This window comes from Wolbachia endosymbiont of Onchocerca volvulus str. Cameroon, assembly GCF_000530755.1.
GTDB lineage: Bacteria > Pseudomonadota > Alphaproteobacteria > Rickettsiales > Anaplasmataceae > Wolbachia.
Genome location: NZ_HG810405.1, coordinates 288358 through 346028, shown reverse-complemented (window position 1 = coordinate 346028; position 57671 = coordinate 288358). Strand labels below are relative to the sequence as shown.

Annotated in this window: 45 protein-coding genes, 2 tRNA genes, 2 other RNA genes and 2 pseudogenes (1 of these 51 running past the window's edge); 34 read left to right on the top strand and 17 right to left on the bottom strand. The window is 32.1% G+C overall.

All coding sequences use genetic code 11. From position 1 onward, the window contains the following. Nucleotides 1-1170 carry the 5' portion of a deoxyguanosinetriphosphate triphosphohydrolase gene (locus WOVOC_RS01405; protein WP_014869135.1) on the bottom strand. The gene continues 30 nt to the left of window position 1, outside the view, so only the first 1170 of its 1200 coding nucleotides appear in the window; it begins with the start codon at nucleotides 1168-1170; the stop codon falls past the left edge of the window. Between the two features lie 47 nt (nucleotides 1171-1217). On the opposite strand from WOVOC_RS01405, the gene WOVOC_RS01400 reads away from it, so the two are divergent. Together WOVOC_RS01400 and WOVOC_RS01395 are read left to right on the top strand one after the other, a co-directional pair. Next, a complete protein-coding gene (locus WOVOC_RS01400) occupies nucleotides 1218-1682 on the top strand; it encodes a HesB/IscA family protein (protein ID WP_025264090.1) in 465 nt (154 codons plus the stop codon). Between the two features lie 40 nt (nucleotides 1683-1722). Continuing rightward, entirely contained in the window at nucleotides 1723-2397 is a 675-nt protein-coding gene (locus tag WOVOC_RS01395; RefSeq protein WP_025264089.1) for an ABC transporter ATP-binding protein, read from the top strand. A 243-nt stretch (nucleotides 2398-2640) separates the two neighbouring features. Here WOVOC_RS01395 and WOVOC_RS01390 read toward each other — a convergent pair whose 3' ends face one another. Continuing rightward, entirely contained in the window at nucleotides 2641-3339 is a 699-nt protein-coding gene (locus WOVOC_RS01390) for an alpha/beta hydrolase (protein ID WP_025264088.1), read from the bottom strand. A 93-nt stretch (nucleotides 3340-3432) separates the two neighbouring features. Here WOVOC_RS01390 and WOVOC_RS01385 point away from each other — a divergent pair, with 93 nt between their 5' ends. After that, entirely contained in the window at nucleotides 3433-4632 is a 1200-nt protein-coding gene (locus WOVOC_RS01385; RefSeq protein ID WP_198642980.1) for a cysteine desulfurase family protein, read from the top strand. A 654-nt stretch (nucleotides 4633-5286) separates the two neighbouring features. On the opposite strand, the gene WOVOC_RS01380 is transcribed toward WOVOC_RS01385, so the two are convergent. Beyond that, nucleotides 5287-6000 carry a hypothetical protein gene (locus WOVOC_RS01380; RefSeq protein WP_025264086.1) on the bottom strand — a complete coding sequence of 238 codons (714 nt, stop codon included), beginning with the start codon at nucleotides 5998-6000 and terminating at the stop codon, nucleotides 5287-5289. Between the two features lie 158 nt (nucleotides 6001-6158). Between WOVOC_RS01380 and truB the strand changes: the two genes are divergently transcribed. Genes truB through pnp form a run of 3 tightly spaced genes read left to right on the top strand, consistent with a single transcriptional unit; the run spans nucleotide 6159 to nucleotide 9589 of the window. Beyond that, nucleotides 6159-7022 carry a tRNA pseudouridine(55) synthase TruB gene (truB, locus tag WOVOC_RS01375; protein ID WP_044104115.1) on the top strand — a complete coding sequence of 288 codons (864 nt, stop codon included), beginning with the start codon at nucleotides 6159-6161 and terminating at the stop codon, nucleotides 7020-7022. 12 nt (nucleotides 7023-7034) lie between these two features. Continuing rightward, a complete protein-coding gene (rpsO, locus tag WOVOC_RS01370) occupies nucleotides 7035-7307 on the top strand; it encodes a 30S ribosomal protein S15 (protein WP_014869127.1) in 273 nt (90 codons plus the stop codon). Nucleotides 7308-7321: 14 nt separating this feature from the next. After that, on the top strand, nucleotides 7322-9589 hold the full coding sequence (gene pnp, locus WOVOC_RS01365; protein WP_025264084.1) for a polyribonucleotide nucleotidyltransferase: 2268 nt from the start codon (nucleotides 7322-7324) through the stop codon (nucleotides 9587-9589). Nucleotides 9590-9657: 68 nt separating this feature from the next. Here the strand turns inward: pnp and rpe are convergent, their stop codons facing one another. Then, on the bottom strand, nucleotides 9658-10338 hold the full coding sequence (gene rpe, locus WOVOC_RS01360; RefSeq protein WP_025264083.1) for a ribulose-phosphate 3-epimerase: 681 nt from the start codon (nucleotides 10336-10338) through the stop codon (nucleotides 9658-9660). Nucleotides 10339-10530: 192 nt separating this feature from the next. Between rpe and WOVOC_RS01355 the strand changes: the two genes are divergently transcribed. After that, nucleotides 10531-10604: transfer RNA gene (locus WOVOC_RS01355), tRNA-Arg, on the top strand. A gap of 911 nt (nucleotides 10605-11515) precedes the next feature. Here WOVOC_RS01355 and WOVOC_RS01350 read toward each other — a convergent pair. After that, nucleotides 11516-13009 (bottom strand): UDP-N-acetylmuramoyl-tripeptide--D-alanyl-D-alanine ligase, encoded by a 1494-nt coding sequence (locus tag WOVOC_RS01350; RefSeq protein WP_025264082.1) that lies wholly within the window; start codon nucleotides 13007-13009, stop codon nucleotides 11516-11518. A 188-nt stretch (nucleotides 13010-13197) separates the two neighbouring features. Here WOVOC_RS01350 and WOVOC_RS01345 point away from each other — a divergent pair, with 188 nt between their 5' ends. From WOVOC_RS01345 to mdh, 6 genes are read left to right on the top strand one after another with little or no spacing between them, the layout of a single operon-like run. Beyond that, entirely contained in the window at nucleotides 13198-14115 is a 918-nt protein-coding gene (locus WOVOC_RS01345) for a hypothetical protein (RefSeq protein ID WP_025264081.1), read from the top strand. Nucleotides 14116-14118: 3 nt separating this feature from the next. After that, nucleotides 14119-14487, top strand: coding sequence for an HIT domain-containing protein (locus tag WOVOC_RS01340; protein ID WP_025264080.1), 369 nt, complete (start codon nucleotides 14119-14121; stop codon nucleotides 14485-14487). A gap of 27 nt (nucleotides 14488-14514) precedes the next feature. Further along, on the top strand, nucleotides 14515-14868 hold the full coding sequence (gene ndhC / locus WOVOC_RS01335; protein WP_014869121.1) for an NADH-quinone oxidoreductase subunit A: 354 nt from the start codon (nucleotides 14515-14517) through the stop codon (nucleotides 14866-14868). Between the two features lie 4 nt (nucleotides 14869-14872). Then, nucleotides 14873-15379, top strand: a complete 507-nt coding sequence (locus tag WOVOC_RS01330) for a NuoB/complex I 20 kDa subunit family protein (protein ID WP_014869120.1) — start codon at nucleotides 14873-14875, stop codon at nucleotides 15377-15379. 1 nt (nucleotide 15380) lies between these two features. Then, nucleotides 15381-15953, top strand: coding sequence for an NADH-quinone oxidoreductase subunit C (locus WOVOC_RS01325; RefSeq protein ID WP_014869119.1), 573 nt, complete (start codon nucleotides 15381-15383; stop codon nucleotides 15951-15953). Between the two features lie 3 nt (nucleotides 15954-15956). Then, the gene (mdh, locus tag WOVOC_RS01320) at nucleotides 15957-16907 is read left to right on the top strand and encodes a malate dehydrogenase (RefSeq protein ID WP_014869118.1); all 951 of its coding nucleotides are present in this window, start codon (nucleotides 15957-15959) and stop codon (nucleotides 16905-16907) included. A gap of 13 nt (nucleotides 16908-16920) precedes the next feature. Here the strand turns inward: mdh and WOVOC_RS01315 are convergent, their stop codons facing one another. From WOVOC_RS01315 to WOVOC_RS04900, 3 genes are all read right to left on the bottom strand, one after another. Continuing rightward, nucleotides 16921-17712, bottom strand: coding sequence for a TatD family hydrolase (locus WOVOC_RS01315; protein WP_025264079.1), 792 nt, complete (start codon nucleotides 17710-17712; stop codon nucleotides 16921-16923). 15 nt (nucleotides 17713-17727) lie between these two features. After that, complete coding sequence (locus tag WOVOC_RS01310) at nucleotides 17728-18213, bottom strand: RNA pyrophosphohydrolase (RefSeq protein WP_025264078.1); 486 nt, start codon at nucleotides 18211-18213, stop codon at nucleotides 17728-17730. A 149-nt stretch (nucleotides 18214-18362) separates the two neighbouring features. Continuing rightward, on the bottom strand, nucleotides 18363-18491 hold the full coding sequence (locus tag WOVOC_RS04900) for a hypothetical protein (RefSeq protein WP_255325496.1): 129 nt from the start codon (nucleotides 18489-18491) through the stop codon (nucleotides 18363-18365). 472 nt (nucleotides 18492-18963) lie between these two features. On the opposite strand from WOVOC_RS04900, the gene rsfS reads away from it, so the two are divergent. Together rsfS and tyrS are read left to right on the top strand one after the other, a co-directional pair. Further along, a complete protein-coding gene (rsfS, locus tag WOVOC_RS01300; RefSeq protein WP_025264077.1) occupies nucleotides 18964-19281 on the top strand; it encodes a ribosome silencing factor in 318 nt (105 codons plus the stop codon). A 251-nt stretch (nucleotides 19282-19532) separates the two neighbouring features. Further along, nucleotides 19533-20795 carry a tyrosine--tRNA ligase gene (tyrS, locus tag WOVOC_RS01295; protein ID WP_014869114.1) on the top strand — a complete coding sequence of 421 codons (1263 nt, stop codon included), beginning with the start codon at nucleotides 19533-19535 and terminating at the stop codon, nucleotides 20793-20795. A 1720-nt stretch (nucleotides 20796-22515) separates the two neighbouring features. Here tyrS and WOVOC_RS01290 read toward each other — a convergent pair. Together WOVOC_RS01290 and WOVOC_RS01280 are read right to left on the bottom strand one after the other, a co-directional pair. After that, nucleotides 22516-23679 (bottom strand): aspartate kinase, encoded by a 1164-nt coding sequence (locus WOVOC_RS01290; RefSeq protein WP_025264076.1) that lies wholly within the window; start codon nucleotides 23677-23679, stop codon nucleotides 22516-22518. A 1183-nt stretch (nucleotides 23680-24862) separates the two neighbouring features. Further along, nucleotides 24863-26164, bottom strand: a complete 1302-nt coding sequence (locus WOVOC_RS01280) for a bifunctional folylpolyglutamate synthase/dihydrofolate synthase (protein ID WP_025264075.1) — start codon at nucleotides 26162-26164, stop codon at nucleotides 24863-24865. Between the two features lie 699 nt (nucleotides 26165-26863). Between WOVOC_RS01280 and ssrS the strand changes: the two genes are divergently transcribed. The 3 genes and pseudogenes from ssrS to WOVOC_RS01270 form a co-directional block, all read left to right on the top strand. Beyond that, nucleotides 26864-27025: non-coding RNA, 6S RNA (gene ssrS / locus WOVOC_RS04430), on the top strand. A gap of 16 nt (nucleotides 27026-27041) precedes the next feature. After that, a pseudogene (locus tag WOVOC_RS04145) lies at nucleotides 27042-27489 on the top strand (type II toxin-antitoxin system RatA family toxin). Nucleotides 27490-27552: 63 nt separating this feature from the next. Next, nucleotides 27553-28253: pseudogene (locus WOVOC_RS01270) on the top strand (thioredoxin domain-containing protein); the annotation flags it as partial. 33 nt (nucleotides 28254-28286) lie between these two features. Here the strand turns inward: WOVOC_RS01270 and WOVOC_RS01265 are convergent. Beyond that, nucleotides 28287-28565 carry a DUF2671 domain-containing protein gene (locus WOVOC_RS01265; protein ID WP_014869110.1) on the bottom strand — a complete coding sequence of 93 codons (279 nt, stop codon included), beginning with the start codon at nucleotides 28563-28565 and terminating at the stop codon, nucleotides 28287-28289. Between the two features lie 236 nt (nucleotides 28566-28801). Here WOVOC_RS01265 and WOVOC_RS01260 point away from each other — a divergent pair, with 236 nt between their 5' ends. Continuing rightward, nucleotides 28802-29452, top strand: a complete 651-nt coding sequence (locus WOVOC_RS01260) for an O-methyltransferase (protein WP_025264073.1) — start codon at nucleotides 28802-28804, stop codon at nucleotides 29450-29452. A gap of 1 nt (nucleotide 29453) precedes the next feature. Here WOVOC_RS01260 and WOVOC_RS01255 read toward each other — a convergent pair whose 3' ends face one another. Further along, nucleotides 29454-30107 (bottom strand): glutathione S-transferase family protein, encoded by a 654-nt coding sequence (locus tag WOVOC_RS01255; protein ID WP_014869108.1) that lies wholly within the window; start codon nucleotides 30105-30107, stop codon nucleotides 29454-29456. Nucleotides 30108-30355: 248 nt separating this feature from the next. On the opposite strand from WOVOC_RS01255, the gene ffs reads away from it, so the two are divergent. The 6 genes from ffs to WOVOC_RS01230 all read left to right on the top strand — a co-directional run bounded on the left by ffs (nucleotide 30356) and on the right by WOVOC_RS01230 (nucleotide 34980). Beyond that, nucleotides 30356-30448, top strand: an RNA gene (gene ffs / locus WOVOC_RS04425) — signal recognition particle sRNA small type. 23 nt (nucleotides 30449-30471) lie between these two features. Continuing rightward, nucleotides 30472-31956, top strand: coding sequence for a DNA polymerase III subunit gamma/tau (dnaX, locus tag WOVOC_RS01250; protein ID WP_025264072.1), 1485 nt, complete (start codon nucleotides 30472-30474; stop codon nucleotides 31954-31956). A gap of 3 nt (nucleotides 31957-31959) precedes the next feature. Next, nucleotides 31960-32292 (top strand): YbaB/EbfC family nucleoid-associated protein, encoded by a 333-nt coding sequence (locus WOVOC_RS01245; RefSeq protein ID WP_014869106.1) that lies wholly within the window; start codon nucleotides 31960-31962, stop codon nucleotides 32290-32292. A 311-nt stretch (nucleotides 32293-32603) separates the two neighbouring features. Continuing rightward, nucleotides 32604-33314: a P44/Msp2 family outer membrane protein gene (locus WOVOC_RS01240; protein WP_014869105.1), complete on the top strand. Its 711-nt coding sequence runs from the start codon at nucleotides 32604-32606 to the stop codon at nucleotides 33312-33314. 282 nt (nucleotides 33315-33596) lie between these two features. Then, nucleotides 33597-34490, top strand: coding sequence for an RNA polymerase factor sigma-32 (locus tag WOVOC_RS01235; RefSeq protein WP_025264070.1), 894 nt, complete (start codon nucleotides 33597-33599; stop codon nucleotides 34488-34490). Then, complete coding sequence (locus WOVOC_RS01230; protein ID WP_025264069.1) at nucleotides 34483-34980, top strand: invasion associated locus B family protein; 498 nt, start codon at nucleotides 34483-34485, stop codon at nucleotides 34978-34980. Before WOVOC_RS01235 ends, WOVOC_RS01230 begins: the two co-directional genes overlap by 8 nt. Nucleotides 34981-34996: 16 nt before the next feature. Here the strand turns inward: WOVOC_RS01230 and hisS are convergent, their stop codons facing one another. The 4 genes from hisS to WOVOC_RS01210 all read right to left on the bottom strand — a co-directional run bounded on the left by hisS (nucleotide 34997) and on the right by WOVOC_RS01210 (nucleotide 43415). Beyond that, the gene (gene hisS, locus WOVOC_RS01225; protein ID WP_025264068.1) at nucleotides 34997-36238 is read right to left on the bottom strand and encodes a histidine--tRNA ligase; all 1242 of its coding nucleotides are present in this window, start codon (nucleotides 36236-36238) and stop codon (nucleotides 34997-34999) included. Then, nucleotides 36235-36807 (bottom strand): NifU family protein, encoded by a 573-nt coding sequence (locus tag WOVOC_RS01220; protein ID WP_025264067.1) that lies wholly within the window; start codon nucleotides 36805-36807, stop codon nucleotides 36235-36237. Before WOVOC_RS01220 ends, hisS begins: the two co-directional genes overlap by 4 nt. 446 nt (nucleotides 36808-37253) lie before the next feature. Continuing rightward, on the bottom strand, nucleotides 37254-38639 hold the full coding sequence (purF, locus tag WOVOC_RS01215) for an amidophosphoribosyltransferase (RefSeq protein WP_025264066.1): 1386 nt from the start codon (nucleotides 38637-38639) through the stop codon (nucleotides 37254-37256). A 2088-nt stretch (nucleotides 38640-40727) separates the two neighbouring features. Further along, nucleotides 40728-43415 (bottom strand): PD-(D/E)XK nuclease family protein, encoded by a 2688-nt coding sequence (locus WOVOC_RS01210; protein WP_025264065.1) that lies wholly within the window; start codon nucleotides 43413-43415, stop codon nucleotides 40728-40730. A gap of 99 nt (nucleotides 43416-43514) precedes the next feature. On the opposite strand from WOVOC_RS01210, the gene WOVOC_RS01205 reads away from it, so the two are divergent. After that, nucleotides 43515-46556 (top strand): phosphoribosylformylglycinamidine synthase subunit PurL, encoded by a 3042-nt coding sequence (locus WOVOC_RS01205; RefSeq protein WP_025264064.1) that lies wholly within the window; start codon nucleotides 43515-43517, stop codon nucleotides 46554-46556. A gap of 1187 nt (nucleotides 46557-47743) precedes the next feature. Here WOVOC_RS01205 and WOVOC_RS01195 read toward each other — a convergent pair. Then, on the bottom strand, nucleotides 47744-48997 hold the full coding sequence (locus tag WOVOC_RS01195; RefSeq protein WP_014869097.1) for a metallophosphoesterase: 1254 nt from the start codon (nucleotides 48995-48997) through the stop codon (nucleotides 47744-47746). Between the two features lie 190 nt (nucleotides 48998-49187). Here WOVOC_RS01195 and WOVOC_RS01190 point away from each other — a divergent pair. From WOVOC_RS01190 to WOVOC_RS01155, 8 genes are all read left to right on the top strand, one after another. Further along, a tRNA-Leu gene (locus WOVOC_RS01190) sits at nucleotides 49188-49275 on the top strand. Between the two features lie 29 nt (nucleotides 49276-49304). Continuing rightward, complete coding sequence (locus WOVOC_RS01185; RefSeq protein WP_025264063.1) at nucleotides 49305-50387, top strand: GTP cyclohydrolase II; 1083 nt, start codon at nucleotides 49305-49307, stop codon at nucleotides 50385-50387. Between the two features lie 62 nt (nucleotides 50388-50449). Beyond that, on the top strand, nucleotides 50450-51133 hold the full coding sequence (locus WOVOC_RS01180) for a VirB8 family type IV secretion system protein (protein ID WP_025264062.1): 684 nt from the start codon (nucleotides 50450-50452) through the stop codon (nucleotides 51131-51133). Further along, nucleotides 51120-51926, top strand: a complete 807-nt coding sequence (virB9, locus tag WOVOC_RS01175; protein ID WP_014869094.1) for a P-type conjugative transfer protein VirB9 — start codon at nucleotides 51120-51122, stop codon at nucleotides 51924-51926. Before WOVOC_RS01180 ends, virB9 begins: the two co-directional genes overlap by 14 nt. A gap of 16 nt (nucleotides 51927-51942) precedes the next feature. Beyond that, nucleotides 51943-53436 (top strand): TraB/TrbI/VirB10 family type IV secretion system protein, encoded by a 1494-nt coding sequence (locus WOVOC_RS01170; RefSeq protein WP_025264061.1) that lies wholly within the window; start codon nucleotides 51943-51945, stop codon nucleotides 53434-53436. Beyond that, nucleotides 53433-54425, top strand: a complete 993-nt coding sequence (virB11, locus tag WOVOC_RS01165) for a P-type DNA transfer ATPase VirB11 (protein ID WP_025264060.1) — start codon at nucleotides 53433-53435, stop codon at nucleotides 54423-54425. The genes WOVOC_RS01170 and virB11 overlap by 4 nt, the downstream gene beginning before the upstream one ends. 27 nt (nucleotides 54426-54452) lie before the next feature. Next, nucleotides 54453-56492 carry a type IV secretory system conjugative DNA transfer family protein gene (locus WOVOC_RS01160; protein WP_025264059.1) on the top strand — a complete coding sequence of 680 codons (2040 nt, stop codon included), beginning with the start codon at nucleotides 54453-54455 and terminating at the stop codon, nucleotides 56490-56492. Nucleotides 56493-56604: 112 nt separating this feature from the next. Then, a complete protein-coding gene (locus WOVOC_RS01155; protein WP_014869090.1) occupies nucleotides 56605-57474 on the top strand; it encodes a P44/Msp2 family outer membrane protein in 870 nt (289 codons plus the stop codon). The last annotated feature ends 197 nt before the right edge of the window (nucleotides 57475-57671 follow it).

Below are 57671 nucleotides of genomic sequence, written 5' to 3'. Positions count from 1 at the left end.
AAAAATTCTTCTGTGTTCATGTATGGCAAATCTATCTGTCATACCAGAGATATAGTCACATATTACTACTGAACGCTCAAATTCATAAGCGAGCCTACCCCACTCTATAGGCAATAGTTCCGGATTATCATAAAAACATTGAAAAAGCTCTTGTACTATACGTTTTGCTTTATTCATCGTTCTATTAAGTTTATAGCTTTTATATATTTTTTCTATATTAAATTTTTTTATTTCTTCTATAGCGTTTGCAACTTCTGGTGAGAATATAACTAACATCTTATTTAAACTTCTCGCGTCTTCTACACTTTCTATTTTACAATCCTTAATGTTTTTTTTAGTCCAAAAAACAACGTCACTTATCATAATTCCTATAGCTTTACTGAGTGACTCATGTATCAACTTATTTTGAGATAACTCTGAATATTTACTTTTTATATCTTTAAATATTTTCCCAATTAAAGGAATATCAAGCAGATCTCCTACGGTTACCAAATTTCCTCTCAATGCATCATCAAGGTCATGAACACTGTATGCGATGTCATCGGCAATTGAGGCAACTTGTGCTTCGATACTTGAAAATTTTTCGAGTTTTAAATCATATTTTTCATTATATTCTAACAATAGTTGATTATTTGTACGAAATACTGCATTCTGACCAAGCAGAGGACCATTATGTTTTGCAACTCCTTCAATTACCTCCCAGCTTAGGTTCATACCATCAAAGTCAGCATGTTTTTTTTCAAGATGAGTCAAAATCCTTATAGCTTGAACATTATGGTCAAATTCATATTTTTCATTATCAAGATTCAAATTTTGAACTGATTTTTTTAGAGCATTTTCACCTGTGTGAGCAAATGGGGGATGACCAAGATCATGTGCAAGTGCTATGCACTCAGTAATATCTTCGTCTAAACCGAGCCTACGTGCAATAGATCTCGCAACTTGTGCAACTTCAAGGCTATGAGTAAGTCGTGTGCGATAATAGTCGTTTCCATAATTAATAAAAACTTGTGTTTTGTAACCTAATTTCCTAAGTGCATTAGAGTGTATAATGCGATCCCTGTCACGCTGAAAGCAACTGCGATTTTCATCTTCCAATTCTTTGAAATACCTCCCCCTTGTCTTGTGTGGAAGACATGCATAACTTAACAGAAAATTATTGTTTGACATGTAAAATTTCTACTATAATAAGCTATTAATAATAAGTGGTAATGATTATGTCAATAAATTACAATATTAACTTAACTGATAGTGCATTAAGGAAAATTTACTCTCTTATAGAACAAGAAAAAGATAAAAACTCTGTTTTACGAGTTGCAATTTCAGGTGGTGGGTGTTCTGGCTTCAAGTACAATTTTCTTATGGATCAAATAAACAAAAATCTACCTTTAGGTAATGACGATGATGATTATAACGATGAGTTTGATGATGATGACGATGATAATGATAATTATGAGGATAGCGAAGACCATAAAGAACGCTTTAAGTTTAGTGGAAAAAGCAAAGACATAGTAGTTAATGATAAAAATGGAAAACCTATATTAATGATTGATAATTGCTCAGCAAAGTTTTTAAATAACTCAGTTATAGATTATACTGAGAATCTAAGTGGTTCCGGTTTTCAAGTAAACAATGTTCTTGCTAAGTCTAAATGTGGTTGTGGCAGTAGTTTCTCAATTTAATTACTCTACCAGAATTTAAATAACTGCTGGGTCCTTAAACATGAGTAGTGATATAGTACTAGAGCTAATTTCTATATGTAAAAGCTTCAAAAAGAGTTTTGTTATCATAGAAAATATCAACCTAAGGGTTACAAAAGGGCAAGTAGTTGCATTAATTGGCAGTTCAGGATCAGGAAAAACAACTATATTGCAAATTGCAGGTTTACTAGATAAGCCAACTTCAGGTATAGTGGCAATAGATGGAGTAAATTGCACACAAGCCAGCGATAAATATAGAACTCATATAAGAAGAAATTTTCTTAGCTTTGTTTATCAATTTCATTATTTGCTGCAAGAACTATCGGTATTAGAAAATATTATGCTTCCTCAGCTTATTGCAGGAAAAAGTAAAGCTAAAGCAATGAAAAGTGCACAAACAATATTGGAAAAATTTAGCCTAGAGAATAAAGCGAATAGTATGATATCTGAAATTTCTGGTGGAGAAAGGCAAAGAATTGCAATTGCAAGAAGCATTGTAAATTCTCCAAAGCTTTTACTTGCAGATGAACCAACAGGGAATTTAGATCTAACAAATTCTTTGAACGTGTTTTTGTTGCTACGTTCACATATAAAGGAAAATAATAGTTCTATGCTTATAGTAACACACAACCATCTCCTTGCAGAAAGGGCAGACCATATTTTACAACTAAAAAATGGCTCTTTAGTAAAATTGTAAGGAAATATAATATAGAACTACGATCTATTTGCTTTGTATTTGCTTAGCCAATGATCGTTAACAGAATATAGCTCACATGAAGTATTCTCATTACTCCTGATACACGGACTTTTTAACTTACGTGGCTTATTTAAGAGACAACCTGATACCATCAATGTAATTAAAACAAGAAATAACAATTTTCTAAACACAACAGAATCTCCTTACTTATATTACTACACTTATTTTCCTCATTTGTAAAGATTAGATACACTCTTTTATTTTTACCTCTTTTCTTACTTTTTGGAGAGAAATAGCCGCACTATTTAAGCGTAGTTTTATATAATCATCTATGATTTGAACCACCTCCTCTTCTTTATCTCTTAAAAAATGATTAGTATTATCTATTACATGATACTCCATATGGTCACTTTTTACTGAGCTCATCAATCTTTTTGTTAGTTCCGTTACATCACTTTCTTCTGAAATTGTATCATTGCTGCTTTGTACTATGAGTCCAGGAACTGGACAGGGGGAAAGAAAAGAGAAATCATATTTAGTCGCTGGAAGAGAAAGAGCAATGAAACCTACTATTTCAGGTCGGCGCATCGTTAGCTGCATAGCTACCCATGCTCCAAAAGAAAACCCAGCAACCCAGATTGGAACATTGCTAGGATTATGTTCTTGAAGCCAATCAATCGCTACTGCAGCGTCAGTTAATTCTCCTATTCCCTTATCAAAAGTTCCAGTGGATTTTCCGACACCACGAAAGTTAATTTTCAATGCAGAAAAATTGTTATCAATAAAAGATGTATATATGCCATGTATCATTTTATTATCCATATTTCCCCCATATTGGGGATGATGATGTAAAATTAATACAACTGGTGCATTAGCGTTTTTGCTCTGGTAATACTCACCTTCTATCTTTTTTGTTGCATTATTCAAAAAAACCTCTACCACTTTTACTCCTAATAAAAACCTATTTAATAAATATATTAATTATGTATTAATCTTACTATTTTTGCAACAAGCTTTTGTTATGTTAAAGCAAATATGTATAGTTTTAATGATAAAAGAAGTCTTTACAATTCAGTGACAAATAAACCTTTAAGTTCATTTTTTTTAGAAAATAGTAATTATATATATGCTGACTATAATGCGACTTCTCCGATTAGTGACGGTGTGAGAAAAAGCATACTTGAAGTCTTGTCAAAACAGATTCTGAATCCTTCTTCATTACATAGAAAAGGACAAGAAACAAGAAAAATTCTTCAGGATGCAAGAGATGCCGTGTGTGGTATTATTGATGTTTCAAGCGACAAGGAAATAGTTTTTACATCTGGCGCAACTGAAGCAAACAACCTCGTCATGCGAGGAGTAACAGGCTTTCAGTATGTAGTTTCAGCTATAGAGCATCCTTCAATTCTTAATTCTGCACATAACCCACACATAATACCAGTTAATCAAGAAGGTATCATTGATCTTTTGGAGCTAGAAAAAATCCTAAGCAAACTTAAGGGAAATAAAGTAATAGTTTCAGTTATGATGGCTAATAATGAAACTGGAGTTGTTCAACCTATTAGGGAAATAGCTGAAATAGCTCATAAATTTGGAGCAATTTGTCACACTGATGCTGCTCAAAGTGTTGGAAAAATTAAAGTTAACATGGAAAATTTAGGAGTAGATTTACTCACTTTATCTGCTCATAAATTTGGTGGTATAGCAGGTAGTGGGGTTCTAGTATTTAATAAAAACCTTACGATAGAACCTATAATAGTAGGTGGTGGGCAAGAAAAAGGATTGCGTGGTGGTACAGAAAACGTTGTTGCAATTGCAGGTCTTTCTGCTGCATTACAAAGTGTTCCAGATCTTCTATCAAAAATGAATGAAATTAAGAAACTACGTGATCAATTAGAAAGTAAGTTATTGAATCTCGTTAGCAGCATCAAAATCTTTGGTAAAAACTCTAAAAGACTGCCAAATACAAGTTTCGTTTATATGCCAGGAGTGAAGAGTGATGTACAGCTCATGCATTTTGATTTAAATAACATTGCGGTTAGTAATGGCTCTGCATGCTCTTCTGGAAAAATTGAGCCTTCTTATGTGTTACTTGCAATGGGAGCAACAAAAGAGCAAGCAAACTGTTCAGTTAGGATCAGCATAGGTCCGCAAAATAAACCACAAGACATAAAAAAAATAGTAGATTGTTGGTACGATATCTACAAGAAGAACACCTTAAATATGTACAAGTAACTGATAGAAATAAAAAAACTACTTGATAAATTTTGCCAGCTTTCATCTCTAATAATAAAGCATCCAGTTATCTTAAATCTATGAAGATTAAAATGATAAAATATCACGCAATTTGCGTTTTATGTTTAGTTTTTATACTATATACATCTTATGTCTTAATAAAAATTTTACTTATGTAAACTGTAAAACAGTTAAAACATCATAAAACACTAAATTGCAGAATTAGATAGTAAACAACTATTCACCTCACAGAGGTTCTTGCCTTTTTTATTTAGTAAACTTCTCAAATATTTATAGCTAAAGCAATTTATGCATAAACATCTGCTTTTACACTAAACGTTGTCATTCCAGCGTGTAACAATGAAATCTAGCTTTTCATAATTATCAAAAATGTTTTGTATCTTAATATAAGATCAGCTACCTTTTATACTTACCAAAATCAGCTTGCTTGTAAGCCAGTAAACTTTCCTGAATCCAAGTATCTGGGCATTGAGATTACATCGTAGAGGAGCACCAGAGTAATATCATAGAAGGATGTTAGATATAGATTTTAATAAGGACATAGTTGAAATTTGAGGTAAATTATTGTGAGTTTTTATTTTAAAACAAGAAGTGAAGAGACAGCACCTTTGCCTCTTCACTTCCTGACCTTAATTAAGCTACTTTCCCAGCTTTTTCTATAGCTGCCTCTACCGCAATATCTGCTAGCTTAGCTGATACATTAGCTTTTAAAGCTTTCAGATCTTGATTACTTACTGCAACTCTTAGTAAATTAGAATTACTCATACCTAACTCTGTTTTCATATCAGCAAGTTGATCTTTACCACCTACCTTAGCTACTTTCACTTTATACTCACTAGCATCATCTTTAGGATCTACATGTGCAAGTTCAACTTCAACCTTTTTACCCGCTAACAATACATGAACTGCTTTTTTATCATCTCCTGCTAATGCTTTATAGTCATTAATTGGAAGTACCAGAAATAACTGCTGAGTGTGTCTACCATCTGTTTCTTGAACCTTTTTTTCAACAATTTCACCACTCTTTACTGAATCGCCAATAAGAACAGCAAAGTTTGCATCCTTACCATCTTTACCAGCTTTACCTTGAACTCCCTCCATTGCATACATTTGCTGATACGAAGAAATAGTTTTCACAGTAAAATATGCAGTAATGATAAATAAAGCTGCAATTCCAACAGGGTTGGAAACAGATGCTAAAAATGCAGGTCCAGCAATTACATTAGTAGCAACTAATACTGTTGTTATTGCCGCTGCTAAAGATGTAACTACAATTACACCTTCGATGCTTGTTTTTGTTACAGACACAGTGTTTTTCCATTTCCATACATTTGGTTTTGTAGTCATAATAACTCCCTCTAATTAAAGTTAATAAAAGTTAATTTTATACTAACGACACATGTTAGTCAAGCTTTATTTATAATAGTTTAATGATAACCAAATCTGCTTCCTAAACTATTATTATTATTACTGACCGAGATTCAATCATGTACAATTAGTGTATGATACATGGCTGGCTGAATCTTGATAAACCAATAGGAATTAGCTCTGCGCAAGCAGTAGCACAAGTTAAAAGGATATTTGGAATTAAAAAAGCTGGTCATTTAGGAACGCTTGACCCTTTAGCTTCAGGTGTATTACCAATTGCCCTTGGCGAGGCAACAAAAACTATACCGTATTTATTTTATGATTCAAAAGTATATGACTTCACAGTAAAGTGGGGTGAACAAAGAACTACAGACGATGCGGATGGTGATATTACTAAGACCAGCAATATGGAACCTAAATATGATCAAATAAATTGCGCTATCAAGAACTTTGTTGGTAAGATAGCACAGACTCCTCCTCAATTTTCAGCAGTAAAAATCAATGGAACAAGGGCGTATAAATTAGCGAGAAACGGACAAAAAGCAAATATAAGGCCTCGCTTAGTGCAAATATATGAACTGAAATTAATTTCTGTTAACACTACAAATAATAGTGCTAATTTTTCTATGATGTGTGGTAGTGGTGTATATGTAAGATCAATTGCAAGAGATCTTGGGATTGCATTAAATTGCTTTGGACATATTACAAAATTAAGAAGGACTATGGTAGGTAATTTTAAAGAAGCTGAGTCAGTGATAATTGAACAATTGACCAAAAAAGATAAAGTTATCCCTATCGGATCTATCCTAGAGTCAATGTTCAAGGTTGAAATTTCTACAGAAGAAGCAAGCAAAATTAGAAAAGGTCAAGTAATCGTATTAAATAATTTGCTCAAGTTAAAGAATTATGATACCTTTTGTGTGGTAATGGGTAATATGCCTATTGCAATTTGTAGTTTTGCGTATGGTTATGTAAAGCCTATTCGTCTTTTTAACATTTAAAATGAGGTTTGGATGTCAATAACATCTGAAAAGAAAAGGAATTTAATAAATGTATATTCAATCAAGGAAAATGATACAGGTTCGTCTTTTGTACAATGTGCAATCTTAACCGAAAGGATCAGTAACTTGACTGAACATTTTAAAGTGCACAAGCATGACCATCACTCCAAGCGTGGTTTACTTATATTAATAGGTAGGAGACGCAAGCACTTAAATTATATAAAGCGCAAGTTTGGTGATAAAACCTACCAGGAGTTGATAGAGAAGTTAGGCATTAGAAAATAATTGAGGAATTCAGTATGTTTAAAATCATAAGAAAGTCAATAGAGTGGGGTAACCGTACCTTATCTTTGGAAACAGGGAAAATAGCACGTCAAGCTGATAGTTCAGTAGTTGTGAATTATGGTAATACTTGTATTCTAGTAACTGTCGTGCGCAAAAAGAAAGAAGAAAATATTGATTTTTTACCTCTCAACGTACAATTTATCGCAAAAAGCTATGCCATAGGTAGAATCCCAGGTGGTTTTTTAAAAAGAGAAGGTAAGCCATCTGACAGAGAAACTTTAATTTCAAGAGTAGTAGATAGAAGTATAAGGCCACTATTTCCAGAAGGTTTTCATGACGAAATCAGTGTAGTGTGTAATTTGTTAACTTATGATACCATTAACCCTCCTGAAGTACCAGCATTGATTGGTACTGTTGCAGCCCTTGCAATTTCTGGTGTTCCTTTTCACTTTATTATAGCTGGAGCTTTGATTGGCTGTGATGAAAATAACAACTATATACTCAATCCGTCTGTCCAAGAGATGAAAATAAGCAACTTAGATCTGTTTTTATCTGGTGACGAACGTTCAATTTTAATGGTCGAGTCAGAAGTAAAGGAGCTCTCTGAAGAAAATGTTCTAAGTGCAATCAAATTTGGTCACGAACACCTTCAACCTGTTATTAAGCTTATAAAGGAGTTTGCTAACACAGTTGATAGTAAACCCAAAAAGTTCACCTCTGTTGATATATCAGACATAACACAAGATCTTGAAAGGCATAGTGAGGATTTTAAAAAAGCATATTCACAAACAGCAAAACAAGAGCGAGCTCAAATTTTAGAGGTGCTTAGAAGTGATATATTAAGTCCTTTAAAGGAAGCTGGAAAGGATGAGAGACTGGTTATGCATGCAATAAAAAGCTTTGAAAGATCTTTAGTACGTGAGATAATTAAAAAGAAAGGAACAAGAATAGATGGCCGTAAACACGATGAAATACGACAAATAGAAGTTGAAGTTGATATTTTATCTAGAACTCATGGTTCTGCGTTATTTACAAGAGGTAACACTCAGGTGCTTGTTGTTACTGCTCTTGGTACTACACAGGATGAACAAATTATAGATGATATCGAAGGTGATAGGCGTGAACATTTCATGTTGCATTACAATTTTCCTTCATTTGCTGTTGGGGAGACCTTTGCTACACGTGCACCAGGAAGGAGAGAAATCGGTCATGGTAAACTTGCTTGGAAAGCAATTCATCCTGTCTTACCTGATAAATCTGAATTCCCTTATACAATAAGAGTAGTCTCTGAAGTTATGGAATCAGATGGTTCTTCTTCCATGGCAACAGTTTGTGGAACTTCTCTTGCTTTGATGGATACAGGTGTACCAATAAAGGCTCACGTTGCTGGAATTGCTATGGGCCTCATTAAAGACAGAAACGAGTATATAGTACTTTCTGACATATTAGGTGATGAAGATTGTCTTGGTGACATGGATTTTAAAGTAGCAGGAACTAGTGAAGGAATTACGGCACTGCAAATGGACATGAAAGTTTCTGGTATAAGCTTCGAAATCATTGAAAAGTCTCTAGAACAAGCAAAAGCTGGAAGGTTACATATCTTAGAAAAAATGAATGCAGTGATTTCAGAACATAGTGATGATGTGAAAAGTCATGCACCAAGAATGACATCATTTTATATAGATAAAGATAAAATTTCTTTAGCTATTGGTGCTAAAGGAAAAAATATACGAAATGTGTGTGAAAAAAGTAATGCAAAAGTTGAAATAGGAGATGATGGCAAAGTTTCTGTGTTTGCTATGAGTAGCAATGAAGCTAAAATTGCAAAAAACATGCTAATTAATTCAATAACAGAACTAGAGCAAGGTGCCATAGTTGATGCCAAAGTCATAAAAATAGATAAGTCTATTGTAGAGCTCGAACTTCTCAATGGAAGGAAAGGTAAAATGCATATAAGTGAAGTGGCAAATCAACATATAGAATCTATTGGAGATATACTTAAACACGGTGATATTTTTAGAGCATTGGTAATTGACTTTGAAAAAGGTGGATGTCCAAAATTGTCAAGACGTCGTGTTGATCAAGAAACAGGTGAGTTTTTTGAAGGCGAACTTTATAATGAAGATAAAAAGAATGGTTCAAATGAGAGAGGCTATTATAATACTCCATTTAACAAAAAATCTGGATACCGTAAACGGCCTATCCGCTCTCGTTCTGGATTTGGTAATAGAAATAACAGGACGCAATTCGGTAATGATGACTCTTCACCTAGCTTCTATTAAAAATGTGATTCTTTCTATTATTTTATTAATAATTAGTTTACTGTTAGATAAAGGTTTCCGCAACTATGCTACAATAACAGGTTTTTAAAGTCATTTACAGTCTTTCTCATATTTTCAGTCTTAAATATTGCTGATCCAGTAACTAAGATATCTGCACCTGCCTTTACTATATCAGCTGCGTTTAAGAGGCTCACTCCACCGTCTACTGAAATTTGCGTTTTGAGATCACGCTCTTGTATCATTTTTTTTACAGTAGATATCTTGCTCAGTTGTGAATGAATAAATTTCTGTCCAGCAAATCCAGGATTAACTGTCATAACTAGCACAACATCCAGCTCATGTATTATGTACTCAAGAACACTAGGAGGAGTTGAAGGAACGATTGAAACTCCAACTTGAACTGTTTTTTTTCTACCATTTGTATTTTTATATGACTTTATTTTTCCTATCAGTTTCTCAAGATGTATCTCTGCTTCTGCATGTACAGTAATAATATCAGCACCAGCATTTATAAAGCTTTCAATATGTTTACTCGGAGATTTAATCATCAGGTGCACGTCAAAAAGAAGACTGGTATATTTACGTATTGCAGAAATAACACTTGGACCAATTGTAATATTTGGAACAAAATTTCCATCCATAACGTCTATATGGATATAATCTACACCTAAGCTGTTGATTTTTTTTATCTCTTCTCCTAATTTTGCAAAGTCTGCTGAAAGTATAGAAGGTGCAATTTTGATACTCATGCTCCGTTTACTAAAAAATAAAAAATAACTTATTTTTAAAATTCTGTCACCAATTCTTGATTAATAGACTCTAAAAAAGTTAATATCACATATTATAGTGACAAGGTCTTTTAGAAACTTATTCAAACGCCATGTTTACACAAAACACCTTGACTCCATACATGTTAAGAAGCTACTTATTATATATAGTGTGCGCCCATAGCTCAGCTGGATAGAGCAACAGCCTTCTAAGCTGTGGGTCGTAGGTTCAAATCCTACTGGGCGCATTCTTTACATCAATGCTTTCTATAGATCTCCAAGTATTCTGTACTATATTTTCCATTAGTAATGAATGGTTTTTATTATTTCAAGGGTCAGTTAACTTTCCAATTGAGCTATTTATCATAACCTTTACCTGATGCTAAGTAAGCATAAGGCTTGCATCACGGATTATAGGTTTTAGCAACAGAGAAATGAGTTTCTTCTCCAAGAGGAAAGCTATTAGCTTCGTCATCAGGAAAAATGCATTAACTAATAAGTATTTTCTATTAATAATATTAAGAATAAATTTTTAAGAAGTAAATCTTCAGTTAACTTATATCATAGATTTTTTATCTTGCTTATTAAAGCTAATAACATTACATACCACCTCAGCAAAGTCAATTATACATACATATCTCGGTTAAAATTTAATTCACTGGCAATTAACGGTAGATGTACTACAATAAGTAGCTAATTTTGCAAAAATTTATTTAAAACTTAATTTAGTTATTATTGCTTCTAGAAATGCTGAAATTATAGCTTTTTTTCATCTTCTAGTCTGTTTTTATTATGTTTTCGAAACTTATCATCCTTTATCCCATAGCAGAAAAATTTATAGAAAATCATGCTTTTTTGTTTTATATAATACTCACTAAGTTCGTGGCTGTGTCATATTCTTTCATACTTGCTGAAATTAATTTTTTATCAAAAAAAGTTGCCTTTAGGTGTTGATGTTTAGCCTAAATTTTTACGCAGTTTCAGGTAAGCAGTTTTCCCTGACCCTGACTACGGATAAATATTCCTATTATATGCCTGACCGCTACCAAGCTTTTATGATATATTTTTCCATACATCTTGTTTTACCGAAAGTAACTATACGTTTTATCACAATTAAAACTTCTAACAGCCTAACCTTGAATTAATACAACAGTTTTTTCTAATATTCTATTACAAATTCTTGTACTACAAGATTCATTTCTACTCCCCGCGAACCTTTAATTAGAATTACATCATTATCCTGAATAATACTAGCTAAATCACTTTTCAAGTGATTAGAACTATTGAAATGCATACCTCTTATGTTTCCTGGTAGAAGCTTATCCAATTCTAACATAAATTTGCCAACCGTATAAACTTTATCCACGCTATATTCTATAATAGACTTAAGCAAATTTTTGTGAAACATTACGCTTTCACTACCAAGCTCTAACATATCACCAAGTAGTGCCACTTTCCTTTGATTAGAATATGTACCTAAAGTTCTTATTGCAGCTTCCATTGAAGTAGGACTAGCGTTATAGGAATCATCAATTAAATATACATATTTTTCATTATATTTAGCTTTATGAACACTGCCTCTACCTTTGGTTACACTAAAATTCTCAAGTGCAAGTAGTAATTTTGATAAATCAAGTCCAAGGACTTGTACAACTGCTATAACAGCCAATGCAGAATACGCAAAATGTTCACCTCTCAAGCATAAATTACAGTTTATAATTTGATCGTTATTCAGTCTAATTTTTAAAACTAATCCATGAACATCTAGATTTCCAGCGCACAACTCTGATTTATTACATAATCGTCTGATACGCTCGTTTACGATTGGACTTCCTATATTCCAGTATCTAGGCGCTGGAATGAAGACAGAAGATTCATTATTTTCTATTATATCTAGTAAACAAACTGTAGCATTTTTATCTTTACCGAAGCTTACTATATTTCTATTAGCATGTGATAAAAGATAATTATAATATTTATTATCTTTGTTCAAAACTAAAGTGCCTTTAGTTTTCATACCATGCAGAACTTCCAATTTTGCTTGAGCAATATCAAATAGCGACGAAAAATTCTCAACATGCGCAGGTTCCACATTAGTAATAATTGCAATATCAGGATTACTAATCTTCGATAACTTCTTTATTTCACCAACTTTATTCATTGCCATTTCAAGAATTAAGTACTGGCAATTTTCTGGAGCTCTTAAAACTGTTAGGGGTAGTCCTATATTATTGTTTAAATTACCTTCTGTTACATAAGATACTCCATATTGCGATAGAACGATATGTAACATGTCCTTTGTAGTAGTTTTCCCAATACTGCCTGTAATCGCAATAATCTTAGCATTAGCAAGAACGTTTCTAACGTAATACGATGCCATGTCGTGCAAAGCTTTAAAGGTATCTTGCACAATAATCAAAGGAAAATTCTTATATTTATTCTCGCTTACTATTGCAACTGTTGCTCCTTTTAAAAAGGCATCATGTAGAAAATCGTGTCCATCAAAATTTTTCCCCTTGAGAGCAATAAATATATCACCTTTTTTTATACTTCTTGTATCTATTGAAATATTTGAGCTATGCATCCAATTACAACTACTCTCCTCTCTTCCATTAGTAGCATCGATAATATTGCTTGCATTCCACTTGAACATAATTTTACGTTAAAAGTAAATTAAACAATAAAAGTAGCTAAGATGCTAAATATTTTTTAGCATGTGTATAAATAATGATTGCAATCCCTATAATTTCACCTTACTCTAAATATAGGAGTTTAAGTGTTTTTATCTATAGTTAAAGTGTGTTATAACATTTAGTTGTGAAAAATGCTTTAGGAGTATATATGGTAGAATCAATCTGGAATAAAGTAAGCAAGTTAGTTAAAAAAGCAATAAAAATTATAAAAAACATGTCTATTCTTCCGCTTAAAGTGCTTATTTACCCTATGAAGAAGCCAAGTGCCTCAATGAATGAAATGCAACATGATGCTAAAGTTTCATTAAAGAAAACTGCTGGTGTAAATGTACCTAAAGAAGAAAAGAAATATAGACCGTCTATAGGAACCACGGAAGCTAGTAAGAACCTTGGTGTACAAGTAATAAAACAAGGGAAAGGCTTAGTAATTTTTCTTGCTTCAAGGACTTTGATTGGAGATATATCCTGTTTAACTGAAAAACAGCTAAATAAAATAGAAGAGATAAACAGTAGATACTCAAGCGTGCATATGGATAAAGAAAACAATAGAATTATGATTACAGTCGATGTTGAGGAAATCATCAGTAGTATTAGAAGTAATTCTAAATACAGGGAAAAGAGCCAAGGGGAAGTAAAACAGCTTGTTATTGATAAAATCTACGATGAAGCTGATCGTACTCTCAAAGGCATGGCAAGAGTCGCTGGTGGAGAGTTTGTAACTCACACAGACAAGAAATTACTATATGGTATTGGGGAAATGTTATATCAAAAAAGTAATAAATGGTTATCAAAAGCTATAAGCTATACAGAAAAGTCACCACGACAATCATTAGAAGTTATTGCAAATATAGATTTTAATATCACTGATCCTAACAATTTTCCTTATGGTAAGAAGGAAGGCATGTTTCCTATAAAATTACCACAAAGTATCGGAAAACAAGCAAGAAAATTTGGAATTAAAAGAGTTGAAAGTAATCTTTCGAATCTTGAAGGTGTTTCTTCTAGTAAGATAAGAGAACCATCTTTTATATTTAATAAGGAAAAAGAGGGAAAAGGCCGTTCTTAAAATATGAACAACAAAGGTTATGATAGCAATAATATTTTTGCCAAAATATTAAGGGGTGAGTTACCTTGCGAGAAAGTGTATGAAGATGAGGATGTATTAGCATTTTATGATAAGTATCCTGATGCACCAGTTCATATTTTAGTCGTACCAAAAAATCAATATATTTCATACGATGACTTCATACTAAAAGCTTCTGCAGAGGAGATAGTATGGTTCTTTAAAATTGTAAGAAAGGTAACATACAAATATAATTTAGAAAAAACAGGATACAGGTTAGTTACTAACTACGGTGAAAATGGAGAGCAAGTTGTGCCACATTTTCATGTACATATTTTAGGTGGTAAGAGACTAGGGAAGCATGTAAATTTATAGTGTTGCTTTTTCTATATGTTTTGTTAAATGAGTGAATATTTAACTATAGTAATTTTTATTTGTGTGTCAATGGTAGTATCCCTTGCCTTAGGTGTATTACCTATATTTCTTGCCGTAAGCAATCCGGATAGTGAAAAGCTTTCTACATATGAGTGTGGTTTCAATCCTTTATCAAGAACAAGAAAAATTTTTAACATCAAATTTTACTTAGTTTCAATATTATTTATAATATTTGATTTAGAAGTTATCTTTCTTTTCCCCTGGGCTGTTTCCCTATCCAAAATAAGTTATTGTGGATTTTGGTCTATGATGATATTTCTTTCAATTCTTACTGTAGGCTTTATCTATGAGTGGTGTAAAGGTGTATTAGAATGGGAGTAAGTTTATGAAAAGTCAAATTTTATCTAATAACTATTATAGTTCTTATAAAAAAGAAGGATTTCTTATTACTAAATTTGGTAATTTAGTAGATTATGTAATTAATTGGGCAAGATCTGGTTCATTATGGCCGATGACATTTGGTCTTGCATGCTGTGCAGTGGAAATGATGCACACTGCATCCAGCCGTTACGATCTTGATAGATACGGCATAATGTTTCGTGCAAGTCCAAGACAAGCGGACGTTATGATTGTTGCTGGAACATTAACCAATAAAATGGCAGCAGCATTGCGCAAAGTATATGATCAAATGGCAGATCCAAAATACGTTGTTTCTATGGGAAGTTGTGCAAATGGTGGTGGGTATTATCACTACTCTTATTCAGTGGTTCGTGGTTGTGATAAAATTGTGCCAGTTGATATATACGTTCCTGGATGCCCACCAACCGCTGAGGCGCTGCTATATGGAATGCTATGCCTACAAAACAAAATAAAAAGAACCCAGAATATATAGAATGAATAAAACTGCAAAATATATACAAAAAAAGACCAAATGTAAATGTATTCAACAAGATGATGGTACTATTATAATATATTCAGCCTTAGACGATATTGAGAATCACTTGCTTTTCTTGCGTGATGATGAAAAATGCAGATTTGAATTATTAATTGATATTTTCGGAGTTGACTATCCAGACAGAGAAAAGCGTTTTGAATTAATATATAACTTACTTAGTGTCGTATACAATATCAGGTTACATATAAAACTTCAATTAGATGAGAGTGACACTCCTCCAAGTATAGCACAGATATTTAGCACAGCTTCTTGGTTTGAGCGTGAAGTGTTCGATATGTATGGAGTAGAATTCTCTGATCATCCTGATTTACGTAGGATTCTAACGGATTATGGATTTAAAGGCCACCCTATGTTAAAAGATTTCCCTCTTACTGGTTACGAAGAAGTAAAGTATGATATAGAAGCAAAAAAGGTTGTATATAATCCTATAGATTTACCGCAAGATTTTCGTATACTTAATAGCTTATCTCCTTGGGAAGGCAAAGCCGCAAAAACAGATACAAAAGAATAGAAAATGGCAACACAAAGAAAAAAAATATCTCTGATCGGTGCAGGAAATATTGGAGGAACTCTTGCTCATATGATTGCACTCAGAGAGCTTGGCAATGTTGTTCTATTTGATATTAGTGATGGAGTACCACAAGGTAAAGCGCTAGACATTGCAGAGTCATCTCCTATTGACAGGCTTAATGTCAGCATTATCGGTACAAATAGGTACGAAGATATAAAAAACTCCGACGCGATTATAATAACTGCTGGCGTTGCAAGAAAACCTGGAATGAACAGAGATGATCTTCTCCAACCTAACGCTAAAGTAATGAAAGAGGCTGGTGAAAACATTAAAAAATATTCTCCAAATGCGTTTGTAATAGTGGTTACTAACCCTTTGGATGCCATGGTTTCAGTGGTGCACAAGTATTCTGGCCTTTCAACTAATATGATTGTCGGAATGGCAGGAGTGCTTGATTCTGCCCGTTTTTGTTATTTTCTTGCAAGAGAACTAGATATTTCCATTGAGGATGTATCTGCTTTTGTGCTTGGAGGACATGGTGACACTATGGTACCTCTAATCAATTGCGCTTCAGTTGCTGGTATTCCTCTTACCCAAATTATCGATATGGGCCTCATTACACAGGAAAAAGTTGATGAAATAGTTAAACGCACTCGCAATGGCGGCAAAGAAATAGTCGATTTACTTAAGTCTGGATCCGCGTATTACTCTGCTGCATCTTCAGTTATATGCATGCTAGAATCATATCTAAAAGATAGAAGACGTATATTACCATGTGCTGCCTATCTTAATGGTGAATATGGTGCAGAAGGCTTATTTGTTGGTGTTCCTATAATTATTGGAAAAAATGGGATCGAAAAAGTCTTAGAAATTAAGATGAACAGTAATGAACAAGAAATGTTCAATAAATCTGTGAATGCAATAAAAGAACTGATGAAATCTTTAGCTTCGTAAGCAGATCAATAATTTATAGATTTTTCTTCTCAGGGTTAAGTTTCACAAACAGCCTAGAAAAGTTATTTGTAGTTATTTCTGCTACTTTATTAGGTGATTCATTCCATAACTCCGCTAGACAATTTATAATATATTTTATCATTGCTGGCTCATTTTTTTTCCCTCTATAAGGCTCAGGTGACAAATATGGAGCATCAGTTTCAACTAAAACAAGTCCACGTAGCACATTTTGTGCAATTTTTCTGAGTGAATTAGCACTTTTAAAAGTAATAATTCCAGAAAATGAAATGTACAATCCCAAATCCATAGCTTGGTAAGCAAGCTCCTTAGAGGAAGCAAAACAGTGCACTACTCCACTAAAAGCACCAATTTTCATTTCTGATTTTAACATATCAATCATCTCACAATCAGCATTTCTAGTATGAATAACTAAAGGTAACCCTGTTATCCTTGCCGCCTCTATGTGCGATGCAAAGCTTTTTCTCTGATTATTTTTATTATCAAGCTCATAAAAATCTAACCCAGTTTCACCGATGCTAATTATCTTTTGATTCTTAGTAAATTCAACTAATTCATCAACATGTATAAATTCGCCGTTCCCTACAGTAGCATCAAGCGGATGTACACCAACAGAGGAGTAAATCTGATTATAGGATAAGGAAATTTTTAGTAGTTTAGGAATATCATCAATGCTGGTACATATGTTATGTAAAATTTTTACACCACTTTGCTTTGCCCTTGAAATCACTTTTGGTATTTCATTATCTTGGAAATAAATCAAATGGCAATGAGAATCTATTATCACGAGTGCATATAAATGTTACTCAATAATAGGGATTTTTATTTGAAAAGAAAACTCTTCTATTACAGTTTTATAAACTTCTTTTTTAAAAGGTATAACATTGGCTACTAAATCATCCACATTTTGCCAATACCACTCTTTAAACTCTGAATGATCAGTATAGTTAATATTAATATCCTTATCTTCTCCATAAAATTTCATTAAAAACCATTTTTGCTTTTGACCGAAATATCTTCTGTCCCAACAAATTGGTATGAATTTCTCAGGCAAATTATAATATATCCAACCCTTATTTTTAGCTACAATCTTTACTTTATCAGTACCAACCTCTTCTAGCAACTCACGCAATGCTGCCTGCTCTAACTCTTCACCATCATTAATCCCTCCTTGTGGCATCTGCCAGTAAAAGTCACTTTTAAAGCGTTTTCCGACAAAAACGTGCCCTTGTTTATTCAATAGCATTATACCAACACAAGAACGATACCTATCTTTCTGCTTAATCACGAGTATGCTTTATTAAATAATTTATTATAATCTTAACTAATTTAGTTATATTATTAAATTTTTCAACAATTCTTTTTAAAACTTCCTTTGCACTCAAATTCGAATTATCAATTTTAAGTGAACCTTCAGGCATAAATAACCTTTTTTCTTTAATCATTTTTATAGCAAAACCTGAACCCAATGATTTTATTTACCTTATACTCCTCTTTTAGTTCAACACACTTTATTAGTCCTTTATTACTGCGATGTAATACTACAGAAAAAATTTCTATACCCATTTTTACCTAAATTTACCATCAAGCTGTATATTTTCTGGCTATAGGGGAATCAGCATCTATCAGCTCATTTACAAATACATATAGTACTTTAGTTTTATATGATATTTCAACAGTATCACTAATATATCTTCTTCAGCTGTAAAAATTTACCATAAGTTATCAGAAACTTCAACACTTAGTAATTTAGCAATCTCAAATTCAATGTTATTAGACGAGTTATTACATAATATCGCTGAATCAGTAATCTTACACAGTTCTTTTATAGTAAGCTTATCACTACTGAAAAGCCAATTAAATAAGAGCCTAGCTTATAATAAACACAATGTTAGAGAAACTACCTTTATAATATATATAAAAGTATATGTATTGTATATACTATTACATCAAAATAGTTCATTTTTAGGAATTTTAGTGTATTATCGTAGGTAAATATATAATTTTGAGGTAGATAAATAATATAATGAATAATAGTATATCCAGTGATACAGAATCAATAAAGAATACAATTGTAAGTGTCATAAGTCAGAATAAAGGTCATGATATAACTACTCTTAATGTGCAAAATAAAACTGTTATTGCAAAATATATGATTATTGCATCTGGAAACTCAAACTACCACGTTAAAGCATTAGCTGAGCACATAATAAGAAGCCTCAAACCACATGATAAAATAGACGTAGAAGGTATAAATAAAGGTAATTGGGTAGTTGTAAATTTTCAAGATATAATGGTTCATATATTCAAGCCAGAAGTAAGAGAATACTATAAAATAGAAGAGTTATGGAATTAATTGAGTAAGCATCTAAGTAGTTAATGTACAACTATATAAGTATAGTATCTTTACGGTTAACTCCCCAAGAAGAGAGTTTGTCACCTCAGCGCCTTGATACAGAAAGCTTAGTTATAGATGAACATATTATATAACTTTTTTGATAAAATTGTATGAGAAACTGGATTTTAGCATCACACATTGGGATGACACCATTATCAATGACTCTAATAATAATGTTCACATATAAAGAATAGTACACTAGGAAAATTATGGAGCACAAATCAGAATTCTTAGATTTTATCCGAGAGAGAGGATATTTATACCAATGTACAAACATTGAAGGGTTAGATCAACTATTATCGCAGAATAATTACATAGTCGCATATATTGGGTTTGATTGCACAGCACCTAGTTTACATGTTGGTCATCTAATTCAAGTTATGATGCTGCGTCACTTACAAAAATTTAGTTATAAGCCGATAATTTTGCTTGGGGGTGGCACAACAAAAATTGGCGATCCATCTTTTAAAGACAAGAAGAGAAGCATCTTACCCATAGAGAACATTAAGCAAAATACATCTGATATAAGAAAGATATTAGAAAAAATGGTGTCTTTTAACGACAGCAAGACTGGTGCAGTGATCGTAAATAACGCAGATTGGTTAGATAGCATAAAGTACATAGATTTTTTATGTGACATAGGAGCATATTTTTCTGTAAATCGTATGCTAAATTTTGACAGTATAAGAATTAGGCTTGATAAAGAGCAAAATCTAAGTTTTTCAGAGTTTAATTACATGCTACTGCAAGCCTATGATTTTGTTGAATTGAATAAAAAATACAACTGTCGTCTGCAGATTGGGGGATCGGATCAGTGGGGAAATATAGTAAATGGAATTGAACTTGGCAAAAAATTAAACCTACCTGAGTTGTTTGGTCTTACCACTCCTCTTCTACTAAATTCTCAAGGAGTAAAAATGGGCAAAACAAAAAGTGGAGCAGTATGGCTTGATGATAATATGCTAAAACCTTATGACTATTGGCAATATTTTCGCAATGTTGATGATCAAGATATAGGACGTTTTTTGAGATTGCTCACTGATATACCAATTGATGAGATTAAAAAATTAGAATCTTTGAAGGGTAAGGAAATAAACGAAGCAAAAAAAGTTTTGGCAACGGAAGCTGTAAAAATATGCCATGGTGAAAAAGAAGCAGAACTTGCACAATATGCTTCAGTCTCTGCCTTTGAAAATGGAAACAGTTCACTACTTTCTGAATATACCATAACAAAAGAACAGGTTGCAAATGGCATATCCTTAGTAGATCTACTGAACAACACCAGTCTTGAACCTTCAAAAGGTGCTGCAAAGCGTTTAATACAGGGTAATGGATGCAAAATTAATGACCATACTATTAATGATATTAACTATATGATAAATTCTGAAAACTTCAAAAGTCAGTCATTCATTAAACTATCCGCAGGAAGGAAACGTCATATTAAGATTATAGTAAATAAAGTTAAAAAATAAATTTCATACAAATGAGAAATTATGTATAAAAACAACTGAGAGAATACTAGAAAGTAAAATTTGTTATGCATAACTCCAAGCAAAAATGCGAGAGTCAATGTTTTTGTATTAATCAAGTAGGATATTTAGCTCATGCAGAAAAAAATTTCAGAGTTATTTGGTATATAACTTCAGGCTATTTTGCTAAGCATACAAAAAATATATTTAAACTCAGTAAACTATAGGAGAAAGCGGTTATTTCTAAAATGGAAATAACTGTGCTTTTAATGGTAAAAGTTATCTTACACAATTTTGCAATTTAGATACAATTTCATCTGTTAGTGATAAAGTAAATTCCCAGAAAGCAAAAACATTAGAGTATGTTCTACAAAAGTTTTGAAGAGGTGCATCATCAAAAGGTTCGCATTAGATAGCAAACTACTGAAGAGCGGTAACAAGTTCGATGGAGATTATTTTAATGAGCTAACTAAAAAGATTGGAGAAGTGCAAGCTTCATAGTATAGATTTTATTAAAATTACAGATATTTATGCCAAATGCTTCTGCCAATTGCAGTTTGACTTCAGAAATAACAAAACAGTTCTACTCAAAAGTGTAAAATAAATCATATTGAATGATTAATAAGTTAGCCATTAAAGCTAATATATTCAAAAGTTAGTCATGAAAAGCCATTTGTAGGTTTTACTACATGAACTCCTAACGGCAAGATTTTAAAAAATGGCGTAAATATTTTTTAAAATTATTTAACTGAAGTGGAATTAAGTTAAACTATATTATTTAGATATATCTAAACTGTGCTAAACTATAAACAAAAAGACAAGCGTTAAAAAAATATGAATGTAAAACCTGGTTGTCAAGTTGAACGCATTTTTACTATTTAATGATTAAAAATTACTCAAAGAGCCAGAAGAATCAATGTTAAAGTCACTAAAATTCTAGCTAAAAAGAAATCTACAAGATACCGGATCATTCAAAGATCAGCTGATAAATCCGACTTTAGAAACTAATTAAAAGCAAACAAAGACAAAACTGACAACAAAAAGAAATGGCCATGTTGAAGTCGTGGCAGATTAGCTTTTGAAGCGAAAGGCAAACTTTCTCTCTACTTTTTCTGGGTAAGATCAAGTATAGGTACACCAGCGTTTCAGTTATCTGAGTACTAAAACACCAACGTCAAGTTAGTGAATTTGAAGTTATTTATTTCTTAAGAAATAGAAAAACCTTATATTACAGCTACTAAAACTAGAAAAGTCAAACATTGCCTCTGGGAGATCTAAAATAACGGCTCTACAACATTTTATTTTTCTCTGACCTAAATGTTCTTTCTATATTTTTTTTGAGAGCCTTTGTAAGTCCTTTTCACTAACATTTTTTAGAGACTTAACCTTATACCTTTTTGAGTTCTATCTGATATCTTTTAATCTCATTTAGTATCTATTAAAACAACTGTTTTTTGCACCTGAAATATGAAGTTTAGCAGTGCGCTCAATTAATATTCTATCTTTCACATTTTTTAATTTCTCCTAATATCAATTTTTCTGTTAGCTCTTTAATAGATTCTTTTTTATTTCAACTAGTCCATTTAAAACATTCTAATACTTCCTTGTTAAAGGTTATTTTGCTTTTAAAGCTTACGTAAGTTTTACTAAAGTCTCTATTAAAAAGGTTATACAACATTTTTCTGAGTTTTTTAACAAAGGAAGTCGCTAATATATAAGATCACTATTTAGTGCTACACATCAACTCAGTATATAAATCTTTAACTAGGGCTTCAGCACATTCTCTCTGAATGATTATACTGATCTTGATTTCAGATGCTGTGATAGCAAGTACTTCTATGTTTTTTTTGCTCAAGACCTCGAGTATACGATGCATTACTTCAGCATTAGACATAACACCAATACCAATTATTGAAATTCTAGCTATATTACTGTTTATAACATGATTCTCATTTTTGCTCAGTAATTTTTTCATTAAATCGATATCAAACTCAGGAATCACAAAACCTGACCCGTGTATCATATTAATTTTCATGTTTGTCCTTACCATATCCTTTAAAATATGTAAGGTACTTGCAAGATTAGCAAAAGTCACAAGGACTTCATTAGTACTACAAGTTATTCCAGTAATTGTATACCTCTCCAGCACATCTTTTTCATGCAGTACCACAGTCCCTTCTACCTTTTTAAAAGTAGATAGCACTTGTATTTTAATATTATGTTTCATTGCAAGCTGTACTGAACGATTATGCAGTATTTTAGCACCAGATAACGACATCTCCAACATTTCATCGTAAGAAACAAACTTAAGCTTATGTGCCTTTGGAACAATTTTTGGATTAGCTGTATATATTCCATCGATATCAGTAAAAATCTCACAAACCTTAACATTAAAAGCTACTGCGAGGGCAACTGCTGATATATCAGAGCCTCCTCTGCCAAAAGTAGTGATTCTATTACCATGTATGCCCTGAAAACCAGCAATAATTGCAACAGTGTAACCTTCAGCAAAAGATCTTTTCAAAAGATCGATCTTTATTGTTTTTATTTTAGACTCAGAATGAAAATCATCAGTCATGATTGGTAACTGCCAAGCAAGCCAAGATTTAGCGTTCACTCCAATAGATTGAAGAGTGATTGCTAATAGACCACAAGAAATCTGCTCTCCTGCCGAAAGTAGAACATCATATTCTGATAGTTCTCCTCTGCAGCTTAAATTTGAGATTTGTCTAGCCTGAAAGACCATTTGGTCAGTCAATCCTGCAACAGCAGAAACAACAACGACTACATTGCAACCTTTCTCAACATCTTTTTTTATTAAGTTTGCAACTCGATTTAAGTCAGTTAATGAAGTCCCACCAAATTTTTTTATGATTATATTGTCCATGGCTACAATATAACTTTCCTCTAGAGAAAAATATAGTTCTTATAGGAAAAATTTATGATAAGAACAATTCTTAAAGACCACTTAGAAAAAAAAGAGATCAATAAAATAGTTGACTAATCTAGAAATATGAATTTATAACTAGTAAACTTGGGGTGTAGTGTATTATAGTATAGACTATCTTATATAAAAAGAGTTTAAGTAAGAATAAATATCGCACTTTAAAGTAATTATTTTTGATGTTTGATATTCAGAAGGAGAATATAGCAAACTCTAATATTGTTTAGTATTGAAGTACTGAGGAAAAGTTCAATACACAATACCATAAATTATCGTTGGAATATCATTCAGGTAAAAATCAAAACAATAAAGAAGTAGAGCAGAAATTTAAGATTACTTTATCAAATAATCTTATTCTTAAAGAATTCATAATAAAACCGTTGGAAAACGATCCTGATAAAAAATACTTTAGTAAAAGAGTTATGTGGTAAATTATTCAATCATGATTACAAGGAATTACAAAACATCTAGACAACAAAAGAGCAAAAGTAAATGCCTTTAATAAGCAGCAGTCAATTAATAGTTATATACTTGCTCCAAGTATTCTGCTTACTTCCTTTTAGGAAGGATTCTGTTATTCTCCTTATCTACTAAATTTTTTATAAGCAATGGTGTTAATTATAATCTACCCATAGCAGTATAGTTTTCTGCTTTCTCATCAGCAAGTTTCGTTTTGAATTCAATTATTAAGAGCATTTATGTTTAAAACAGAAAAATTTTAACCAGGCTAATTGGCTTTTATTATTAGTTAACTTTGATCAAGAATGCAAAAATTTTTTGAAAAGTGATAAAACTAGTGGCTAAAAAATTCAATTACCTTAGGCAAAGTAATTTTACATCTTTAATGTTTTATGATGTGAGATTAAATTTAGCTATTAATGGTTTTTATTTCACCAGCTCCACTTTAGGTATCTAAGTTGCTACTTTTTATTGTCATTCACACTTTTAGTTGTTGTTTTACCTTGTTTTAAGGAGATGCAGTTAATTACATTCTCAAAAAGACAGCTGTAAATTTAATTGAGAAACAGTTTCAAGGTAGTAATTTACTTGTAAAAGCTGATAAAAATTTATCAAATAGTATCTACTATAAGAAATAGAGCTTATTTTCTAAGCTGTAAATTATCGCTTACATAAAATTATAGAAGTTCTCCATAGCAAAATCTCTGGCCAAAAATAATGAACCACAAATTAATATGGTTTTAATATTTTGAACAGAAGCTTTTAGTATGTGATTTAATATAGCATCACTAATTGACTCACATTCGATAGCATTTATTCCTATATTATTGGCTTTTCCTCTAATTAAACCCGTACTTACTGCTTTAGGTTCAGATTTTACACAAACCACACATAATAGTTTAATATATGGTTTTAAATATTCTAAAAACTCTTCCACACTTCTATTACGCGTAATACCGAAAATTACATAGATACCTTCAGCAAAATTATCTTTTATCCACTCAGCTAATACTCTTGCACCATCGTTATTGTGTGCACCATCTAAAAATAATTGCCAATCTCTCGGTAATAAAGAAACTAAATTGCCTTCTCTTATAAGCTCTAGTCGTCCAGGCCAATAGGTGTGTTGCAGCCCTAAAGTAATATCCTCCTTCCCAATATTAAGCCCGTACTTTCCACTCAAAATGCTACATGCTGCAATAGCATTTCCTGCATTAATTATTTGATGGTTACCATTTAAAGATGGCAAAGGAAATTTTACTGATTGAATAGTTGATTGAAAAATCATTTTGCTATTCTGTTTTTTACAACTCCACTCAAGGCCACCTCTAAACAAAGGTGATCTACTGTTTATTGCACAACGTTCTAGCGTATTCATTATCGATTTCTCCTGTGGGGCTATTACACAAGGAACATCACGTTTCATTATTCCAGCTTTTTCACCTGCTATGATCTCTAAAGTAGGACCAAGGTATTCTGTATGATCAAGTGCAATGGAAGTAATGATCGTTAAAATTGGATTATTTATAACATTTGTTGCATCTAGTCTTCCACCCATGCCTACCTCAATTAAAGTAATATCGGCTTCATGGCGAGAAAAGACTAAAAAAGCTGCAATAGTTATAGCTTCAAACAAAGTGATAGATTGATCTGCAATTACACTGCGACACTCTTCTAATAAATCATGTAATTCATTGTCGTCAATATAACTACCTGCAACAACTATCCTTTCATTAAAATTTACTAAATGCGGAGAAGTGTATGCATGTACCTTATACCTTGCTGCTTGCAGCATGTACCTTATAAAGGATAATGTTGAACCTTTCCCATTAGTTCCAGCTATATGAATTACTGGAGGCATTTTTTTCTCAGGGTTTCCTAACTTATTTAGGAAACTTTTTATGTGCTCAAGAGTAAAATCTCTTGTTCTGCTACCAAGCGGCTTGGGCCAATGAGGCATGTATATCATATAGATTGTTATTGCATTTTAATTCACTTGTAACACTTATTATAACATGTGTATCAATTTTCTCACTGAATTAGCGTTGATTAATAGAAATACTTATACCATTTATTACACATCAATTATTAATAAGGAATTGTCATCCTTAGTAACTTTAAAATCAGTATTCACAAATTCTTTGTTGCTGTAAGAAAACCTTCTACTAATCAAACAAATTTTATCATCAACTACTCAGCTAATCAGAGTCATCTCGCTATTACTCATGTACTTATACAAGATTTTAATGCACAAACTCGTAAGATACATTTCATATTCTATAAAAAAACTTTCTCTTTTTTTAAGTAATCAAAGTCGAATGTTTCCCCATAACAAATTGGGATATTTTTTTGGGTTAACATTATTTCGAATGATCTCCTGAAGTTTTTTATATACTTATTCTCGATTTTTTTATTTCTCTCCATAAATATGCTACCACTGTTGCTTTATAAAATACACAAAAATTTTATGATCTACATAGTTAATGTAGCTCTTAAAGAAATGATAGTGGAAATAATAATGATTAAAATTTTAGTAAAATCTACAAAATATATTTATTGATTATGACACTTAGGACATAAAATTTAACAAAGGTTAGATATAGTTAATTTTATTAGTAATTATAAATATATCTATAGACACGACTTATAAAAACTAGTTATACTTCATGAGAATCTGTTCTATATGTTATTAGTTGAGTTAAGTTTCCCGAGCGATAATTTTTAGTCAAGGGAATTACCTCTATTGATTTTATTAGAGTTAATATGTGATGCCCACCTTAACTTCAGGTCTCAGGAATCTACTAAGACTGACAATAGATACGGATTCTACTCAGTCAGTTAGATTTATGCTCTACCAACACAAAGAACAAGATATTTTTCTCTGTTCACCTAGTAATATATTTCAGGTTGTAATCAATGTTGAGAAGTATCCTGATTTTATTCCCTGGTGCAAAGCTGTTTACATAAAAAAAAAATCATAACCAGATGGTTGTAGATTTATTAGCAGCTTTTCATCATATCAAAGGCAGTTATACATCAGAAGTAACTTTTCTTTCTCCAAGCAAAACAAATGAAGGTTGGGTAAAAGCTGTATCATCAAATGGAATATTTAAATGTTTATACAACGAGTGGAAATTTATTTTTATAGATGAAAATAAAACCGTGGTGAAATTTTATATAGAATTTGAGTTCAATTCTAGCTTACTTTCAACTTTGTTAAACTCAGTATATAAATATACACAAAGCAAAATAATTGCTGCATTCAAAGATAGAGTTAAAAGCCTTGCTAACTAAAAGTTAGCTTGACATTATTTATGTAAACGTATAGTTTTTTAGTTAGTTAATATTTATACTACAATGATCTTTAGGCTGATGTTTTTTGCATTAATTTTCATAAGTATTAATTCTTATACGGTTGTTAAGGAAGGCTTATCCGATAATCAGTATACTCAAAAAACTAGTGAGATAACACCAAAGGAGCTGCTATCACCTTTAGCTGACGATAAATTATTAGGAGATCCAAAGGCACCAATTCTAATGATTGAATATGCTTCACTTACTTGCTATCACTGTTATCTTTTCCATAAAGAAGTTTTCCCCAAAATTAAAAAGAAATACATAGATACAGGAAAAATGTTATATATATTTCGTCATTTCCCTATGGATTATAGGGGATTAAAAGCTGCAATGCTAAGCCATTGTTACGAAAGAACAGAAGACTATTTTAACTTTAATAAAGCTGTTTTTAATTTAATAGATTCATGGAACTACTCTAATTTAAGTGACTTAACTGTATTACAAAAAGTTGCTGCACTAAGTAATTTAAAGCAAAGCACATTCAATCAATGCATCAATGATAGGAAAATAATGGATAAAGTCATCAACGATAAGTCACTAGCAATTAATAAACTCGGCGTCACAGGTACTCCAATATTTTTTATCAAGCTTAACAATGATAAATCATATGTAGAACATAACAAAATTAAACATGAAGGATATAAAACACTAGAGTACTTAGCTAACATAATAGATGACTATGTGAAAAAGCCATAGTGAAACAATACCACTGTAGCTTATCACATAAAAGATTACTATGCTGTATTGTCGCTTTTCATCACTGCTTGCTGTTTTTTGCGCTCAAACTCTCTTTTTTTACTGTGCCAGGCATAGTAATACATAGCAATTTTATTTTCTATTAACATTATAGTTCCATCATAAAATTGAACCATATCCATAACTTTCTTCTGAGCTTCATCAAAACGTTCCCTATATTTCTCACGATAAGCTGGGTTATGCAGTAATGCAACCCCTTCGTCTTTATTGGATTTTTTATTTAACGATTCAACTTCACCAGCAATATTATAAGACATATACCCCTCTAATTGATATAAAAATTATCTTTTAATAAAAGAGAAATGCGTGTAAGCAGCCCCTTCAATTCTAGTGTACAACAATTGACCAACTGTTATACTAGTTAATTATAATATTATATATAATAATTTTTGTCACTTAAAATTTTACGCTGTAAAATAGTAACTTAAGGTAAATGTTTTACTATCTCAAGTTGTATATGTATTTTACGTAAGTCAAATTTTTAGTACGAAATATGACACGTAATAACTCCAGCACTAAATCATCATACATAAGAGACTTATTTGTAAAGGAATGCAAAAAAATAGAGGAGCATTGTATACTTAAAAATAAGAAACATATTCAAATTAGCGCTGAAGAAGGAAAGTTACTTAGTTTATTTATAAAAATTCACAAAGTAAGAAGTATCGTTGAAATCGGCACGTTATACGGTTACTCATCGATTTGTATGGCAAAAGCTATGCCTGAGCACGGCCATGTATACACGGTAGAGAATAACCACAAACACTCAAGTATAGCAAGAAAAAATTTTAGTGCTTTTAATCTGAATAATAAAATTACTTTAATAGAAGGCAGCGCATCGGAAAAATTGAACGAGTTATCAACACAAGCACCATTTGATATGATATTTATCGATGCTAACAAGAGTGATTATCCTAAATACTTAGATTGGGCAGAGCTACATATTAAACAAGATGGACTAATCGTTGCTGATAATACTCTATTGTTTAACACGGTATTTTTGAAATTACCTCCAAAAAAAGTATCAGAAAAATCATGGTATGCTATGAGAGAATTTAATTATCGTCTGTCAGACGAAAAAAAGTATTACTCTGTGTTAATTCCAACTGATGAAGGAATGACTGTAGCTTTAAAGCTGACGTAAGTTAGAAATCAAGATCTGCATAATGTTTAGGAGGAGTTAATCCAAGAACTCTCTCTAATAACATGCCACGAAAACAAGGTCTCGATTTAACAATAGAGTACCATTCTTTTAAAATTTTACTTTTTTCCCATGGAAAACTATTTACATAATCCATCACAGAAATATGTGACGCTAAAGTAATATCGGCTAAAGTGAACTTATTAGTTGCAAGCCAAACATTTTTGCTAATTAAGTGTTCAATATATTCTATATGACAAGATAGGTTGTGCTTAGCTGCATGAAGAAACCTAGAGTCAGGACTACGGTTAGTTATCACTTTCTCATTTATGATGTACTTAGTAACCTCATTATAAAATTTATTGTCAAACCAGCTAATTAAAGCTCGTATTTTAGACTTAATAGCAGCAGAAAAATCCAACAGTTTAATACTGCTGTTATAAGTTTCTTCTAGGTATTCACAAATGGCATTGCTGTCTGCTATGGTAAAATTATTGTCTATAAGGACTGGTACTTGTCCAGTTGGGTTAATCTTCATAAATTCATTACGTTTTTCCCATGGATTTTCATATATTAAATCACAACTTAACTTTTTTTCTTTGAGTAGTGCTCTAACTTTTCGTGAAAATGGGCAAAGAGGAAAATAATATAAAATCATAAACTCCCCATTTTGCTGCCTCTCTTCTCTTCACTATTCCAGTGCAGTTCCGCTATCACATACTTAGATGATATAAATAAGCACTGAAATGACATAGATAGATATTGGATTAATAATCCTATGGTGACCTGCATAACAAACTAACCTTTTATTTACCTTAAAGTAGAACTGTAAAAAATTTAACACATTAAACTATAGGGCTAATATAGAATATAGCTTGCCAAATAAAAAAAAAAAGTATAATATTTTACAAGGTATGCAGGCAAAAACTCTGTAACTTGGTCAGATCAGGAATGAAGCAGCCATATCAGGATCTTTTTTGGGTTGCATACCTATTTCATTGTTTTTGGTTTAGTTAAAGGCTATGAATATAGCATTAAAATATCGTCCTGACAGCTTCAAAGACTTGATAGGTCAAGACGTATTAGTACGTATATTAAAAAACGCCTTTACTCTTAACAAAATCCCACAATCTATACTACTCTCTGGCAGTAGTGGAGTTGGTAAAACTACAACAGCAAGAATCATAGCCTTATGTTTAAATTGTTCTTTAGGACCAACTTTTGAACCTTGTGGATTATGTGAAAATTGTTTAGCAATAAAAAACTCAAATCATTCAGACGTGATTGAAATTGATGCAGCAAGTCATACTAGCATTGAAGATATTAAAGTGATATTAGAAAATATTTGTTACTTACCCATAAGTTCCAAATTCAAAATATATATTATAGATGAAGTACACATGTTATCGGGCAGTGCATTTAATGCATTACTTAAAACCTTAGAAGAGCCACCATCTAGTGTAAAATTTATTTTAGCAACTACAGAAATAAAAAAGATGCCAATAACTATTATTGCACGTTGTCAAAGGTTTGATTTGTATAAAATACCTGCTACTAAAATAGTAGGACGCTTGAATGACATTGCACAAAAAGAGAATTATTTAATTGAAAATAGAGCATTAGAGTTAATTGCACACCATTGTAGCAATTCAATGCGTAACGCCTTATTTCTGATGAATCAAGCGATGTTATATAGCAAAAATGGTCCAATATCTACTGAGGATGTAACAGAAATACTTGGTTTAGTAGATGAAGGCATTGTATTTGATTTAATGGAAGCAGTATTAGATAGCGATTTACGGAAGGCTTTATTGGTGTTTGACAAGGCAGCAAAGACAGCAAATCCACTTAGTATCTTCGAAAATCTGTTGCAAACAATCCAATTAATATGCCGTTTTTTGATTACAAAAGAGGTCGACAGTTCATTGCTAGAACATGGAAAAGATAGGATAAAAGACTTAAGTGCAAGAAAATCTCTAATATTTTTCTCGAGATTATGGAAGGTGTTGCTCAAGGGAATTCAAGCTATAAAAGTTTCGTCATGTAATGATATTGCCGCTGAAATGATGCTAATCAGCCTTTGTTATCTCTCTGATTTGCCTTCTCCTGAACAAGTGATCAAAAAAATTCTTGCGCAGAATACACGACAAAGAGATATCTATAATATAGGAAATACACAACAAGAAAATTATGATTTTGATAAAATTCTGCAACTATTACGACAAGATAACCAAGTTTATCTTTACAAACAACTATGTAACAATTTACAATTAGTAGATTGCAAGCCTGGATATTTAAGATTAAAGGCTGTATCTCAATTAGATAGTAACTTTTGTAATGATTTAAAAAATTACTTAGATCAGGTAACTCAACAACAATGGTTAGTTACAGTTGATGTAGGTTATATAAATAGAGAGATAAGTAACTTAAATCATGTACCTACAGTCAAAGGTATACTTGATACGTTTAAGGGTGCAAAGATAGTTAATATAGAGAGTAAGGAGTAAATTGTGGATTTCAGTCAAATAATGAAGCAAGCACAAGAAATGCAAAAGAAACTTATAGAAGCTCAAGAAAAATACGTTGGGAAAGAATTTCAAGGTATTTCTGGTGGTGGCAAAGTTTCTGTGTTAGTAGAAGTTGTAAAAATAGGTAGCTATAAAGCTAAGAAAATAAATATAGACTTAGAATTTATAAGAAATGAGGAGAAAGACATAGTAGAAGACTTAGTAGTAGCAGCGTTCAACGATGCCATTAAAAAAGCAGAAGCAGAGATGACGAATGCAACCTCTGATCTTGCAAGTATGATTGGTCTACCCTCTGGATTTAAGCTTCCTTTTTAAAGTTTTTTCGTATTACTGATTAAGTCTCTGATATTTCTAGTGTTACCATCGTTTTTATATAATGCACCTATCACATTATCATACAAAAGTAAGTGGTGCTACAGCAGTAAAAAATAATGCAAAGAGTCAAAAGAGAATACTTAGGATAAAAAGTTACATAATTTCATTTTCATTAACTAAATCTTTACTTTCCTCCAAAAATTAGTTTAAATGGCAAGCATTTTGTGTTATTAAGTTAGTACTTGACTTAACTTTAGCTTTTATTAAAATTGCTAAAGTGAAATTTTAATTTTTTTTTGACGAGGGTAACTATGCATTATAAAAAGTTTTTTTCAGCAACCGCTTTAGTAACGTTGCTAAGTTTATCAAACGCTGCTTTTTCAAATCCTGTTGGTCCAATAGCTGATGAAGAAACTAGTTGCTATATTCGCTTGCAGTACAACAGTGAGTTTTTACCTTTTAAAACAGAGATTGATGGCGTTACAGGTGCTAAAAAGAAGAATGCAGATACTAATGTCACTACTGACCTTTATAAAGCTTCTTTTATGGCTGGTGGTAGTGCTTTCGGTTATAAAATGGACGATATCAGGGTTGATATTGAAGGTCTTTACTCACAGCTAAGCAGGGATACATTTGAAACAGCTCCTGCTCCAGCAATTGCAGATAATCTCAATGCACTTTCAGGATTAGTTAACGTATATTATGATGTAGTAATTGAAGATATGCCTGTTATTCCATATGTTGGCATTGGTGTTGGTGCAGCATATCTCAGCAATCCTCTAGCAATAAAAGTTACAGGTGATAAGGAATATGGATTTGGTTTTGCTTACCAAGCAAAAGCTGGTGTCAGTTATGATGTAACTCCAGAAGTCAAACTTTTTGCTGGAGCTCGCTACTTTGGTTCTTATGGTGCTAAGTTTGATAAACCAGTTGTCGAAAGTGGTCAGCAACCTACCAAAGATGGAATCAAAGTTCTTTACAGCACTGTTGGCGCAGAAGCTGGATTGATGTTTAACTTCTAGCCTATTTTGTAACTCTTCTTTTTGTCCCGGTTTTGTTGTTCAAGTAGCTAGTGCTGGGACTTAGAAAAAAGAAACGTGAAATCCAGTGTTTTTGGACACTGGAACAACAGTATTTACTATATATACTATACTTCAGTTTGTATAGCATAACTAATAACTAATATTGAAGTCTACAAAGTTTCCAATCAGGCGCAAAGCAATAAGTTACATTTTTTTTAAAATAAAAACTTGAATTTTTGCTAAAAATCATCTATACTATATAGAGTTTTAGTTTATGTTGTTATGTTAATCCAAGCATTGAATTTATGTATTAACGGTAGCGCTAGTCTAATGCAATATATTGCTGAGGTACAAAAATTTCCTATACTTTCCCAAGAAGAAGAAACGCGATTAGCAAAAAACTGGCACCAATACAAGAATATTTCTTCTGCTCATAAGCTAATTACTAGTCATTTAAACTTAGTAGTAAAAATTGCAATGAAGTTCAAAAATTATGGGCTACTACTGATGGACTTGATCATGGAAGGAAATATAGGTTTAATGCATGCAGTAAAAAAGTTTAATCCTAATTTAGGGTTCCGCTTTTCAACTTATGCGGTATGGTGGATTGAAGCTTCAATAAAAGACTTTATATTGAAGTCTTGGTCGTTTATAAAAATAGGCACAACGCAAGCACAAAGAAAGTTATTTTTTAGTTTGCGTAAAATAAAGAAAAGAATTTTACAATATACAAACAGAGAGACCTTAAGCAATGAAGAAATAAAAGCAATATCTAATGAACTTGCTGTATCTGAAGGGGATGTTATACAGATGAGTTACCGTTTAGCTTATAAGGATCAGTCACTAAATAGTTGCCTAAAAGTAGGTGATGGTTCTAAAAAAGAGCTGCAAGATATGATTCCTTGTAATTCTGTTAGTCAAGAAGTAACTTATCAGAATCATGAAGAAAAAGAACTAAAAGAAACAATTCTAAACAATGCATTAGCAAACCTTAACGAAAGATCAAGAGACATCTTTATTAGCAGATATTTGTCTGAAAACACTCAAACTCTAGATGAACTTGGTAAAAAGTATAATGTTTCAAGGGAAAGGATAAGACAGCTAGCTGAACAAGCAATGAGTAAGGTAAAGCAATATATACAATCAGAAAGTTTAAAGCTTAACTTATATGTTTAGTTTTTTCATGTTTTTGATATTTTTCTCAACAAGCGCTCTTGCATCAGTTAATAGTGTGCAGTTAAAGGAAAAGTATAAAGATTGGTTTGTGTACACTGCATTAGAAGATGGAGAAAAAGTGTGTTACATTATATCTTATCCTAAGAAAAAAAGCGAACATTATACAACTGCTCGCAAGCCATATGTGATGGTTAGTTACGTCAGTAAAAGAGCAGATGAGGTGAGCGTCACTTCTGGCTTGCAGTATGACAAAGAGCCTGTAATTCTTGACGTCGATAGAAAAGTTGAATATATGTTGCCCATAATACAGGGAAATTTTGCGTGGGCGGAGCATACAAAAACAGACCAGGATCTAATCCTCAAAATGAAGCAAGGATTATCGATGGTAGTTAGTGGAAAAATAAAGGCAATAACTGTTGATGATACTTATTCTCTACTTGGTTTTCAAAAGGCATATCAAAAAATGCATGGTTCGTGCCGCACGAAATAAATTATATTTATTCAACTTATGTAAACAAAGCTTGATAAACGTTTCCTATTATATCATCACAAGTAACTATCTTTTCTTCACCTGTATCCATATCTTTAATTTTTAAAGTTTTACTACTCAATTCTTCATTACCGAAAATAACTGCAGCTTTAGCATTTGCTTGACTTGCTTTTCTCATACGACTCTTAAGCGTTCCACTATATTCATGGATTACGTATAAACCACTCCTGCGCAATTTATTTGCAAGTATTAAAGCATATTTTTCAGCTTCCCCGCCAATAGGGACTAGATAAGTAGGTCTCTCCTCTTTTATAGAGTAACTAATTAATTCCATTATGCGCTCAATACCTCCAGCAAATCCTATTGCTGGAGTGTATTTTTCACCTACTGAAGACATCAGATTATCATACCTTCCACCTGCAAATACTGTTCCTTGGCCACCCAAATCTTCTGTGACAAATTCAAACACTGTATGGCAATAATAATCTAATCCCCGAACTAATTTACTGTTTACGGTGTAAGGTATATTAAGAATTGTTAATCCATTTAATATTTGATCAAAAAAATATAAGGACCCTTTTGTATAATGATCACTGATTTTAGGTGCATCAGAGATTATTTCTTTATCTTTCTTATCCTTAGAATCTAATATTCTGAGTGGGTTTTTAATCAATCTATTTTGGCTATCTTCTGATAAGTCATTTTGAAACTTTTTAAAATATGATACCAAAGCTTCTCTATATTTTGGCATTGTTTCACTACTACCTAAAGAATTAATTTCTAGCCTTAAATTCTTATCAAGACCAAATTCAGTTAACAGATGTTGAGCAAGTGATATCAATTCAACATCAGTTTTCGGGTCTTCTATACCAAAAACTTCAAAATTTATTTGGTGAAACTGTCTTTGCCTTCCCTTTTGTGGTCTCTCATATCGGAATGCAGGTCCTGTTGAAAACAATTTTATCGGCGTTTGCAGTTTTTTTTCAATCAATAACCTAACAACTGCAGCAGTAAACTCAGGACGCAAAGTTATGCTCTTTCCTCCTTTATCATTAAAGGTATACATCTCTTTATTAATGATATCTGAACTATTACCTAAAGTCCTTGTGAAGACTTCTGTATATTCAAATATCGGAGTTTGAGCAGGCAAAAAACCATATAAATTTGAAATCCTGTTTGCTGTTTGTTCTATATATTTAAATTTATACCATTCATCAAACAGTAGATCTTTTGTTCCTCTAACTGGTTGAGTAGTCATAGTATAGTATCTATGCCTAAAATTTCCGGTATGTGGTAGCACAACATGTTTTGTATCCCCTGCTTAAGAGTAATTGTAGCACTCGGACATCCAGAGCATGCTCCTTGCAGCTCAACATAAACTATTCCGTTTTTGTAACCACGAAATTTGATATCGCCACCATCTTGAACAACTGCAGGTTTGATATAACTTTCCATTAACTCTCTTATCCTACTTACAATTTCTGTGTCACTTTTATCAAAAAATTCTTCTTCTAGTATGTCATTATCATTCGTCCCTTCTCTATCTAGAGCTTTTCCACTAGACGCAAAGTGATCCATAATTGTAGTTAAAACTTCTACTTTTAATGTATTCCAATTAATATCATCAGATTTTGTTACTGAAATAAAATCATGACCAAAAAATACTCTTATCACATGTTCTATTCGGAAAAGATTTGCTGCTAATTTAGAATTTTTTGTCTCATTTGCACTTGAAAAATCCACCGTTTCTCCTTCGTTTAAAATCATAAACCCAGGAAGAAATTTTAGCGTATTTAGGTTTGGTGTTTCTTTGATTTGAATGAACATATTACTTACCATAGGATTATAATTGTTACTATTTAATCATAAAATAATAAAAAAGTATACATGTCGTTCATCTTTTTTCTTTTCTCAACATTTATAGTAATTAAATTTACCTTACTTAACGTCATTGTATTTTTCTCTCCCTGATGAAAAGAAATAAAATAAGTTTTACTAAGAATGAAACTGGTAGTAATATATCTACAAATAAGGTGTAAGAATATTGGAGCTAACTAAACCCTAGAGCAAAAATAAAATCAACAAAGCATATCAAAAGCTTAATGTAGTTAGTTCATTAAGATAAAGGAATTTATGGTATTTTATACAAAAGTGAAATGTAGCCTGATATAGGTTGCTGAGAAGATAGTAGTTACCTTAATACTATTTTTTATTCATAAAAATTGTTGACTCGTAAAAACATCTTTCAAAATTATATTCTTTTACTAACTAAATTACCTACCAATTGGGTAATCACCAGTGAAACAAGCATCACAGTATTGAGACATTATGTTATTGCGCTTTTCTTCCTTAACAGCTTGATATAGACCATCAATGCTCAAAAAGGTTAAGCTATTCACTCCTATATCTGCCTCCATTTCTTTTATAGATTGGTTTGCAGCAATTAAATCCTTACGCTCTGGTGTATCGATTCCATAAAAACAAGAGTACTTAATTGGTGGGCTTGAAATTTTTAGGTGAATTTCTCTTACTCCTGCATCTTTTAGCATAACTATTATACTTCTGAGCGTGCTACCACGTACTATACTATCATCTATTAAAACTATATTTTTACCTTTTAAGATGCGCTTATTAGCATTAAATTTCAATTTTATTTTAACTTTACGTACTTCAGCGGTTGGTTGTATAAAAGTTCTTCCTATATAGTGATTGCGAATTATTCCCAGTTCCATTGGTAAAGCTGAATGCCTTGAATATCCAATAGCTACAGGTGTTCCAGAATCAGGTATTGGTACAATCATATCCACATTGTTTTTTGGTGGACTTTCCTCTGCAAGAGTTCTTCCTATTTCTTTTCTTACATTATATATAGACTTATTCTCCATGACGCTGTCTGATCGTGAAAAGTAAACGTATTCAAAAATACAAAAACTTGATTTTTGCTGTGAGAAAGGAAATGCTGAAGCTAAGTTACCATTCCGGTCAAGAGTGACTAACTCACCTGGTTCTATTTCTCTGACAAATTCAGCGTTTACTATATCAAAAGCACAAGTCTCAGATGCAAGCACATAAGAACCGTTTAGTTTTCCTGAAACAAGAGGCCTAATTCCTGCTGGATCGCGCACTCCAATAACCACTTCTTGGTTAATTGCAACAAAGGAATAAGCACCTTGTATTTGTTTTAATGCGTATATAAAACTCTCTAAGAAGCTACTCCTAGTATTGACTTCTACTAAACGCACTACTACTTCTGTATCAATATCTGATTGAAAAACGCATCCTTGTTTGATTAGCTGTTCGCGTATTGAAGAAACTTTAATCAAATTACCGTTATGCGCTATAGCAAAATCTCCAAATTTACTACTTTTGCCAAGCATAGGTTGTGCCCCAGACTTACTGCCACTTGTTGAATACCGAACATGGCCTATTGCATAATCTCCAGGCAGGGATTTTTTTATTTCACCTATTTTATCAAGTACACTACTAACCTGACCTTGAAAGCGATAAGAATGTAACTTACCATTGCTACTTGTCGTTACACCAAAAGATTCCTGACCTCTATGCTGCAAAGCATGAAGGCCTATTATGGAGTCAAAAGCAGCATTTTTGTTGGAGCTTGTACCAAATACCCCACACTCTTCATGCATTCTATCAAGCATAAAAATTATTGAGTAAAGTCTAATTTTACTTTAGCGTAGGTAAAGCACAAGCATTTTATTCTTTTCAATACTAAGTTTTTTACAGCAATTTTAACGTACTCTGGAAAACACTAAATCTTGTTAGATTATGATAAAGAATTTGTAAGAGAAACAGAACCGTAAAGTACTTAGAAGGGGCATAAACAAATTTTAACACAAAAATAGGTTATATAAGAGACCTGATTTTATATAAAATCTTAAAATGGTAAAATTAAGAGAAACACCTACAGCCAGAGCTTTGAGCAAACTTACAAAGTGTTTAATTTGCTTTCATGATTGATATACCCTAGAGTAGGGCTACACTAAAATATACATTACTAATTACTACGACATTGATTTATCACTACATTAGCAAGATATCTTATACTATATATACTATTTACCTTAACACTAGCAACTTCTAATAACACAATAAGTGTAATTGTTTCAATAGCAACAATTTCAGTATAATTTCTATTACAACTAGTGTATCGCTATAATACCGAACAATAGGTTAAACCTATGTGACTGCCAATTCTCTTAAGGAAATTCTTGAAAATTGCTTTCTGTGGAGGGTCATGTTTTGTACCATCTATTATGAGTAGCTAGACACGATGTAAATTATCGTTATTTACATTTTCTTTGTATTCAAGGAAATATTTTATAAGCTCATTTTCCCTTTTTACTCAGTCAAATATAATATACCAATATATAATTCTTTTTTTTTTCTACTTAACTATAAAATTCATGGCTAGCACCTTCCTTCAATAGGAATTCTGTAATTTCAATATTGTGATCAATTTCTATATAATTACTAAAAGTAATAGACTGTGACAATCTGTTTTTTTGCCTACTAGGTACATGCAGTAAGAGATTTTCATTGTACTTAACTTGTATTTTACAATACCATCAATAATTAGCTTTTCTTTAGCAGAATTTTTACATCGGTTTTAATTCCATACTCAATAGTAACTTAACAACATTGTTTTCCTTTAGAGTGCAATACAGTAATGTAAATTTTAGTTATCAAATGTATTATGATTTACTCTATATTTTTTTACATTAAGATTATGCCTAGTTCATGACATACGACACGCAAGATAGTCCTACTGTTACCCATAATATTACATTTATGTATGTAAGTTACAATCATGGTCTGATACTAACAATCATGAACCGGTGTTGAATTATATTAATACTATACTTAAATAAAACTCCTTTAAGAAACTTTACCTAACCAAGTTCAGGTTATTAGAAAAATTCTTCACAAGAAATCCAATATTAAGTGCCAGTATATATATTATAAATTTTAGTTTATTTATTGATATCTTGAACTTTTTCTAACAAAGCTTTTATTTTGGCTAGATCTCTATTTTTCAAGAGCCTTAAACAGTCAACCTTTCCTTCACTTAAATGTGAACCATAGCGCTTTTCATAGAGTTTTCTATTAAAGTTTTTATAAAACTGAGTTAAATTATTAACTTAATTATCATTAAGCCGTTGACTAATAAATTTTTCCTTAATCTTATCTGTTAGTACTCAATATACTACTGTTGTTTCCTCTATTTCCTTAGTCTTTTCCGTTACTTTACACTCTCTTTTCACCTTGTAGCTAAAACTATTCTATCATGATACTACTCCAGTATAAATTTGTAATGTGCCTTCTTAATCTCTTCTACATCTATACTCTCTGATAACCATGTCCTTTAAATGCCTCTTTATATATTTTCGAGACTATAACTTTCACTTAGCCAGGATAATTTAACACAAAATATTACTTTAGCAACTCGCTCAAGGACTAAAGTAAAAATGTGACCCTAAAGGTAAAATTCTTACTTAGTCAACTTGTATCTCATTTCATTTTATAACGGCATTACAAAATTAGCAGACATTCTGAAACCCAGTTTTTAATTTAATGTAATCAAAAATATTGTTTTGCTTTTATATCATTTTCAAAAATTTCAAAGTGAAAATAACATAAAAACCTACCAACACACTGCTATATGTTAACGCTGCAGTATAATAAGCCCACTCTAGCATTGGTTACTTTTATAATACTATTTACTAATTTTAAAACCACTCTTCTACTCTTTCTAACTGTTTATAATTATTAAATCTTAGAAACTTATCGAAATATGGAGAAGCAATAAAAGGAGTACTCTCCCTTAAATAACTAGACAAAAAACCTGGTAAATTATCTTGAAATTCCTGCATTTTTAGTCTATAATCTTTCAAACGAATAATTTTTATTTTATCATAATCAAGCTTCCAATAAGCAAGTTCTGAAATTTCTTTTTTGGTTGTGTATTCGACCGCTAAGGCTTGTAAAATTAATTGTGGAAAAAACCCTGACATAACTTCCTTGTTGGAAGGTGGTGAACCAAGTTTATAGTCTATAATCGCCACTTGTCCATTTGGTAGGTATTCAACTCGATCACATCTTGCTATCAGTGAAATTCCTTTTGTCATCCAAGTAACATGACTACCGGTATGTGCTGGAATATGAGGTATTGGATAAGAGAAGCTTTTTTCTAACTTAATATGATTGTTTCTAGCCTTATCAAATTTAACGAAAGATTGAATTACTCTCTGCAGCTTTACCCACCACATACTTGAGAAATTAAACTGACTAGTTGAGAATATCTCGCCTGCAATGCTCATAAGTGGCTTCTTATCACATAAATACCTCTCAAGAATATTATGCACCATAGTACCAAATTCTAGTATTGACGGCTTAAAATTTAACTCTCTTAGCTGTCTAAGATTCAGTATATATTCAACATAAAATGAGTAAGGGTTACGAATCAGTTTTTCTACTGCACTAGAAGACATCACTTGCATTTTTTCTTCTCTAACTTTAGCTTGAGGCTTGGGTGTAGGCTGGGTACATGGAACAATGCATTCAGGTGTATTTAATATTCTTAGCCAATCACGATAAGGATATTTTGGTTTTTGTGACAGAACTTCCAAACGACTTAATATAGTTGGCTTCCTGTCGCTCAGCAAGCTTATAATATAAACTTTGCTTGCACCAAATAAATTACGCAGGGTATATAAAAAATACCCCTGTTCCTCTTGTACAGAAGGAAGACCAAATTTTTCTCTTATCAGAGTATTCAAAAATGGATTTTGAAAACTCGGCATATCATAAAATCCAGCAAGTATTACAACTCTATTGTAATATAAACTGAATCTATTTAAGTCACTTGCTACAGAAAAAAACTCCTTCTTCAGGAAGAAAGTTAGAATTTGCTTGTATATTTCCAAAGAACATTTAACTTTCACACCCTCACATGCATTCGAAAAATCACAAATAAAATCACCTATTTCATTATCCATCTTTAAAAGATTTACATTAGAAAGCATATGAATACACTGTAAATGAGCTGTTACTATATCATAAATTGAGTAATTTATAACATTAGTTAATATTTCGTATATAATCTTTAAATTATTGATAATAAGTAATATATCCTTTTTATATTTTAGCTTTTCATGGGTATTGATAACATTTATAATATCACTTAGACCGTTGGTATTAAAACTACGTAATACCTCTATTTCAAATTCAGATAAAATCTGAGCATATTCTTCCTTAGAGTAGCCAAAAGTCACTAGCTCATGTTTGAGAAGTGCAAGCAATGCCACACTATTCCAATTTGAGGTTAAAATCTCGATGCTGTAAAGCAAAAGCATTATGTAAGAGTTATTTTCTGATGTAGGTTTTGATAAACAAGCCATACGGGTTGCAAGTAATTTGTCAAGAACGACCAAAGAAACATTTTCATAACCTTCATTCTCTATAATTAATAATATCACTTGTGCTTCTTCTTCTCTAGAAGCACAAGCGATAACTTCAATATTTTTAATGCACCCACTACTAACTTTACTAAGATCAGCAGTTGTATCAAAGATATAATCTAAATATTCTACAGTTCCTTGATCACAGATTCCAGCTTCACGTCCTGGAACAACAGCAATGTAAGTTTCATCTAGAAAACTCACATCTTTTCTATCTACATTTAAGTAATCCAACAGGTCTTTTACACTATATTGATAATGTCTTTTGCTGAGTGACTCCCAATCTTTCTCTTTAATTTTAAAGTTTAGGTTAGGTAAGATTATTTTTCCAAATGGCAGGTCATATATAGCTTTGATTAATAACTTGTAGATTTTACCCTTTCCAATTCCGACAAAGATTATATGTTGATCTCTTTGCAAAGAAGTAACCATATTTGCTATATAATCACTCTTATGTTTTGATATATCTATTACTCCTAGAGTTCTTAGAGTTCTACTCCAAGTTTCACCAAGCAAATTTATGAAACTCTCTATTTTTTTTGAGTACCTACCAAACTGATAATAGTCCTTTGTCTTGGTACCTTGAATTTTATCAAGCAATAATGGTAGGCTACAAGCCAATTCAATGGGAAAGTTATCATTATTTTTTTTATTCCACTCCAGTATGAATTGAATCAACAATAGCGTCATTTTTGTCGGCTTGATAACTCTGATTTTATCAAGATTTAATATTAAATCTTCTTCATCAATGTTTTCTAGTGAAACTACCTCCGGTAGAATTATGCATTTTCTAGCGCTGTAGCTCTTGAATGCACTCAGCAACGCTATAACATCTCTTTTACAAGGAAGTATGATCTTTATTTCAGGAATTTTTTCTCTTTCATATTCAAAAAATATATGCTGAATCAGCACATCAAAGAAAGTTTCACATGTATTAATAGTAAAAATTTTCCCCACAAAAGATATCGACTAATAAGATGCTTATTGTATAGTAAAATACAAATGTGTTTGAAGCTTATTATGTTATTATGTATTAAAACTTATTCATAATATTGTATGGTAAATATCAGAGTAGAAGTCCTAAATAAATGTAAGCAGGTTAACCACAGGTGGCTAGTCGATATTTACTCAATCTGCATAAGTAAAGAGTTACCACCAAAGCTGTATAAAGAAATTTGTGAGTTATTTTACAATAGAGTTATACAAGACTACCGTTATTACCTCTGCAATGAAGATCTTGAAGAGGTTAGATACGATTTTATAAAACCGCAAGCCAAGTGGGGTTTAGAGATAAGCTTCCTACCTGGCATGAACGATAATGTAGGTAATACAGTAAAACAAATCGTTAGAGAATATTTAATAAGTAAAGGCCATCTTTATGAAGATATTTACATCAATGCAAGAAGCTCTAAGTTAATTTTAGGTAAAGGAAGCGCACCAACTAAAGACGATATAAAACAAGAATTTAACCCTATCACTGAGTATTGTAAACTTATTTATAAGGAAAACGGCAATTGTCATTGGAAGTATTACGGCAGATCACACATTCACTATAGTATCGTTCCAGCACAAAGCCATATAATAACAGAAAAGGAAACAACTGCAGATAGAAATCGAGCTAAACCTATCGATTTAAACGTAAGTAACCAAGAACTTAAGAAGATCAGCAGAGATGGAATCGATGGTAATGGCCCTTTAGGGCTTTCTCTCATGGCAATGAAAACTATAAGAAATCACTTCAAAAAACTTGGCAGAAATCCATACGACATTGAACTTGAGTCCCTTGCACAAACTTGGTCTGAACATTGTAAGCACAATATCTTTTGTTCTCCTATTGACAAAATAAAAGATGGTCTATACACATATTATATTAAGCGTGCAACACATGAGATAGATTCTAAAATATGCGTATCAGTTTTCTCTGATAACGCAGGAGGAATAATCTTCGATGAAGATTACTTAATTGTAGATAAAGTTGAAACCCACAATAGCCCTTCAGCTCTTGATCCGTTTGGAGGAGCAATGACTGGAGTACTTGGAGTTAATCGCGATATAATAGGTTTTGGCAAGGGCGCAGAACCTATAATGAATACCTATTATTTTTGCTTTGCTAAAGAAATAAAAGACAGATTTTATAGGGATAAAGAACGTATCGATGAGATTTTACGGCCAAAATATATAATGAAAGAAGTCATTCATGGTGTTAATGTTGCTGGCAATTCCTCTGGAATTCCAACACAACTTGGATCAGTATACTTCGACGATAGGTTTTGTGGCAAACCATTAGTCTTTGTTGGAAGTGTTGGAATTATCCCGCGTAGTATAAATAATGTACCTTCACATATTAAGAAACCTAAAAATGGTGATAAAATCGTAATTATCGGTGGAAAAGTTGGAAGAGATGGAATTCATGGTGCAACGTTTTCTTCAGAGGCACTATCAAGGAGCAGTTCTTTAACAGTTGTACAAATTGGTGATCCTATTACGCAAAAAAAATTATCAAATGCCGTAATGGAAACAAGAGGTCTTGGTCTTTATAATGCAATAACAGATAATGGAGCAGGTGGCCTATCATCATCCATTGGTGAAATGGGAAGAGATGGATTTAAAGTTGATTTAAGCAAGGTTTTACTTAAAAGCCATGATATGGCTCCATGGGAAATATGGATATCAGAATCACAAGAGAGAATGACTTTAGCAGTACCAAAAGAAAACCTTCCTGCATTTAGGCAAATCATGAAAAAACATGATGTAGAAATCAGCGTAATTGGAGAATTTAACAACAGTGGCAAAGCTATTGTCGAATATCCAGGAGGGATAGTAATAATGGATATGGAAACTAAGTTTCTGCATGATGGCAACCCTAAAATTTATTTACAAACAAAGCCATGGTCTATAAAAACTAAACCTGAATTCTTGTATCAAAGTGTACATGATGGTAAGTTTAAGCACAAAATGGATCCCAGAGTTAAACACTGGGATAATACCCCTCACATATCATACACTAGAATGACAACAGACCTTACTTTTCTAGAAGTTGAACTAAAAGAAATGCTAAGCAGACCAAATATATGTAGTAAAGAGTTTATAGTGGTGCAATACGACCATGAAGTTCAAGGTTCATCTGTGTTAAAACCACTGCAAGGAAAGGGAAGAGTGTGTAGCGAAGTTATTGTTTCAAGGCCAATCCTTTCTTCAAATAAAGGAGTTGTAAAATCGCAAGGGTTTGGCTCTAGCTACGGAGAAATTGATACTTATCATATGGCAGCATGTGCAATCGACACTGCCATACGCGGCTGTGTGGCTGCAGGAGGAAATATAAATCATCTAGCGTTGCTAGACAATTTTTGTTGGTGTGATGCTTATAATCCAAAAAGACTATGGCAGCTAAAGAGAGCTGCAGAAGCTTGTTACAACTTTGCAACTGCATTTAAAACTCCATTCATATCTGGGAAAGATAGTATGTTTAATGATTTCAAGGGATATGATGAAAATGGCAAGAAAGTGATGATCTCTGCGCCACCCTCACTACTCATCTCAGCAATTGGAGTTGTAGAAAATATCGAGAGCGTGGTATCGCTTGATGTAAAAATGCCAGGGGACTTGATATATGTGCTTGGCACAACCTACGACGAGCTTGGTAGATCTGAATATCAATTATACAGTGGAATAGGCGATAATAGGGTACCAAAGGTTGATGCAAAGAGCGCTAAGAAGTTGTATCAGCGTTATAATCTTGCAATAAAAAATGATATGATTGTCTCCGCGATCACATCAAACTTAGGAGGGCTAATTATTGCTCTGGTAAAATCGCTGATTGCAGGAGACCTAGGTGCTGAAATTGATCTTTCACTAGTACCAATTGGAGAAACGCAAAATAGGAACATAATAAACAAGATAATAATGTTTTCTGAATCACAAAGTAGAATTTTAGTTACTATATCACCGCAAAATCAACAAAAGTTTGAAGAATTATTTAGAGGTATAGTTTTCTCATGCATCGGCAAAGTGACAGAGGAAAAGATTCTAAATATAAAAGATACCTTAAAAGTAGATCTGAAAGATTTAGAAAACAGTTACCGCAGTATGCTAATGTAAAGTTAAAGTATTTACTATTATACTAGAAACCTTTTCATTGTGGACAACGTTTATTTGGAATAGATATACGATTATCATTTTAAAAGTAGGTAATTATATCTGTTTTTATTGCTTCTTCTGTTTATTAATCTTTTTTTTACTTAATATTTCAAATAAGTTAGCTATAACTATGAACTAGAAAGGGAATAGAGAAAAGAAGAAAAACAGGGTAACTTCCAAGCATAGCTATAGCAGAAGATTACTCAATAAGTAAAATATAATAGAGTTGTCTTATAGATAATAATTGCGAAATAATAGATGAAAGTTTCACAAGTAGGCTATTATCCAATGACAAGGGAAATACAAGAGTACTAAAATAATGTATTCCGAAATTATAATAACAATTCTACTATATTGAAATTAGATACGAAAATTTCAAATTGTTTTATCAACTATTACTTTAAAGGTATTGCATAAGTCAGACTTTCTAATATTCCTTCATATGTAGGTTTATTGAGCTAAAGCCGATTATATTCGATTTTGCTACAATGGCTATGCGAGCATAGTAAGAAATACGTATATCCTATATTAATTCGATACCTAATTGCACAATAAGCTATAGAAAAAGAGTCCCAAAAAATAAAGTTTTTGCTGAAATTACAAAGTTAAGCAAAAGCACTTACATTACTGGTTTACAGTTCCAAACTGCATATGGTAATCAATAAAAATAGTGAAATTCAAGGGTTTACTCTAGCAAAAAATAATGTTAAATAGCAGAGGATTAGTTTTAGATCTAACTCGAAAATCAATAGGTTTATACTTTAAAGTAAGGACTATATTAAAAACTGTTTAATAAAAACCTCAAGCCTATTAATTAACATAAAAATATAAAGACCACACTAATTTTATTAAATGGAAAGTTTTTTCTGAAAAAAAGACCTATTATAAGATAGCTTCTATATGCCTCAAAGGTAGACTTGAGATAGAACATATTTACCTAATCCCATATTAACTTCCTAGTCACATTTTTTCTACGCTTATTTCATATCCTTTACACCACAAAAAGACCTTCCATTTCTAACACTTTCTTTACTGGCTAATTCATAATTAGCAGATCTTAATACTGTATACATTAAAGCAATAAGAAAAATAATTAATATTTTTATTATTAAACATAAAAGAGAGCCATATTAAGCTAAATGATAGCTTTAATATACCATAAGCTTAAAGTCTTCCGTCAATTTTACAGAATGCATTTTTTTATTATCTTGATTATAGAAAGTAAATTCGTGATCATCTAAGTCTAATATTGCAAAACCGAAGCCAAAAAAGTTTCTAACTTCATATGCTAAATAACTTTTATTATTTGGATAACTAAACTCTACATTTCGGTAAACCGGCTTCTGATCTTGAGCATGTAGTAATGCACCACCGTTCCCGATTATGATCTGATCTGGAACACTGTCCATTAATAATATCTGAGCTATATGAATGTGTCCAGAGACTATAGTAGTTACGTTACTGGGAAATTTATCTCCAAAAGCTTCAATTTGTGTAAGATTGCCATGGCTCTTTAATGTTAGAAATTCTTTCTTTGGGGATCTCCAAAGCGGTTTGTGAGTTAAAAACCACGTAGGCTTATCAGAATTATCTTGCACTAATTTATTAAATTGTTTTTTAAAAGTATCAGTCATCTTTTGATTTGAAAAAACATCCTTACCAGAAGAAGAGTCAAAGACGAAGAATCTAATCGGTCCAGCATCTAAAGACCAGCTAGGAATGCAATCTACACACTTTTCAGATGAAATGGGATATGGATCTAGATACCTAAACCATCCCTCATAAGCTCCATTACAATCTTCATGATTTCCTCTAACAAAAAGAAAGGAAGATTGCGATAAAATATCCTTTGCAGGATTAAACCAATCAGCGTACCAAACTTCTTTATTATATCCATAAACATTACCACACTTTTTTGCCTTTCTACATTTTGTTTTTCTGTAATGATAGTCGCCAACATGAATAGTTAGATCTGGTTTATGGAGAGCAATAGAATCTAAATTTTTTTTTAAAGGCCAGCTATCTTCCGAATTGCATTCCTGCTGAAATAATGCACTTGTTCTACAGCCCGTGTCACCAATAAAAGCAATTTTACTAATCTTTTCTGGTAGTGTGGGAATTTGTGTATTATCAATACTAATGTTTTTAGCACTTGCCTTTATTATCAGTTCACAAACCGTTTCGGTGTGATTGCCACTGTTAATTGAGCTGCGATTTAGCATTTCTACTTTCTCACCATCAATATAAGCAATTGGACATATATTATTACCTATAATTGCACGTACACTTAATTTGTTTCCTGGAATAACTTGAGACCAAGTATACAATATTTGTGCGTAAACAGAATAGAAATTGGTTATAAGGAGTAAAGTCAAAAAAACAAAAATATTAGCTATATTCATTTATATAAAAACCTAAGTTAAAAGTTAGCAATGTAATCACCTTAAATAGGTAAAGTTTATAATCATAAAATCCGCTACTTAATCGTATAGACAATTTTTAAATTATCCTAGTATCAGATTGACACTTCAGATAAAAAATCTTAAAGTGATTAAGTAATTTAAAATAATTATATAAAAACTAGAATGAAGTGCGGTCGTGGTGGAATTGGTAGACACGCAGTGTTGAGGTCGCTGTGGCTTATAAGGCCTTGGAAGTTCAAGTCTTCTCGTCCGCACCAGTTTTCTTATTATTGTTTATATAGGTAAGATGTTTATAGAAAATCAAGGTAAAAATAAGGTAGAAAGAGCCATTAGCGAAATCAAGCGTGGCTTACCAATTTTAATATATAATAAAAATGATTATCTATTGTTTACTGCTGCTGAAACTTTGGAGAGAGATTTATTTAATCAACATAAGCTTATATCAGAAAATCTGTATATCACTTTAACTTCAAGCAAGATGCGGCATACATTAAAGAATGGAGAAAGTGGTAACAAACGCTTGCAAGTAAGCAACTTTAATGAACTGCTCCATTTAATAAATTGTTCGATAGAAGATTATACAAAGAGGTTACAATGCTCAAAAACAATAGATAAATATGCTACCACTTTGCTTAAGTTTTCAGAGTTATTGCCATATGCGTTGGTGGTTGATATGACTTTTAAAGATGAGAATGAAATGCAATATTGGTGTGAGAAGAATGATGTTATTGCATTGTATACATCATTCGTAAATCATTACCAACAAGATTATGATATATATGAAGTATGCAAAACATCTCTATTTTTGAGGCAAACCAAAAAGGCGAATATCATATCTTACAGAACTAAAAATCGCGGAAAAGAACATTATGCAATTATTATTGGCAATCCAAATAAAGAAGGTGAACCATTAGTGAGAATTCATTCTTCATGCTACACAGGTGACTTGTTAGACAGCTTATCATGTGATTGTGGAAGCCAGTTACATCAAGCAATCCAGATAATGTCTGACTCTGTGGGCGGAATTATATTATACTTGATGCAAGATGGAAGAGGTATTGGTTTAACTAATAAGTTGAAAGCGTATGCTATGCAGAGAAAATATAACCTTGACACTGTAGATGCGAATAGAATACTGGGTTTTGAAGATGATGAAAGAAACTTTACTGTTGCAGCTAAAATACTTGAGAAATTAAGCATCAAAAAAATCCAATTACTTACAAATAACGATAAGAAGTTATTAGAGTTGAAAAGTAGTGGCATAGAGGTTACAAAGTGTCTACCACTTATTATGGAACGTAATAAATATAATGATTCATATATGGAGACAAAATTTAGTAAGCTAGGTCATAGATTAAGAGTTTTTTAGTTTTAACTACTTCGTTAATTTATTGGGTTCATTAATATAAGTCAAGATTTTAGACAATTAAGATGCTAAAGTTTTTTAAGCAAGAAAAAAATAATAAGTTGTTGGATAAAGATATAAATTGGAATTCGAATCGTTATAGCATAGTTGTTGCTCAGAGAAATACTCTACTTCTATTTACATTAATATTATCGGTAGCAATTTTTATAAGCATATTAGCTATATTCAAAATTAGCACTAGTAGTACTATTGAGCCATTCGTTATAGAAATTGAAAAAAAATCAGGAATAGTGCAATGGGTTGATCCTGTTACGGTAAAACAATATTCTGCAGATGAAGTACTAAATAATCATTTTATTGCAGAGTATATAAAGTCAAGAGAAATTTTTGACCCATATAACTATAATTATAACTACTACACAAAGGTAAGATTATTTTCCTCACCCAGCGTATATAATGAGTTTAAAAATTATACAAAACTACAGAATATGGATGATCTTTTTAGTTTATATTCAGACTTTATTAAAAATGAGTTTAAGATTCGCTCAATTCAGAAATTACATGATAATACCTTTCAGGTGAGGTTCACTGTGGAATTTACACAAAAAGATGGAAACTCTATAAGAAAAAATAAAATAGCTATTATGTCATATAGATATGCGTCACTTGAAATGAATGATCAGCAAAGGTATGTTAACCCGTTAGGATTTCAGGTTACTTCTTATAGAGTAGATGATGAATATGTATAGAACATTATTAGCTTTAGCTTTACTGATAAGTAATAATTTAAATGCATCAGTCAATTATAGTACGCCTATTTCTGTAGACAGCAGAATAAAAACTTTTGTGTATAGTCCTAACGAAGTATTTACAGTTGTTTTCAGTCAAGGTTACTATTCTTATATACAGTTTGCAGAAGGAGAGAAAGTCAAAAATATCGCCGTTGGTGATGCATCTAGTTGGAAAATTAGTCCTTATGATAATAAATTACTTATTATGCCATTTGAAGTTAGTGGTCGTACTAATATGATTATTACAACTACAAAAAAAAGGGATTATATTTTTGATTTAATCTCAAGACCGAATTATGATAAACACCCAGATACTAATACTGAAAAAACAAGCTATGATTATTCTACTGAAAAAGATATATCTTATGTAGTACGTTTTTATTATCCTCAAGAAGAAGATGAGTTTGACGTTGATTTAGATGAAATATCTACTCCTACTCAAATGCAATATGTTGTAGATAATCTTGAAGATGTAGTACAGGAAAATGCCACAAAGTACAATTATACGTATATCAATGAAGGTGTTAAAACTGATCTAATACCAATAGAGTTGTTTGATGACGGCTATTTAACCTATTTTAAATTTAAGGATGGTAACAAAATACCTCAGGTTTTTGTAGAGGAAAACAAAGCTAAATTGCCTTGTAAAAGACTGTTATTTGATGGTTATGTTATAATAAAAGGGGTGCATAGGAAGCTATTCATACGCTACGAAGATGATGAGATCGAAATTATAAATAGATCACTTTAGCTTTGGTACATATAATATGAACAAAGAGATACATAATAATTCGGACAATGAGTCAGAAATAGAGAGCAAAGTAGTAACAGTTGGCTCTAATCAAAGCCATAGAATATTAGTGATTATTATTTTAGTATTTCTAGTTAGTGGAGTGTATTACCTCTATTTTAATCCTTCTTCTAATAAAGAGAGTGTAGAAGTCATTAAAAAAGAAGAAATAAAGCAAAATGTTCAAGAGTTAAAAGAAAAATTGGAAAAAGTTCCAGATGATACGACTTTTCATGAAAGGTTAATAACTGATTTGCCGTCTTTACCTCCTCTTTCTACCCCACAAGTTATACCAGAAGTAAGGCAGATTAAAAAAGAAAAAGTAGTAAAAAGAGAAGAAGAAAAACCAAAAGAAGCTCATCTGTCAAATATACCTGTCCTGCCGAAACAAAACTTCCCTTACAGCAGTATTAGTAGTAGCAATTTACCTACTTCATTGCCCACAATAGGAAACAGTGGTTATCCTAAAGATAGACGTAATACACAAATGTTAGCAGTTTTAGATAGTGGAAAAGAGAAGAAGGCTGCCAATGCTACTTTATCCAACACTTCAGCGCAATTAAGCACAGCTAACAAAGTAGGAAAACCAGAATTTATGATTACTCAAGGTAAAATTATTGATGCTATCCTTGAGACTGCAATAGATTCTGATCTGCAAGGTGTGTTGCGTGCTGTAGTTAGTGATGATGTTTATGCAGAAGCTGGTGATACAGTTTTAATACCTAAAGGTTCGAGATTAATAGGCAGTTATTCGTTCGATTCAGATGTGGCAAGAGCCAGCATAAATATAAATTGGAATAGAATTATTCTTCCTCATGGAATAGATATTACTATTTCATCACTTGGTACCGATAAACTTGGTAGAGCGGGAATCACTGGCATAATTGATAACAAAATAGCAAGCGCATTATTTTCTTCAATATTACTCGCAGGCGTCTCAATTGGTTCAGCTGTTATAGCACAAAAAGCTTCCAATCTTATTAATGTATTTACTGTCATGAATCTAGTGAGATCTATCACTGCAACTGAAATAGATATCTCTCCTCTTAGGGATATTATTGGCAGAAAGAGCAGTTCCCAGCAAGATGAAGAGAAGGCAAAAAATGATGAGTGGAAACTTAAGATTGGAGCTATTAGGAAAATTAAGAATGCATCTAACGAGCAAAGTCTGGTTGAGATATTTAAGCAAGTAGTAAAAGACTTAGGGTTAAATTCGATTGACAGTAATAAAGTTGATGAAGTTAATTTAGAAGATATAAAGCTATTACTACAAAAGCAAGAAAACAAGTCTGTTTATGAAGAAGCAATTGGAAAATCAATCAACGATTTTTCTAGAGATATGCGAGATATAGTTAACAAATATACAGATAAAAAAACAACTATTTATGTTGATCAAGGCACTGCGTTGAAAGTATTTGTTAACCAAGATATAGTATTTTCTCCACAGGCAATATTTAAATTAATAAGATGAACTATGCTGCACTTGACACATATTTAGAACCTTTACAAGGCCTTTTTAAGGAAGAAGGTGTAAATGAAATATCAATAAATAAGCCAAAGGAAGTATGGATTGAAAATCGTGGTGAAATGAGGTGTGAAAAATTAGAAGTATTTGATCTTGACCATTTAAAATCTCTTGGCAGATTAATCGCTCAAGCTACAGAACAAAAACTGAGTGAGGAAGAACCACTGCTTTCAGCAACATTGCCAAATGGTTACCGTATACAGATAGTATTTCCTCCAGCATGTGAGCATGATAAAGCGATCATGTCAATTCGTAAACCTTCCACCATGCAATTGGTATTAGACGATTATGAGAAGATGGGAGCTTTTTCTGAAACTACTATAGAAGTAACTGATAATCCAGTAGATCTTCACCTGGATTTGTTATTAAAGCAAAAGAAAATAAAAGAGTTTTTAGAGTACGCTGTAGTAAATAAGAAAAATATCATAATTAGTGGTGGAACTTCTACTGGTAAAACTACTTTCACTAATGCTACTTTGCGTGCTATTCCAGCTAAAGAAAGAATCATTACCGTTGAAGATGCAAGGGAAATCATTTTGAATGATCATCTCAATAGAGTACATCTAATTGCCTCCAAAGGAGGGCAAGGCAGGGCAAAAGTAACTACTCAAGATTTGATAGAAGCGTGTTTACGTTTAAGGCCAGATAGAATAATAGTTGGCGAGCTACGTGGAATAGAAGCTTTTAGTTTCCTTAGAGCAATAAACACTGGTCATCCAGGGTCAATATCAACCATTCATGCTGATAGTCCAACGATGGCCCTTGAGCAAATAAAATTGATGGTTATGCAAGCAAACCTCGGTATGTCTCCAGATCAAATCATGCCATACATTAAGAATGTAATTGATATTATCATTCAACTAAAAAGAACCAACGGGGGAAGAAGAAGTATTTCTGAAATATTATTTACTAGATCTTTAAATAAAAACTTATAAATTTATATGAATAAAAGAAAGTAGTTTATGAGTCATAGTGGAAACCATCTACGCAACATTTTGATAGGAGGTGTTGTAGTTTTCAGTATACTGGAGTTTTGCTTCTATTTATCTGGAATATTGTTCCATCTATTTGTTGATGGTCCAGATGGTGTAGATTTTAAAGCAGTTAACCCTAGTTTAACTCCTTTTCCTCAAGCTCTCTGGCCAACAATTTTTGATCACATACAATATTGTTGGCATCATCCAGAGTTATATAGCTCTGAACTCACAATTAAATTAATTGCATCTTCCGTACTACCTATCATTGTTTTAATAACTGTTTTGTGGAATCTAAGAGAGAGGATAATTGAATGGCGTCCATTTAAAAAGAAAGAATCGCTCCACGGAGATTCAAAGTGGGCATCAGAGAAAGACATACGAAAGGCAGGGTTAAGAAGCAAGAAAGGATTATTGCTTGGTAAAGATAAAAGAGGCTACTTTATTGCTGACGGATATCAACACACATTGTTGTTTGCACCTACAGGTTCTGGTAAAGGTGTTGGTTTTGTAATTCCTAATTTATTATTCTGGACTGATTCGGTAATTGTACACGACATAAAATTAGAGAACTATGAAATAACAAGCGGTTGGCGAGAACGACAAGGACAAAAAGTATATGTATGGAATCCAGCACAGCCAGATGGAATTAGCCACTGTTATAACCCATTAGAGTGGATTAGCGAAAAACCTGGACAAATGGTCGATGACGTGCAAAAAATAGCAAACTTAATCATGCCTGAGCAAGATTTTTGGCAAAATGAAGCAAGAAGCTTATTTGTTGGAGTAGTATTATACTTACTTGCTACACCAGAGAAGGTGAAATCTTTTGGCGAAGTTGTACGTACAATGCGTAGTGATGACGTAGTTTATAATCTTGCTGTTGTTTTAGATACGATGGGTAAAATGATACATCCTGTAGCGTATATGAATATTGCAGCCTTTTTGCAAAAAGCTGACAAAGAAAGATCAGGTGTTGTTTCAACAATGAACTCATCGCTCGAATTATGGGCAAACCCTCTAATTGATACTGCAACTACAACGAGTGATTTTAATATTTTAGATTTTAAAAAGGAGAAAGTTACAGTTTACGTTGGTTTAACTCCAGATAACTTAAATAGGTTAAGACCTTTAATGCAAGTTTTCTATCAGCAAGCAACTGAGTTCTTGTGTAGAAAATTACCTTTGGATGACGAGCCTTATGGCGTATTATTTTTAATGGATGAGTTTCCAACACTTGGAAAAATGGAGCAGTTTCAAACTGGTATTGCATATTTTCGTGGGTATAGAGTTAGATTATTCTTAATTGTTCAAGATACTGAACAACTCAAAGGAATATACGAAGAAGCAGGAATGAACTCTTTTTTATCAAACTCAACTTATAGAATAACTTTTGCAGCCAATAACATTGAAACGGCTAATTTAATATCGCAGCTTATAGGAAACAAAACTGTACAACAGGAATCATTAAATAAACCTAAATTTTTAGATTTGAACCCCGCTTCAAGGTCGTTACATATCTCTGAAACACAGAGAGCATTGCTGTTGCCTCAAGAGATTATTATGTTGCCGCGTGATGAGCAAATAATCTTGATAGAATCGACTTATCCAATTAAATCAAAGAAAATTTTATACTATAATGATAGTACCTTCAGAAGAAAACTACTTAAGCCAACCCGTGTACCTACACAGGAACCATATGACCCAAATAAAGTCTTTTCTACTACTAGCAACGGTAGAGTCAATAACGAAGAAAGTAATGCTGTTGAAGAGAAGCCTAACATTGTTGATTACCCTATTGAAGCTCAAACTAAGGATGCAGCATACGATAAATCAAATATCAACGATAAATTTGAAGATGAAGATATCTATAATGAAGATGTTGACGGTAAGTTTGAAGATGAAGAAGATGACGATGAATTCGATGATGAATTTGAAGAAGAAAAAGATTATGACAGGTTTGATGACGAAGAGGATGAGTTTGAAGATGAAAATATTAGCGATAAGCTAAAAAACAATGAGAAGTAAAACCAACTTTACCTATTTTCTGACTCAAAAAATAAGTTATATTAAGTTTTCTACATTAAGCTATTTTTAATTAATTAGTATTAAATTAACTATTTTAAATAGAGAAATAATAATGAGTAACAAAAAAACATTAGCGGTTACAGTATTTGCTTTATTGTTACCGCAACAGTCTTTTGCAAGTAAAACAGAAGGGTTTTACTTTAGTAGTAGATACCACGGTCAATTTTTTAATAACATAGGTTTACTGAAAGTGAAAAAAATAGAGAATAACCCTAGAAAACACATAACTATAAACAAGATGTATATTTCCAATAAGATTAAAGATAAAAAACTAAGTGAGTATAAAAAAGACTACAATCCACCCTTTGCTGGAGGTATAGCATTCGGTTATGAAGGAAAATTAGGTAACAGTAGCTATAGAACTGAATTAGAAGGAATATATTCTTCTGTAAAGGCAGGCAATTTTAGCCAAAAAGGTAGCTGGACGAGTATATTATACTTCAAAGGAATTGGAGAAGGTGCAAACAGAAAAACTTATATGTATGCTGCTAAAGCTGATAGTGACCAAATTGAAAATGTATCTGTAATGGTAAATACTTGCTATCACTTAAAAAGTAACAGTTTTTCCTTTTCCCCTTATATTGGAGCTGGAACCGGTTTAACAAGAATGAAGATGTTCGGGAAAACATTAATAGGACCTGCATATCAATTAAAAGCTGGTCTTGATTATCGCATAAGCAAAGATGTAAATATGCGTGTTGGATATAGACATTTTGGTACCTTTGGCAAAGGCTACAAGCTAAAAGTAGATTTATTAGGAGAAGTAAAGCCAGGTACCTCAGGAGTAAAATCGACACTTGATGATAATGTTAAAGAAGCTTCATTAATAGGAGTTGAAAAACAAGAAGATATAAGTACAGGTAGTGGATTATTGACTACACATGGTATAGAGGCTGGTCTTATTTTTCATTTTGCTAATTAAAGCCTAAATCCTTAAAAAAACAATAGGCACCTCTATTGATATCATTCTAACGTTCCTTCCTCGTCACCCTAGCACGCTGGGTTGTCTAGCTTATACTAAAGAAGCCATAAGATGATAGAAACAAGCTTGTTAATTGCATGAACTCTTACAGAAATAGCTTTAGGTGTTTTTAACTTTTGTTTGTATACTCAACTCAA

Bases quoted from the DNA above. Each gene is read 5' to 3' on its own strand.
- WOVOC_RS04900 (WP_255325496.1), bottom strand. From the start codon at position 18,491: ATGGGTATAGAAATTTTTTCTGTAGTATTACATCGCAGTAATAAAGGA.
- virB9 (WP_014869094.1), top strand. From the start codon at position 51,120: ATGAATATGTATAGAACATTATTAGCTTTAGCTTTACTGATAAGTAAT.
- virB11 (WP_025264060.1), top strand. From the start codon at position 53,433: ATGAACTATGCTGCACTTGACACATATTTAGAACCTTTACAAGGCCTT.
- mdh (WP_014869118.1), top strand. From the start codon at position 15,957: ATGGCAACACAAAGAAAAAAAATATCTCTGATCGGTGCAGGAAATATT.
- tyrS (WP_014869114.1), top strand. From the start codon at position 19,533: ATGGAGCACAAATCAGAATTCTTAGATTTTATCCGAGAGAGAGGATAT.
- WOVOC_RS01350 (WP_025264082.1), bottom strand. From the start codon at position 13,009: ATGTTCAAGTGGAATGCAAGCAATATTATCGATGCTACTAATGGAAGA.
- WOVOC_RS01265 (WP_014869110.1), bottom strand. From the start codon at position 28,565: ATGTCTTATAATATTGCTGGTGAAGTTGAATCGTTAAATAAAAAATCC.
- hisS (WP_025264068.1), bottom strand. From the start codon at position 36,238: ATGACTACTCAACCAGTTAGAGGAACAAAAGATCTACTGTTTGATGAA.
- WOVOC_RS01325 (WP_014869119.1), top strand. From the start codon at position 15,381: ATGAATAAAACTGCAAAATATATACAAAAAAAGACCAAATGTAAATGT.
- WOVOC_RS01240 (WP_014869105.1), top strand. From the start codon at position 32,604: ATGCATTATAAAAAGTTTTTTTCAGCAACCGCTTTAGTAACGTTGCTA.
- WOVOC_RS01260 (WP_025264073.1), top strand. From the start codon at position 28,802: ATGACACGTAATAACTCCAGCACTAAATCATCATACATAAGAGACTTA.
- ndhC (WP_014869121.1), top strand. From the start codon at position 14,515: ATGAGTGAATATTTAACTATAGTAATTTTTATTTGTGTGTCAATGGTA.
- WOVOC_RS01160 (WP_025264059.1), top strand. From the start codon at position 54,453: ATGAGTCATAGTGGAAACCATCTACGCAACATTTTGATAGGAGGTGTT.
- pnp (WP_025264084.1), top strand. From the start codon at position 7,322: ATGTTTAAAATCATAAGAAAGTCAATAGAGTGGGGTAACCGTACCTTA.
- WOVOC_RS01205 (WP_025264064.1), top strand. From the start codon at position 43,515: ATGGTAAATATCAGAGTAGAAGTCCTAAATAAATGTAAGCAGGTTAAC.
- WOVOC_RS01385 (WP_198642980.1), top strand. From the start codon at position 3,433: ATGTATAGTTTTAATGATAAAAGAAGTCTTTACAATTCAGTGACAAAT.
- WOVOC_RS01400 (WP_025264090.1), top strand. From the start codon at position 1,218: ATGTCAATAAATTACAATATTAACTTAACTGATAGTGCATTAAGGAAA.
- rpe (WP_025264083.1), bottom strand. From the start codon at position 10,338: ATGAGTATCAAAATTGCACCTTCTATACTTTCAGCAGACTTTGCAAAA.
- WOVOC_RS01195 (WP_014869097.1), bottom strand. From the start codon at position 48,997: ATGAATATAGCTAATATTTTTGTTTTTTTGACTTTACTCCTTATAACC.
- WOVOC_RS01380 (WP_025264086.1), bottom strand. From the start codon at position 6,000: ATGACTACAAAACCAAATGTATGGAAATGGAAAAACACTGTGTCTGTA.
- WOVOC_RS01235 (WP_025264070.1), top strand. From the start codon at position 33,597: ATGTTAATCCAAGCATTGAATTTATGTATTAACGGTAGCGCTAGTCTA.
- WOVOC_RS01255 (WP_014869108.1), bottom strand. From the start codon at position 30,107: ATGATTTTATATTATTTTCCTCTTTGCCCATTTTCACGAAAAGTTAGA.
- dnaX (WP_025264072.1), top strand. From the start codon at position 30,472: ATGAATATAGCATTAAAATATCGTCCTGACAGCTTCAAAGACTTGATA.
- WOVOC_RS01280 (WP_025264075.1), bottom strand. From the start codon at position 26,164: ATGATATACATGCCTCATTGGCCCAAGCCGCTTGGTAGCAGAACAAGA.
- WOVOC_RS01170 (WP_025264061.1), top strand. From the start codon at position 51,943: ATGAACAAAGAGATACATAATAATTCGGACAATGAGTCAGAAATAGAG.
- rpsO (WP_014869127.1), top strand. From the start codon at position 7,035: ATGTCAATAACATCTGAAAAGAAAAGGAATTTAATAAATGTATATTCA.
- WOVOC_RS01345 (WP_025264081.1), top strand. From the start codon at position 13,198: ATGGTAGAATCAATCTGGAATAAAGTAAGCAAGTTAGTTAAAAAAGCA.
- purF (WP_025264066.1), bottom strand. From the start codon at position 38,639: ATGCTTGATAGAATGCATGAAGAGTGTGGGGTATTTGGTACAAGCTCC.
- WOVOC_RS01180 (WP_025264062.1), top strand. From the start codon at position 50,450: ATGCTAAAGTTTTTTAAGCAAGAAAAAAATAATAAGTTGTTGGATAAA.
- WOVOC_RS01155 (WP_014869090.1), top strand. From the start codon at position 56,605: ATGAGTAACAAAAAAACATTAGCGGTTACAGTATTTGCTTTATTGTTA.
- WOVOC_RS01185 (WP_025264063.1), top strand. From the start codon at position 49,305: ATGTTTATAGAAAATCAAGGTAAAAATAAGGTAGAAAGAGCCATTAGC.
- WOVOC_RS01290 (WP_025264076.1), bottom strand. From the start codon at position 23,679: ATGGACAATATAATCATAAAAAAATTTGGTGGGACTTCATTAACTGAC.
- WOVOC_RS01220 (WP_025264067.1), bottom strand. From the start codon at position 36,807: ATGTTCATTCAAATCAAAGAAACACCAAACCTAAATACGCTAAAATTT.
- WOVOC_RS01330 (WP_014869120.1), top strand. From the start codon at position 14,873: ATGAAAAGTCAAATTTTATCTAATAACTATTATAGTTCTTATAAAAAA.
- WOVOC_RS01230 (WP_025264069.1), top strand. From the start codon at position 34,483: ATGTTTAGTTTTTTCATGTTTTTGATATTTTTCTCAACAAGCGCTCTT.
- WOVOC_RS01395 (WP_025264089.1), top strand. From the start codon at position 1,723: ATGAGTAGTGATATAGTACTAGAGCTAATTTCTATATGTAAAAGCTTC.
- WOVOC_RS01340 (WP_025264080.1), top strand. From the start codon at position 14,119: ATGAACAACAAAGGTTATGATAGCAATAATATTTTTGCCAAAATATTA.